Origin of the sequence: Clostridium thermopalmarium DSM 5974 (genome assembly GCF_002995795.1) — a bacterium.
Taxonomy (GTDB): Bacteria; Bacillota; Clostridia; order Clostridiales; family Clostridiaceae; genus Clostridium_H; species Clostridium_H thermopalmarium.
In genome coordinates, this window is the sequence record NZ_PVXN01000055.1 from 1 (window position 1) to 40,701 (window position 40,701).

Sequence of the window (40,701 nt, forward strand, 5' to 3'; positions counted from 1 at the left end):
TACAATTGTCTTTCTAAATTCTTCTGTATAATACTTTTGCCCTTTTGCCATTGTAGACACTTCCTTCCCTTTTTATATTTTAAGGTGTTCGGCTTTTTGTGTCTACACTAATATACTAACACCAATATTATACTAACACCACTTCATCACGAACTCTATATCCAAAATGATGATTAATTTTTTCTAATTCATAATTTATTTCATTTAATATAGAGATTATTTTTTCTATTTCTTCTCTTTTATTTATACAATCAATTACTTTTAAATACTTAGAAGAAATATATGAATTATTCATTTTTAATCCTTTAATGTCTTCAACTATAGTATCAAAGTATTCAAAATTTATATTTAAATTAACTTCATTAAATTCAATAGTATTGGCTCTATCAAGAACCTTTTTACTAAAAGGAAAAGTAGTTTCATCCATGTTTACAGTTCCAACTATATAAAGATTTTCTGGAATATATAAATCACCATATTTTTTTGCAGCTTCTTTATCTTCTCCAAAAGTTTCTATCTTAAAAATTTTTTCAGTAACAATCTTTTCTCCTATCTTTTTTCTTGTTTCCATCAAAGATAAAACATCACTAAAATAATATTCTACTCTAGCTAAGTTCATTTCATCTAGACAAACAAAGTATGGGTTAGTAGGATCATCTATTGCTCTCGTTATAATAGTAGTTAAAGGCCCTTGTAAAAATTTATTATCTATATTTTTATATCCTAACAGATCCGAAGGATCTGACCAATCAGGTCTAACTGGAATTAGCATAAATCTTCCATTTTCACAAGTTGAACCTATGGCCTCTGCAAACAACTGAACTAATTTGCTTTTACCTGTTCCTGAAATCCCTGATAATAATACAAAAGGCTTTGTTTTAAGTGATAAGTAGTAATTTTTTATTAAATCTAAGTCGTAAGTATATCCTTTTGCTAATATGTAGTTATGTATTTGCTCAACAGCATCTTTAATTATCAAATCTTCTTCTTTATTATCATTTGAATCATTTATTCTTTCTTTATAGTAAAGTTCAAGTTTTGAATATAATATTGAGTTTAGATTTGATATATCTTCTTTATTTAGACTATTCCATAGTTCCTTATTAAAACACAAATACTCTTGATCATCTATTTGTTCTTTATATACATATCCTTGATTATTAATAACTTTATAAGCATTTTCATTCATTATAGACTTTACTATATCTACTGATAAACTATTAATTTTTTGAGCAATTTTACTATCACTACTTTCAACTAATAGTCCATCGCTATGCCTTTTAATATAAAAATTTGCTATGTCATTGCAAATTTTTTCATAATCACCTTTGCCTTCAGCGTTTACATTGTTTAAAAGTTTTATTAACAGAATTAATTTATATGATTTCTGATAGTTATTGCCTAATGAATTTTTATCACCTATATAATTAAAAAACTTTTCTTTTATACTCATAGTATCCTCTGACTCTGTTATTAATTTTACATTTAGCTTGTATGGTTTGTCTGATTTATAAAATTCTATATATTCATTTATATTATCTTGATCTTGTGAACTGTTTGCTTCAAGAATATAATAACTTTTCTTAAACTTACTTTTTAGATATTTTGCAATATCAGAATTAACACCATATCTTATCTGCAAAACATCATCATTTCTCTTTTGAACATTTATATTTCTTATTTCAGCTTCTGCTGAAAAATCATCAAATTCCATTATTATCTTTTTTGCTTTACCTAGGGATATATATCCTTCAGGAATTATACTTAAAAAGCTTTTTCTATATTCTATCGGTATATGTATACCATATTTGAATAATGATAAATCTACTCTTTTTCTTGCTATAATATTATCTATATTGGGCTTACTCCAGCTATCCACTTGACATAACACATCCTTCAATTATAAATTCTAATAGTTATATAATTGCATGATTTTTGTTTATAATTTTACATACTTGTTCCATTACTTTTATATTATCACATACTATTACAATATACACAATTTTGAACAATAAAAAAGCACATATCCACAATTGTCTTGCAGTTATGTGCTCTTTTTTATAATAACGATATTAATATCACCCTTACTTTACATATTTTTAAGTTTCTCAATTACCAACACATCTGCTGGAATCCATCTTAGGTTGTCCACTTCATCTAAATTTACCCATTTAGCATCATTATGAGCATTTAAATGCAGCTCTCCACCACAAATATCACATATAAAACAGTGCATTGTAAGATGAAAATTTGGATAATCATAATCAATAGTAGTTAAATATTTAGATATTTTAATATCTAATTCCAGTTCTTCTTTAATCTCGCGAATAAGAGCTTCTTCTTGAGTTTCTCCATCTTCAATTTTACCGCCTGGAAATTCCCACATATCTTTAAATTCTCCGTAACTGCGGCGAGTAATAAATATTTTATTATCATGCTTCATAATTGCTGCAACAACTTCTATATTTTTCATATGTATCACCACCTAGTAAGTTTAAATTTCAACACTCAATATAACAATCACGCCTCTTACTCATCACCTGGATAAAAATTTTATTAGGTTTTAGTTAACGTTATAATCATATATTATACATTTAATATTCTAATATCATTATGCAGATTTCTCAAGGCAAGTCTGAAAACTAATTGCTTGGCCATATATTCTTTAAATACTAAGTATTACACCCTTGAAGTGATTATGATAAAATTATAGATATTCACCTATTAAACAAAAGAGGTGCTAATATGGATTTAAAAGAAAAAGTAAGAAATCTGCCTTTGTGCCCTGGAATATATTTTATGAAAGATTCCCTTGGAAATGTTATATACGTAGGAAAGTCTAAATGCTTAAAAAAAAGAGTACAATCCTATTTTTATAATTCAAAAGCCCACAGCACTAAGGTGCAAAAACTTGTAAAAAATCTTAAGGATTTTGATTTTATAATTACAGACACAGAATTTGAAGCTCTTATGATGGAATGTAAGTATATCAAGAAACTGAAGCCTACATACAACAGACTTATGAAAAGCCCGCTATCCTATATTTATATTAAAATTGAAACTGATAAAACCTATCCTAATATAGATATTGTAAGCTTTGTAGATGATGATAATAGTCTGTACTTTGGTCCATTTACTAATAAAAATCTAGTTGAAAAGACTGTGCTTGGCATAAAAGATTTCTATAAAATACTTTGCAATAATCCCTCTAAAAGAAGTAGTTCATGTCTAAACTATTTTTTAGGAAAGTGTATAGGGATGTGCTCAGGAGATTCTGTATCTGTAAAATATCAAAATGTAATTAACAAGATCATAGGTCTATTTCAGGGTACTGATATGGATATGCTTAAAGAAATAAAACAAGAAATGCTTCATGCTTCTGAAAACTTAGATTTCGAAACTGCAGCAAAATATAGGGATATAATAGATTCAATCAAAGTGCTTATAAGTAAAGAAAGAGTTGTAGACTTTGCAGAAAAAAATAGAAATATAGTTATGATAGAAAGACTAGATGTCTGCATTTTTAAATTGTTTCTTATTAAAAGAAATAAAATACTTTTTAGCACAAAATATAATTTTAATAAAGCAAATATTGAACAAATATTAAAAATGATAAAAACCAATATTTTAGACAACTTTAAGCCTGAAATATTCAATGACTTGCTGGAGATTACCAAAGATGAGATAGACGAAGCGGATATAATTTACAGTTATTTAAAAAACAATAAATGTAAATATACTGTAATTTCTCAAGAATGGCTTGCACCTAATAATATTCACAATATAGATGATGCTATTTTTAATCTGCTTAACTCTGTTTAACAAAATCAAAGGAGCTAAGTATCTAATGATTACTTAACTCCTTTTATATTATTTTTCTAACTCTCCTTCATACATGTCAGTTCCACCTGTCACAACCTTTACTTTAAATCCTTTTAACCTAAGTTCGCTACAGGTAATGCTGCTTCTTCTTCCTGTTTGGCAAATTATGTAGTATTCTTTATCCTTATCTAAAAAGTTGTCTGGGTCTTTCAACATATCCTTCATTGGCATATTTTTCGCCGTTGGAATATGCCCACTTTCATATTCGAAAGATTCTCTTATATCTATTAAATTTATTTTTCCAAGTAGTTCTTCTAAATCATTAACATCTATTTTGTCCATTATATTTCATCACCCAAAGTAATTATAACAGAGTATTTTTTTAATATCCACGATTATAGTCACATTATTATATATTAATTTCTTTATATATTTCTCCATCTAATGTCTTTATCTTAAATACATTATCCTCTAATACTGCACAGCAATGAGGTGTATCATCCTTTGGTATGGCAATAGAGCCTGGATTTATTATAAATATGCCATTCTCTTTTTTAGCTACAGGTACATGTATATGCCCATAGATTAGCACATCTCCCTCACTTAGGTTTGGAAGATTTTCTTCATTATATATATGACCATGAGTTAAAAAAAGCCTTCTTCCATTATATAAAACTATAGAATAATCGCTCATAATAGGATACTCAATAAGCATCTGGTCCACTTCGCTGTCACAATTTCCGCGAACTGCAATAATCTTATCTTTGTAGTTGTTTAATATCCTTGCCACTTCTTGTGGATTATACTCCTTTGGCATAGGATTCCTAGGTCCATGATATAGTTCGTCCCCTAATATAATTATATAATCTGCATCTTCCTTCTTATACTGTTCCATAACCTTATTTAAATAATATAAAGATCCGTGAATATCTGAAATAAAAAATAATTTCATATGTTCAATTCCTTTCTGTACTATGTTTCTGTCTTTTATATATCTTACCATAATTTATATATGAATAAACTTGCTTTCAATAAAATTTCATGAACGCCCTTACCACCTAAATGCATAGCATTTTAAAGCGTGGGTATTCTTTTCTATTTAAAAAAATCCAATATGGCTATTCTCTACAAAAAAGATCTATAAGTTCTTCTCGAGATAATCTATTTAACATAATTCCTTCCTTAAAATCTCTGGTAAGCACATTATGAGCTAATTCTTTTTTCTCTTCCTGAAGGAGAACTATTTTTTCCTCTATAGTACCTCTAGACACTAACTTCACAACTTCAACTACATTCTTTTGACCGATTCTATGCGCTCTATCTGTTGCTTGATTTTCTACTGCTGGGTTCCACCAAGGATCAAAATGAATTACAAGATTAGCGCTGGTTAAATTAAGTCCTGTCCCACCTGCCTTTAATGAAATCAAAAACACCTTAACTTTGCTGCTCTTGTTAAACTCATTTACAAGCCTAATTCTTTCTTTAGAAGAAGTTGCACCATCTAAATAATAGTACTTAATTTCTCTCTCTTTTAAAGTTTCTCCTATTATTTTCAATGCAGAAGTAAACTGAGAGAAAAGAAGAGTTTTGCCACCAGAATCTATATTCTCCTCTACTAAATCCAGTGCAATTTTAATTTTTCCACTTCCGCCTTTATACTCATTAAATACAAGAGATGGTTCAAGACAAATCTGCCGCAACCTTGTTAAATAAGAAAAAATTGGAATATTTCCATCTAAATCATTTTTTATTCTTTCTCTTACATTTTTTATGTAAGCCTTATATACTGCCTTCTGCTTGGGTGTCATTTCAACTAATATTTTCTTTTCTATTTTATCTGGCAGATCCTCTATAACCTCACTTTTAGTTCTTCTCAGAATAAACGGCTTTATCATAAGCCTAAGGCCTTCTAAATTTGAATCCTCATCTAAAATAAATTTATCATGAAATACTTCCCTAGAATAAAGATATCCCGGCATTATAAAATCAAATATGGACCAAAGCTCCATCAAATTGTTTTCTATAGGAGTTCCTGTTAAAGCAAATTTAACCTTAGCATTTACCATTTTTACAGCTAGAGTGCTTTGAGATAAAGGATTTTTTATATTTTGAGCCTCATCTATGATACAATAATCAAAGATTAAATCTTTATATCTATCTATATTATTTCTTAAAGTACCATAGGTGGTTAAAATCAAATCATACTCATCTAAAGCATCCATAGCCTTTGCTTGCTCCATTGTGCTGCCATGGATAATACCAACTTTAAGAGAGGGGGCAAATCTTTCTATTTCGCTTTTCCAATTATATATAATAGATGTAGGGGTTATTATTAAAGATTTTTTATTCTTTTCACTAAGAAGAAAAGCTATAGTTTGGATAGTCTTCCCAAGTCCCATCTCGTCTGCTAAAATTCCACCTAATCCTAACTCACTTAATCCTTTAAGCCATCTAAATCCCTTAACTTGATATTCTCTAAGCTTTGCTTTTAGATTTTTAGGAATAGGTGCTTCATCATTTATACCAGTTTCTCTTTTTTCTATGTAATCTAATAATTCTGATCCCCAGCCAAATTTATATTCTCTATTCTTTAGTTTTTCAGCCATATATAAAGCTTTACTTTTAGCTATATAACTATAGCCATCATCTAGTTTTTCCTCTAAATTTAGCGTTTCAATTAAGCTAAAAAAGTTTTGTATATCTTCATCTTCAAGATCTATGAACTTATTGTCCTTAGTTTTATAAAACCTGCTACCTTTTTTATAACTCTGAAATATATTTGGAAGTTCATCTCTATCTACATCTCCTATGGCATAATTAAATTTAAAATATTCATCTTCCTCATATAAATCTATTTTAATAGAACTTCCATCATATATCTTTACATTTTCAAAGCCCTTGCCTAAAATAAGAGTTCCTAATGATGTTATAATATTTTCTTTTTTATTCATAATATTGAAAATATCTTCATCATCCCCAATAAATAAAAGCCTATCTTCTCTTCTTATAAATTTATAGTATTCAAGTTTCATAAGAGCCTTTTCTTCCATTTTAAAATCTCTTATAAGCTGAGTCTTTCTGCTGCCTTTTTTTAATATATTAATCTTTTCATTATTATAAGTTGCATATACGCTGCAATAAATATTTTCTTCCTCTTTGTAGATTAAAAACTCTAACTTAGACGAGTCTGCTGCAAATTTCCTTACATCCTCCGATAAGATAATATCCTTGGAAATACTGCTTATTAGCGAAATAATTTTATTGTAGTTTTCCATATTCTTATGAAATAATATTTTCCCGTATTTTTTTAATTTAGGATATAGAATAAGGTATCTTTTAATTTGATTTTGTGAAGGTAAGTATATTTCATTATTAAACAGATAGACACTATTATCCTCATTTAATGGAATAGGAAATCTTTTATGAGTAGTCAACTTAAAATGTTCATCATCTTCTTTTAATGTAAAGCTTAATGGCAAATCTTCCATGAGCACAGTTGAATTATACTCAATTCCATTATACTTTAACTGCACTTTGTTTCCTGCAGCACACTCTAAAAATCCTCTCAATTCATTAGGATGTAAAATTATATTTCTTCCTGAAATATAATTTCTATCATCTTTTTTATCATATTTTCTTATAAAATCTATTATTTTTATATAAGATTGCGAAATGCTATGTTCATTTGGATTATATATGAATTCATTGTTAAAGTATATGTATTTCCCATCATCATAGTCATGAATAAATTTTTTCAAATCTCTTATTAAATGTTTATGATTTATGCCTATTCTAAACTCTAGTTCGTAGGTAGTTACTCCTTTCCATAACTTATGAATTATCTTTGTATCAATACCTACTCCTGTTTTTTTAATTTTATTTTTAGATATAGCATCTGTTAAATCCTGCTTTTTCACTCTTCTTTTATTCATTAAACTTAAAAACTTATATACGGTTCCTGTTAAATGTTCACACATAAAAAGGGGCTGATTTTTAGAGAACTCTTTAAAATCATCACAAGTACATCTCACACCTTCTAACTTTTTATTTTTAAGATTTAATTTTATATGAGTACTCAATTCCTTGTGATTTATTTCATTTGATACATTGCCATAAATATGATATGTATTTTCTATGTTCCTTCCCTTTACACTGGATACTAGCCCTTTCTTTAAAAGTTCTTTTCCCATTTCTCTTCTTATACTTGAAGCTGGTGTTAAAATTATTGTTTCTAGTTCTTTTAGATTCATTCTATACCCCCTCCCCTTTATAGATAATATATATAGTCCAGCCGCTTTTACCTCTAATAGCTGCTGGACTATATGTACCTTTTTTTATTCTATTCTTCCACAAAGCTTGGCTCATATATTTCTACTCCATACTTTTTTTCAATATGGCTGCTATGGAATTCAACTTTTGCAGTTCTGCATCTATTTGCTGAATTTCAGACAATTGCTGATTAAAAGTATCTGTAGTATACATAATGCTTTTAGATATTTTGTTTACTGAAGATTTTATTTGAGTTAATATATTGTTTATCTTGTTTACTGATTCGCTGCTTGAATTAGATAACTTTCTGATTTCATTAGCTACAACACTAAATCCTTTTCCATATTCTCCTGCCCTTGAAGCTTCTATAGCTGCATTCAATCCAAGAAGATTTGTCTGGTGAGCTACATTTTTTATAAAACTTAAGACATCATTTGTATCTTCTGCTCTGTTTTCAGCTTCATGAAGCTCTGACAAAATCTTATTATTTGAATTCACTGTATTTTCTATGCCCGATGAAACTTCACTTGAAATCTTTGTTATTTCTTCTAATGAATGCGACAAAGTTCTAGATAAGTTTAGCATTTCATAATATCTCTTTAGGCTTTTTACTAGTACTATACTTCCTACTATAGAGCCATTATCATCTTTTACAGGTATTCCTATAGCCTTTATCTCTACTCCGAAAACCTCCTTAGGTACTATTAGAGACACTACTTTCTTTGCCTTTATACATTCATAGGCTGCACCGCCTGGCCTTAAAGGGTCTCCTGGTTTTGCATTCATATTTATATTTTCGCTGTTTACAACCCTAAGAAAATATTCTGTTGTAGAAATGGTAAATGCTATTTCATCTTCAAAAAATGCCTGCATATAAGGTATTAATTCATTAAAAGCCTTTTGTACCTTATTTTTTATTTCTAGCTCCATTCTTATCCCCCCTTCTTTAGGCAATACTGCCATATACTATTTTTATTATATCACTATTATTTACTTTTGCATTTCTATTTTATAAAACTTACCAAATCATATTGATTGTACAAAAATAATATATTCATACAATCAATAAAAAATTATCCAGAAGCTTTTCTTATTGCTGCTGGATAATTTTTCATATGTTATCTTTCTTCTTTATGAGGTTTTGGCATCACTTCTCTCATAGATTCAGCTTGCTTTTGTGTGATTATCCCTTCTTTCACCATCTGTTCTAGTATATCTTTACCTTTTAAAGCGTTCTTCATATACTCTTTCCTTTGCTCTGGAGACATGTTTTTCGCTTTTTTATGTAATTCTTTAATCTCCTCATCCTGCTTTTGCAACTTTTCTATGAATTTATTTGCTTGTTCTTGAGTTATTGTTTTATCCTTTACTAATTCATTAAGATCTTTAGTTATCTTCTCTCTTCTTAAAAGCATTCTTTTATCTCTATTTTTCTCTCTAATATCATCTGCCTCTTCTTTTGTAATAATTCCTTTCTTTACCATATCATCAAATAAAACTCTATATTGTCTTTCATCTTTGTTTTTCTTAATATAGGAAAGTACATTATCAGCCTTCTCTTGTGTAAGCTTTCTTTCTTTAACTAATTCCTTTAAAGATTCCTTTAATAAATTTTTATGCTCTCTTCTTCTGCAACAGCTTTCACTTACAGAAGGCCCATTTAAACTCTCTAGAAGCTGCATAAGTTACTTGTGAAATGCTGCTAAGTCCCATGGATAAAAGTACTGCTCCAATAGCTAATCCATTTAACACATTATTCTTCTTATTGTTTTTCTTACTTTTATTCATTTTTCATCTCCTCCTTCGTTTTTACTTTTCCCACCTTCTTTCTTTATTATGTACTTCATACATAATCTCTATCATTTTTACTTATAAATAAGTCTTTTATATTTTTTATCGCCATACATAAAAACATATGTTTCCAGTATATAGAATATGTGTTTTTAAATAAGCATCACTTATTTAATTAATCTCATTAATTCACTTAATTCCTCCTTAGTCAAATTCCTCCACTGTCCAATTTTTAAGTTTCCAAGCTTAATATTCATAATTCTAATGCGCTTCAATTTAACTACCTTATAACCAAAGACTTGACACATTCTTCTTATTTGACGATTAAGTCCTTGAGTTAAAATTATATTAAAAACTGTATCATTTATACGTCTTACCTTGCAAGGCTTAGTTTTTGTTCCTAAAATTTTAACTCCGCTTGCCATACCATTTAAAAAGGAACCCGTAATAGGTTTATCTACTGTTACTATATATTCCTTTTCATGATTATTCTCTGATCTTAAAATCTTATTTACTATATCTCCATCATTAGTAAGCAAAATTAAACCTTGAGAATCCTTATCCAATCTACCTATAGGAAATATACGCTCTTTGTGATCAACAAAATCAATAATATTTCCTTTCACATGCCTTTCTGTAGTACTTATAATTCCTACTGGCTTATTTAAAGCTATATATACTGGCTTTCTTTTTTTACCTATTTGCTTACCATCAAGTTTTACAACATCTCCCGCCTCTACATTGCTTCCCAGCTCTGCAATTTTTCCGTTAATAGTAACCCTTTTTGCTTTAATATATTCATCTGCTTCTCTTCTTGAACATATACCTGTTTCGCTAATAAATTTATTAATTCTCATTTTAGGACCCTTTCTAGTCAGTCATATATCTAATTCTTAATGCTATTATATATCCTAATTTATCATATAATACATGATATCATTCCAACCATAAGAAATCTAGAGTTTGCAAAATGAATTTATTCATACAAAGTAATTAATAATCCTTCGCCAATATTTATTAATAATTTATCAATATATATTGACATTATTTAATAATATGTTAATATATATACTAATATAGTGATAATATATCAATTAAGACTCAATTTATTAACCAAATTAATTTTTATGCTTTTATAAATGGGGGGGCGATTTTTTATGAATTTAGTAAACAAAACAGACACTATTTTTATGATTTTTGCAGCAGCATTAGTGTTTTTAATGACACCAGGGTTAGCTTTATTTTACGGGGGCATGGTTAGAAGGAAAAACATACTAAGCACTACTATGCACAGTTATGCTGCTATAGCATTGATTTCAATTCAATGGATATTAATTGGTTACACTTTGTGCTTTGGAACAGATATTGGGGGTTTAATAGGAGATTTTAGATGGCTAGGGCTAAAAGGAGTAAATTTTATACCAAATGCAGCTTATGCCTCAAACATTCCTCAACAAATATTTATGTTATTTCAACTTATGTTTGCTATAATAACTCCCGCTTTAATTTCTGGAGCTATAGCAGAAAGAATGAGATTTTTACCTTTTGTAATTTTTATTTTACTTTGGACCACTTTTGTTTATGATCCTTTAGCACATTGGGTATGGGGTGCTGGAGGTTGGATAAGAAACTTAGGGGCTTTAGATTTTGCAGGTGGAAATGTTATTCATATCAGTTCAGGTATTTCAGGTTTAGTTTTAGCCATAGTACTAGGAAAAAGAAAAAAATCAGGAGAAGCTGCACCTAGTAATTTGCCAATGACCATGCTAGGAGCCGGAATATTGTGGTTTGGATGGATTGGATTTAATGCTGGAAGTGCATTAGGCGTAAATGATATAGCATTAAATGCATTTATTACTACCAATACTTCAGCTGCTTCGGGAGCTATTGGCTGGAGTTTATGTGAATTGTTTACTAAAAAGAAGGTAACTTCCTTAGGTGTGGCCAGTGGAGCCATTGCTGGTCTTGTATCTATAACTCCTGGAGCTGGATTTGTAAGTCCATTGTCAGCCATGTTGATTGGTCTTATAGGAGGTATTATATGCTTCTTTGCAGTGACTGTTATGAAAAATAGATTTAGGTATGATGATGCTTTAGATGCTTTTGGATGTCATGGAATTGGTGGAATATGGGGAGGAATAGCTACTGGAATATTTGCTTCAAAAGCTGTAAATCCTGATGGAGCTAATGGATTAATATTGGGAAACTTTAAATTATTAGAAGTTCAATTGATTTCAATAATAGCTACAGTTATTTTTGCAGCAATAATGACATTTGTAATCATAAAATTTATAAGTAAATTTATTGACATAAGGGTAACTGAGGAAGCAGAAGAAACTGGCCTAGATATGTCAGAGCATTCCGAAGAAGCTTATGGTGATATTGCCGTGTAAAAAGAGTAGAATTAAACAAAAACAGCTAATTATTCGAGTGAGCCTTTTTAGGCTCACTCATGTCCATTTTCTTCCAATTCTTTTCTATCTATCATAGAGTTATAAGCCATTCCAGCCAAAATTAATAATCCTCCAACAACTTTTCCCTTAGATATTTCCATACCAGTAAGATAATCCAATACAATTCCAGTAAAAAGCTGGCCAATAAAGATAAGCAAGGTTGAGTATATAGTAGGAATTTTAGGTATTATAATATTCGATATAATAACCACCATGACTCCTAAAAATCCTCCAAAATAAGCCCAAGCCGGTATACTATGAAGTTTTTCACCGAATGCCACTTTTCTCTCAATAATAAACACTAATATAAGAGCAGAAATCACTCCCACAAAAAAGTTTACAAAACTCGATTGAAATGCTCCTATTCTTTTCCCTAAACTCGAATTTACTATCATAGAAAGAAGGGTTAGTACACCAGAAGCAAAAGCTAAAATTATGTATATCATTTCTAATATTCCTTTCTAGTAAATTATCATAATAGCTATTCCTGTAAAAGCTAGTCCAAAGCCTATGAGTTTTTCTCTTTTAAAATGATATTTATCCATTCCAAGTAATCCAAAATGATCTATAATAACTGCGGCAACTGATTGACCAAGTAATCCTAATGATAAACTTAAAGATACTCCTAAATTTTTATAGCATACATTGTTGAATAAAGTTAACACAACACCTATAGTACCACCAGAGAATAAATAAAATGGAATTCTTCTTTTTAAATTAATTCCTTTCCCTTTGCCTATTAATATTACACTTATTGTAATGAGAGCTACAATCTGTGTTATAAGCACTCCTAAATAGTCACCAACATAACTTGCAAGAGTTCCATTAAAACTTACCATAACTGCAATTATTAATCCTATAAAAACTGCGGATAGTTTATACATATCATATTCACTTCCTTTGATGCTTCTCTCTTCTATTAAATATAATAACTTATTTTGGATATCAAAACAATCTTTTCCAAAGAAAAATAGGAGATAACTAACTCTTAGCTATCTCCTATTTCTTAAAATATTTCTTCTATTGCTTAACTTGTGACCAAATCCTATCAAATTCAGTTATAGATTCTCCTATATCCTTTAAATACTCACCCTTTGCAACTTCTTCCTCTGGCGGATAAACCGCTTCATCAGAAAGCATTTCTTCGTCCATAAGTTTCTGAGCCTCTTTATTAGGATTTCCATATGGAAATGCTTTAGATATTTCAGCTGAAATTTCTGGATCCATTACAAAGTTTATAAATAGCTCAGCAGCTTTAATATTTTTTGCATCCTTAGGAATTACAAAATTATCCTGCTGAAGAAAGAGTCCTTCTTTTGGTATTACATATTTAACATTAGGATTTTCTCTTCTTGCAAGAGAACCTTCTGCTCCCCAAGCAAATATAACCTTGGCTTCTCCATTTATAAGAGAAGTCTTTGGACTATCGCTGTCGTAAGCCTTAATGTTAGGTTGAAGCTTTTTAAGCTCTTCCTTTGCCTTTGCCAAAGCTTCTGGAGAAGTCTCATTTATGGAATATCCAAGTTTCTTTAGTGTAATACCTATAATAGCTCTTTGGTCATCTAATATTGTCAATGAATTTTTAAATTCATCTTTCCATAAATCAGCATAGCTTGTTATAGCTCCCTCTGGAATCTTAGAGCTGTCATAGGCTATTATCCCAGCAAGCCACATATATGGCAAACTGTATTTATTACCTTTATCAAAAGGTAAATTCATAAATTGAGGATCTATATTTTTTAGATTTGGAATATTATCCTTATTAATCTCTCTGATTAAATTCTGCTTTTTAAGGATTTCCACCATAAAGTCACTGGCTACAGCAATATCATAATCTCCTCCACCTGCCATAAGCTTTGCAAGCATCTCTTCATTAGATGAAAAAGTGCTGTAGTTAACCTTTATATTGTAAGTCTCCTCAAATTTATCTATGACAGACTCAGGAAGATATTCAGACCAGTTAAATACATTTAGTACTTCCTTTGGTGCATCATTCGCCTTAGCAAATTCCCAGATTCCATAGCTTGCCCCTGAAATCACAAGTACAATAGAAAGCACCACTGTACCTATTTTTTTCATGTTAAGATTAACATTCTTCAAAGCTGAGGATAATCCTATTACAACAAAGGTAAACACAATGATTATTGTAGATAAAGCATTTATTTCAGGAGTTACCCCAAACTTAACCATTGAAAATACCTTAAGCGGAAGAGTTGTACTTCCTGCTCCTGCAACGAAGAAACTTATAATTACATCATCTAAAGATAACGTAAATGCAAGCAGTGCCCCACCAATAACTCCAGGCATAATTATAGGTAGTGTAACATAAAAAAATGTCTGCATAGGTGTTGCACCTAAATCTAGTGCAGCTTCTTCTACAGATATATCAAAGCCATCTAACCTTGTCCTTACAACTGCTATTACATAAGCTATGCTAAAAGTTATATGTGCAATAATTAAAGTAACTCTTCCAAGAGGCATATTTATAACTGAGAAAAAAGCAAGCAGTGATATACCCATAACTATTTCTGGTATAACTAAAGGTATATTCAGCACAGAATCTATTATATTTTTTCCTCTAAATTTATATCTATAAAGTCCTATTGCAGCTAATGTACCTATAATAGTAGCAATTATAGTACTTATAATTGCTACTATTAATGAGTTCTTTACCGCTTCTAATATACCAGCATTATGCATTAAGCTCTCATACCACTTAAATGTAAATCCTGTCCAAACTACATTAAGCTTAGATTCATTAAATGAGAAGACTATAAGCACCATTATAGGAATATATAAAAACATGTATATTAATAATGCATACATTCCTTTAAGTATTTTTCCTGTTGAACCTTTCACCTTCTATAACACCTCCCATTTATTTTTATTGCCGCTAAATTTAGTGTAATAGAAGATTAATATTATCATTACTATCATGAGAATAACAGATATAGCTGATCCAAAAGGCCAGTCTCTTGCGGTTAAAAATTGGTTCTTAACCAAATTACTCATAAGCACAACTTTGCTTCCTCCCATTAAATCTGTTATAAAAAACAATCCAAGGGTTGGAACAAACACCAAAAGAGAACCTGATAATATACCTCCCTTTGTAAGAGGAAGCGTTATCTTCAAAAATTTATTTAACGGACTTGCTCCTAAGTCATCTGCGGCTTCTAAAAGGCTCATATCTAGTTTTTCAATTGATGAATAAAGAGGAAGTACCATAAATGGGAACATCATGTATAGCATTCCTATCATTACAGCTATGTTATTATACATAAGATGTAAAGGTTCATTTATTAATCCTATTCCTAAAAGAATATGATTTAAAATCCCCTCAGTTCTTAACAATATTATCATAGCATAGGTTCTTACCAAGGAGTTTGTCCAGAATGGTAATATAATCAATAATAAAAATAATGGTTTTAATCTTTTTCCAGCCCGTGCAATTATAAATGCAAAAGGATATCCAAGTACCAAACATATTACAGTAGTAGCTAATCCTATCAAAAGTGATTTAATAAATATGGTAATATAAAGTTTATTAAATATTCTAGCATAGTTATTCAATGTAAATTTAAATATAATATTTCCTGTTTCTCCTCTTGAAGAAAAGCTGACTATAAGAATTAAAATTAATGGTACTATGAAAAATGCTAACATCCATAAAGTTACTGGCATTACCGTTGCTATCATGCCTGCCTTTTCTTTAAGCTTGTTCATTATTCTGCTAAGGGAATTTCTATTTTCCATCTTCACTACCTCCCTTAAGCCTTAATAACTACTGTATGCATTGATTTCCAAGTAACAAAATAGTCTTTTACGCCATCTTGGAAATTAAAGCTTTGCCCTATTGGTTCATTTACTATAATTTCTTTACCGTTTTTTAGAATCATTACTGTTTTAACAGAAGAACCAACGTATATTCTTTCCTTCAGCTTACATTGAAGCCATACATCTCCATCTTCTGGCTCTGTCTTTATTTTTATTCTCTCCGGTCTTACTGAAACAGTAAACTTATCTCCTAAATCATAATTTAGATTTGGAATTCTTATTATATCCTGTTCTTCTTCAAGATGAAGTAATACTTCTGTTTCTTTTATCTTAATTACTTCCCCTTCAAGAATATTTGTTTCTCCTAAGAAATCAGCAACGAATTTAGTTTTTGGCCTTTCGTAGAGCTCCTCTGGTACTCCTACCTGCTCTATCACTCCTTTATTCATAACCACTATCCTGTCAGACATAGTTAGTGCCTCTTCTTGATCATGCGTTACAAATATAAAGGTTATGCCAAGGCTCCTTTGAAGATATTTAAGTTCCAATTGCATCTGTTTGCGAAGTTTTAGGTCAAGAGCGCCCAGCGGTTCATCTAGTAGCAGAACCTTTGGATTATTAATTAAGGCTCTAGCAATAGATACACGTTGCTTTTGACCGCCGCTTAGCTGAGATGGCATTCTAGTTTCATACCCTTCTAATCGAACAACCTTGAGCATTTCCAGTACCCTTTTATTAATCTCATCCTTTGGCACCTTTTTCATTTTCAAACCAAAGGCAATATTATCATAAATATTCATATGAGGGAATAAAGCATAGTTTTGAAATGCTGTATTTACAGGCCTTTGATGAGGTGACTTATTAGTAATATTTTCTCCATCTATTATTATTTTTCCACTAGTAGGTGTTTCAAACCCTGCAATCATTCTTAAAGTAGTAGTTTTTCCACAACCACTTGGACCTAATATAGTCAGAAATTCTCCTTTTTTAACCTCAAGGTTTAAGTTATTAACCACCATCTCCTCTTGATCATAAACCTTACAAACATTTAATAATTGAACAAAAATATCTCCTGTCACACCTTAACAACTCCTTTACTAACAATATTTTATATACTTATTTGGTTTTGAGTATTTGTAAAAATTTTTAATTTTTATAAGTAAGTTTAATAAAATAAAAATAAAAACCCCTCATGGCATATTTAAAGCCAAAAAGAAGGTTATTAAATACCATTATAACTATAGTCAAACCTACATATCATAACCCATACGAATATAACATAATTGTTTCTAAATCTCAATAGTTTTTTGCTATTATTCCGCAATTTTTTTAAGTCCATCAAACCATTGAGAAATAAGGGTTTAGCTTACTTTATGCCTATTTTCTAATTTGCTTCTAAAAATAGCAAAATATACTATATAAAAAGTTGCATAGCACTTTAAAATGCTATACAACCTTTATATATTTATACAGCTTCGCCCTCAAAACTCTTTCCTGTAAATTGACTATTATATAACTCTGCATAAAAGCCGCCCTTTTCAAGAAGTTCTTTGTGATTTCCTTGTTCAATGATTCTTCCATTATTCATAACGAGTATTAAATCTGCATCTCGAATTGTAGATAATCTATGAGCAATAACAAAACTTGTTCTTCCCTTCATAAGGTTATTCATAGCCTTTTGTATTTGAATTTCCGTTCTTGTATCAACACTTGAAGTAGCTTCATCAAGAATTAAAATTGATGGATCTTTTAATATTACCCTAGCAATAGTTAATAGCTGTTTTTGTCCTTGTGATATATTAGAAGCTTCTTCATTTAACACTGTGTCATATCCTTCTGGAAGAGTTCTAATAAAGTGATCTACATGAGCTGCTTTTGCTGCTGCAACTATTTCTTCAAATGTAGCATCTTTTTTACTGTAAGCTATATTATCCCTTATAGAACCATTAAATAGCCATGTATCTTGAAGCACCATACCAAACATAGAGCGCAAATCGCCGCGTTTAAAATCTCTTATATCAACTCCATCTATAGTGATTCTTCCTCCTTGAATTTCATAAAAGCGCATAAGCAAATTTACAAGAGTAGTCTTCCCTGCTCCTGTAGGACCTACTATTGCTATAGTCTGACCCTGTTTTACATCTATATTCATATCCTCCATGAGAGGAACAGTTTCATTATATCCAAACTTAACATGTTGGAATGAAACTTCTCCTTTTAGCTTTCCTATAGTTCTTATATTATTGTTTTTATCTTTTTCTTTTATCTCTCCATTTTCAAAGTCAACAATCTTAGCGTCTTCTTTGTCTGGAATCTCTTCAACCTCATCTAATATTTCGAAAACACGTTCAGCTGCTGCTACAGTAGATTGAAGAATATTTGCTATATTTGCAGTTTGAACTATAGGTTGACCAAACTGTCTTGAATATTGTATAAATGCTTGAACTCCACCAACATCCATTCTTCCTTTAGTTACAAAAATTCCTCCAATTACACAAACTAAAACATATCCTATATTATTTACAAAACTCATCATTGGCATTATTACACTTGAAATGAATTGTGCTTTCCAACCAACTTCGTAAAGTCTTTCATTTACTTCATTAAACTTTTCTATAGACTTTTCTTCGCGTGTAAAGATTTTTACTATTTTATGTCCTGTATACATTTCCTCTACATGTCCATTTAGTTCTCCAAGAATCTGCTGTTGACTTTTAAAATATTTTTGAGACTTTTTTGCAACTTCTGTTGTTATAAGTACAGAAAGAGGTAAAGTTACAAATGTAACAAGAGTAAGCAGAGGACTTATAGTAAGCATCATTATAATAATGCCTATAATTGTTACAATAGCTGTTACAAGTTGTGTTAAACTTTGCTGAAGGGTTGAAGCAACTGTATCAAGGTCATTAGTAACACGGCTTAATATTTCACCATTGGTACGAGAATCATAATATTTCAAAGGTAATTTATTAAGCTTTTCATTTACATCTTTACGCATATCATAAACTGTGTTTTGGGCAACTCCTGCCATAATATACTGTTGGATATAATTAAATATAGAACTTACAGCATAAAGGCCTATAAGTATTAAAACGATTCTTCCTATATAATTAAAATCTATCTTAGGTCCATGGGTACTTATAAATCTCCAAATTTCAGGATCTATACTTGAAATATCCATAGTTCCTTCTGATTTAGCAGAACTAGGATTTGTTATCATATTATTTATCATTTTTCTAAGAGACTCTGGCAAGTCCGGCATTTTTAGAAAATTAGGTATATTCTCAGGTTTAAAGAGATTTTTAGCATATTGTCCCTTTGCCATTAATCCTTCAAACAGCTTATTTGTAGCTCTTCCCATAATTTTAGGACTTACAATACTAAATATAGTACTTGCTATAGCAGTTATGAAAACAACTATAATGTTAAATCTTCGAGGTCTTAAGTATTTCATTAATCTTTTTACAGTTCCCTTAAAATCTTTAGCCTTTTCAACTGGCCTTCCCATTGCAGGTCCTCCATGTCTTCCTGGACCTCTTCTTTGTGTTTTATTTTCACTCATGCTAATTCCTCCTCACTAAGCTGTGAAGATACAATCTCACGATAAACTTCACTAGATTTTAATAGCTCCTTGTGAGTTCCTATTCCCACAATTTCTCCTTCATCTAAGACTATAATTCTATCTGCATCTATTACTGTGCTGACTCTCTGAGCAACAATAATTACTGTTGAATTTTTAGTTTCTTCTTTAAGAGCCTCACGAAGCTTTGCATCAGTTTTAAAATCAAGAGCGGAAAAGCTATCATCAAATATATATATTTCTGGTCTTCCAACAAGAGCACGGGCAATAGAAAGACGCTGCTTTTGTCCTCCTGATACATTATTACCACCTTGGGCAATTAGTGTATCATATCCTTCTTTCATATTAGAAATAAATTCTGAGGCTTGAGCTACCTCTGCTGCATGTCTTATTTCTATCTCAGTTGCATCTTCTTTACCATATCTAATATTTTCTTCAATAGTGCCAGTAAATAAAACTGCTTTTTGTGGTACAAAACCTATCTTTTTTCTAAGTTCTTTTTGAGACATATTTCTTACATCTATTCCGTCTACCAGCACAGCTCCTGAAGTTACATCATAAAAGCGAGGAATAAGATTTATAAGTGTAGATTTTCCCGAACCTGTACCCCCTATTATTGCTGTTGTTTCTCCAGGATTTACACTAAAACTTATATTTTTTATAGCTGGCTCTTGTGAACCTGGATAATTAAATGTAACATCCTTAAATTCCACATACCCTCTTTTCACACACTCATTTTTAGGGTTTTCAGGGTCAGTAATTTCAGGTTCCATATTTAAAACTTCATTTATTCTGTCTGCTGATGCTTGAGCACGAGGTATCATAACAAACATCATAGCAAGCATAAGGAAAGAGAACATAATTTGCATTACATATTGAATAAATGCCATCATATCTCCAACTTGCATATTCCCGTTATCGATACGAATTCCTCCAAACCAAACAATAGCAACACTTGTAAAATTCATTATAAGCATCATCATAGGCATTATGATTGATATCATCTTATTTACTCTAATAGCTGTAGATGTAAAATCATAACTTGCTTCTCTAAAACGCTCCTTTTCATCATCAATACGGTTAAAGGCACGTATTACTCTAATTCCTGCAAGGTTTTCACGCAAAACTAAGTTTATTTTATCTACCTTATTTTGCATTGCCTTAAATAAAGGTATAGCCTTTCTTGCTACTAAAAATATAACTAGTATAAGAAGTGGTATAGAAACAGCTAATACTAGTGTTAACTTTTTATCCTTAGATAAGGCCATAGCAAAACCACCTATAGCCATTATTGGAGCTGTAACCATAAACTTCATCATAACAACTACAAATTGTTGAATTTGAGTTATATCATTGGTAGTTCTTGTAATCATAGAAGGAGTTCCTATTTTATCAAATTCATGTAAAGAAAATCCTTCTGCTTTTGTAAAGATCATCCTTCTCAAATCTCTACCAAAAGCTGTTGCAAATTTTGAAGAGAACAAGTTTGCCAAAATTGTAGCAATACTACTCCCTGCAGCTACAATAAGCATGAACCTTCCAATTTTCATAATATATTTTGTATCTCCATTAACTATTCCTTTATTAACAATGTCAGACATCAATGTTGGTAAATATAGCTCAGCCATAACCTGTAAAAACAAGAGCATTACACATGCTGCTATCTTATCCTTATACGGCCTTAAAAATCTAAAAAGCCTAAGCATAAATTCTCTTCTCCATTCTGTAAAACTTAATTTAATCTTTTAAAAGAGCCTTTAATGTCTCTAATCCATTTATTATTGCCTCAATTTCGCCTTCTTTAGCTTTCATAAGTTTCTTATTCAGATTATCCTCTATTTTCTTACAAACATTAGATGGCATTATTTTTTTTGAATTTTCACATGGAGAAACATATATAACTCTCCTATCTTCCTTGCTTCTAATTCTTTCAACATATTTTTGCTTTTCAAGTCTATCTACAATTCCAGATATAGTACTGTTAGAAATACTCAACTTTTCACTTATATCACTAAGCTTCATACTTCCATGCTTACCTAAAGTATACAATACCATTAATTGAGGAGTAGTAAGTCCTGTTTCATCAAAGCACTCTTTTATACTTTGATGCATAAGATTATTCACGTCTTTAATTAAAAGAGATATTTTAGCTCCTTTATCATGTTCCATAAATTTATCATCCTCTCATAACAATTAAAATATGCCTTTATTATGAATAAAATTATTCATTAATTAAAATATTTCCAATAATATTTTTAATACAAATATTTAACATTAAAATATTTAGTATTCGAAACAATGTTATTAGTATACTATTGTATTTTTAAAAAATCAATATATTAAATTTAAATTTATTTTTTACAATATGAAATTACTTCAAAAGAAAAATTAACATATATAATACAAGTTTTTTATCCATATCAGACTAAATGCTATATAAACTCTTATAATAAAAAAATACCAGCAAGATTTTGCCGGCATTGTTTTTATCATATCTATCAGAATTTTACATATATAAATTCAAAAAATTTTCTAATACTAATTATGTATTACAGAATACAGACTTAAATCTAAGGAGGAATTCTAATGAATAAAAAACTAAGTGCTCTAGCTCTATCTGCACTACTTATTATTTGAAGCGGCTGTGCACAGAATAATCAACAAAGTAAGCAAAATCAGCAAAATAAACAAGCTCGAAATACTCAACAACAAAAAAAAGTTATAGGTGGAGTAGAATCTTCTATTTCTCAAATGGGCAATATTGAAAGGATAAGAATTATTTCTGACAAAGCAAATGTAAAAATTGGTGTTTCTAATGATACTCCTACAATCACAACTCAAAATAAAAATTCTACTTTAGATGTAATAAGTCAAGTTGGTGATTGGTTTGCAGTAAAACTTCCTAACAATAAAGTAGGATTCGTTCCTCAAGAAGATTGTAAACCAATAGTTGTCGAAGATGAAACTCCTGCTCCTCCATCACCACAGCAGGCAACACCTCAAGAAACAACACAAGGAGGATCCCAAGGTGGAACTACACCAAAAACACCAAGCGCTAATACAAATACTGCTTCTTTAAGCGATGCAGAACAGCAAATGCTTAAATTAGTTAACGAAGCTCGTGCTCAAAATAATGTACCGCCTTTAAAAATAGATACTGAGCTTTCTAATGTTGCTAGAACTAAATCTCAAGATATGATAGACAATAACTATTTTAGCCATAATTCTCCTAAATATGGTAGTCCTTTTGATATGATGAAGTCTTTTGGAATAAAATATGTTCAAGCAGGGGAAAACATAGCAGGAAATCAAAGTGTTGAAAGTGCTCATAATGCATTAATGAACTCTCCTGGACATAGAAAAAATATACTAAATCCAGAATTCACTCATATAGGAATAGGTATTAGAAAAGGTGGACCTTACGGAAATATGTTTACACAAATGTTTATAAGCAAGCCTCAATAATATATTATTTAAGTATATAAGCCATGCATGAATGTTAGCATGGCTTATACTTATCTCTTCTATTATAAAATTTATTTATTCCCTCGGTTCTAATATGGTAAGGACTTCTATTCCTTTATCCTCACTTCCTTCTCCTAAAATGTATACACTATAATAATTATTAGGGTTTAACTGAAAACTTTTAGTAGTTAGTATAACTTTTTCAGTTCCTGCACTTCTAATTTGAAAACTATATCTTCCCTCTAAAATACAAGCATATTCCGTAAATTCCCTATAGCCTAAGTTTCTAAATATTATGGTTTCATCTGGCAAGGCTATATCCATAGGTGAGGATTTAGGAGATAAATTTATAAATCTTACACATGGTCTTCCAAATTTCTGCGCACTAGATGGCTCTGGCAAAGGATAAATGCTTATATCTGGAAAAGCTCCTATTATTGCTAAATTTAATATAAGTTCTCTTGGTATGGTGATATTTTGCTGTATAATAGGATTAGTTCTATCACCAGAAATATAAACTTCTATATTGTGATTTCCAATTGGAGCAAACATATAAGGAGATACCTCTTTATATTGGAAGTTACTAAGAATTAAAATTCCATTTGCATAAATATCCAAAGCTGGAGCATTGAAAGATGCATTCATCATCCTAAAATAAGAATTGGCTGGTATGACTTGTCTATATGGGTAACAATACATATTTCTTTTTATCCTTTCATATTTCTCGCTATTATAATTATATGAAATAAAATTTTTATATGTGCTCACTCTATCAATAAGCCCTGACATTTTTAAAAATATATCTATTTCATGAGAATTAAGATATACATCTCCAATTAAACCGTGCTTTAAATCTCTAGTCCTGTCTGTATGAAAATCAGAGCCCGCAGTATAAAACTTCTCCATATCTTTAGAAAGCCTTATAAAAAATTCTGTGTCATCTTCGCTATTTCTGCAATACTTTGCCTCAATTCCATCAAAAGGCATATTTATAATTTCTGTTAAGTATTTTTTATTTATTAAAACTGGATGCGCTAAAACTACAGAGGCTCCAAAAATTCTAAGCAGCCTTATGCCTCCTAAAACTGACAATCTTCCGCTATCTTCATCTATGTCTATATCTATATTACTTAATCTTTTTATTAAAACTTGAGCACTCTTTGTTTTATGAGCTTTTATTAGCTTTAGTACTTTTTGAAATACCTGACTTTTGTATCTATCATCTTTAAAGTATCCTAATATATGAATTCTCTCGTTATGAAATCTAGTAGATAGTTCAACTGCCGGAATTACAATAACTCCATATTCTATACCAGCTCTTAAAGCATCATCTACTCCTAAAGTTGTATTGTGATCCGTAAGAGCTATTATATCTATTCCCCTTCTCCTTGCAAGCTCCACCACTTCTCTTGGAGTAAGTTCTCCATCTGATGCCTTTGAGTGTATATGAAAGTCACCTTTTTCAAACATATAAAACCTCTTTATATTGCTATATATCCATGATATTTATATTTTCACCATATTGTGATAAGCAAAAAACTTCCGAATAATACGGAAGTTTTTTTATTTAGAGCTTTCTCTTATAATTAATTCAGTAGGAATAACTACTTTTTTAGAAATTTTTCTTTTATCATTTAATCTTTCAAGAAGCAAGTTGACTGCGGTAACCCCCATAAATTCTGTATGAACCTTAACAGTACTAAGGGAAGGAATTAAGAATTTTGAATTAGGTATATCATTAAAGCCTACTATGCTTACATCTCCTGGTACATTTATGTTAGCTTCATATAAAGCACTAAAAGCCCCTATTGCCATGGAGTCACTTGCTATAAAAAAGGCTGTAGGTAACTGTCTCTTTTTAATAGCTTCTCTCATTAATCTATAACCATCTTCTGGAGTAAATCTTCCGATATACACATTATTTATATCGTATAGTCCCTTACTTCTCATGAATTCTATATATGCTGTTTCACGTTCATCCTCTATAGGTTCTCTCTTTGATCCAACATACTCCCTTCCTCCAATAAATCCTATATTGTTGTGTCCTTTTGATAGTAGATAACCCAGCACTTCTCTCATAGCCTTTTTAAAATCAATTACCACAGAATCATACTTTTTTTCATCTGGCGACGAGTCTACAAAGACTATAATTGGAGAGTACATAGAAAATTTTTCCACATCCTCTTTGCTAAATTTCCCTATAGCTATAACTCCATCCAAATCATTTAATTCACTTGTAATATATTCATCATTATTTTTAAAAATTGTCACAATTTCTATGCCTTTGTTAATGCACTCTTTTTCAATTCCATTGGTTATGGACACATAATAAGGATCTCCTAACTCTTCTTTTTGCGAATACCAATGGATAACTCCAATCTTTGTAATTGTCTGCGCACTTTTATTCCTTCGTTTAACAGGGATATAGTTCAAATTCTCCGCTATTTTAATTACCCGTTTTCTTGTATTTTCAGATACTGAAAGACTTGTATCATTATTTAATATTCGTGATACTGTAGCTGTTGAAACCTTTGCTAACTTTGCTATATCTTTTATAGTAGCCATACAGATGTTCCTTTCAAAATTAACTGCTTTTTCTTTTTATAATTTTACTATCATATGCCTTCAAAATATTTCCTTCCAATTTCATTTCCTTATCTGTATGATTAATTATAAATAACCACTCTTCATCTTTAACATTTCTTCTATAAACCTCTAATCCTCTCTCAGATTCTATATAAGAAATATTATTCTCCATTACTACTTCTTTCGCAAGTTCGCTTAATACATCTGAGTCTACGCCTCCACCTATATAATATACTTTCCCATCTCCATAGGTGTTTTCAGTAATGCACGCCTTTTCTCTATAAAATTCATCATTATATCTATACAAAACTTTAGCATTCTCTGGAGTAATTAGATCTCTCCATACGGAACAAAGTCCTCTCTTATTCTCATACCTTCCAACTCCAAGTATTTCAACTTCTTGTCCCTTTTGAAGGCTTTCTGATTCTTTAATCCTTATACCAGCCATATCTCTTATATTACAAGGAATTACTTTTCCAAAGTGAATATTATTATTTTTATCCTTTATACCTGCTCTAAATGAGAATATAATCTTTCCTCCATTTTTAGAAAACTCTTCAAATCTTTTTCCTAATTCCTCATCTATTATCTGCATAACAGGAACAACTAAAATCTTATACTTAGAAAAATCCTTATCTATACTTATTACATCTATATTTGTATTTAAATTATAAAATGGAATATATAACCTAAGTAATTCTTCTGTAAAGTTAAATTCTAGAGATTGCTGCTGATGCCTCCATGACCAAATATTATCAAAGTCATATAAAATAGCTATATCTGATTTTATTTCACTTTTTATAACATCTTCATAATTCTCAATATCATTTATGAAGGATTGCACTTCATAAAACTTACGTCCATTCTCATTATCCTGGTCAATGATTCCAAGGCAGAACTGCTCTGCTCCCCTTGTCATTCCTCTCCACCTAAAAAATAACATATTTTCACAGCCATGAGCCACAGCCTGATATGCCCACATCTTTGCTTCATTAGGACGAGGAAGATATCCTATAATATTATGTCCCTGTGCCCCCATAAGCTCTTCTACTATCCAATAATTCTTACATTTTAATCCTCTTATATAATCATGGGTCATTGCAATATGTGCAGGAGATAAAGGCTCTTTAAGTCCTCCCCATACTGGATAATTATCATAGGAAACAAAATCTAATTTTTCTGCTATCTTATTAAAATCAAAAGCCTTATCAAAGAATCCACCACTAAAATTATGAGTGATTTGTTGATGTTTTCCTTTCAACCTTCTTACTAAATCAATTTGAAGTTTAGCATAGCTCTCTATAGAATAAGATCTGAATCTAGCCCAATCCAATGCTAATGAAGGATTATGAATAGTAATAGTAAGCCTTGGAGCTGGAACTTCTCCAAAATTATTGTAGGTCTGTCCCCAGAATATGGTTCCATAAACTTCATTTAGTATGTGTATATCTTTATACTTATTTTTTAAAAATTCTCTAAACTTAGATTCACACTGATAACAATAGCATATATCGCTTCCTTCATGTCCAATTTCATTATCTATCTGCCAAGCTATTATAGCATCTTCATCCTTATAATGCTCAACAAGTTTAGTTACAATTTTTTCTGTATATTCTCTATAAACCTGCGAGTTAAAACAATATTGTCTTCTTCCTCCAAAACTTCTTTTATGTCCATACTCATCTTCTGATAAAATAGATGGATGTTTCTGTGCCAGCCAAGCTGGAAAGGTAGCAGTAGGTGTTCCAAATATAACCTTTAGTCCATGTTTTTTTGCCTTTTCTATTACCATATCAAAGAAAGAAAAATCATATTTCCCTTCTTTTTTCTCCATAAGATGCCAAGCAAATTCTCCAATGCGTATAATATTTGCTCCCATTTCTCTCATGCGCTGCATATCTTCATCTATCGTATTTACATTCCAATGCTCTGGGTAGTAATCCACTCCTAAATACATTATATTATATCCTCCCATATAACCGAGAAATTATATATAATTTTCATGTGCCATGTTATTCCTTGGATAAAAACTTAACAAAGTTTTCAAAGGCATTTAATCCTTTTTTATTCTGTTTAAATACTCCTGCATCCATTAATACCTTTTCAAACTTTTTGCCTACTTCTAATTTTAATATTTTATCAAAGTCCAAAGAACTGTCCTTATATCTTTCCTTTAGATACTGATACCATTCTTTATGTTTGTCTAGTTCATCATAATCATTGATATTTTTCTCTCCTTTAAGACACTCTTTTAACAGCTCTAGTTCATTCTTAAGCCTTGGAGGAAGAACTGCAAGTCCCATAACTTCTATAAGTCCAATATTTTCTTTTTTAATATGATGAACATCTTCATGTGGATGAAATATACCCAAAGGGTGTTCCTTATCTGTTCTGTTATTCCTAAGAGCCAAGTCTAGTTCAAATTTGCCTTCTCTAAATCTTGCTATAGGAGTTATAGTATTATGTGGTTCACCTTTAGTTTGAGATAAAATTCCTACGCTCTCATCGCTGTAACCTCTCCAAGCATCAAGTATTATTTTCCCAAGCTCAGAAAGTCGCTCCTTTTTTTCACTTCTTATACGTATAACAGATAAAGGCCATTTGATAATACCAGCTTCTACATCTTCAAATTCTTTAATGCTCACATACTTTATAATAGGTGCCATTTCCATAGCAAATCTATAATTTCCACCTTGAAAATGATCATGAGCTAATATAGATCCTCCTACAATAGGCAAATCTGCATTAGAACCGATAAAATAATGCGGAAACTTTTCAACAAACTCCAGCAGTCTATCAAAAGTAAGCTTTGAAATCTTCATAGGTTCATGATTTCCTTTAAATACAATGCAGTGCTCATTATAATAAACATAGGGAGAATATTGAAAAAACCATTCTTCGCCGCATAACTCTAAAGGAATAATTCTATGATTTTGTCTTGCTGGATGATTAATTCTCCCTGCATAACCTTCATTTTCTTTACATAGCAAACATTTAGGATATGAGGATGATTTAATATTTTTAGCTTTTGCAATGGCAGTTGGATCTTTTTCTGGTTTTGAAAGATTTATAGTAATATCCATTTCCCCAAAGTAAGTATTAGCTTTCCATCTCAAATCTCTTGATATTCTTTCTGTTCTTATATAATTTGATGCCTTTGACATACTATAGTAGTTATCTGTTGCAATTTTGGGTCCCTTTCTATAATCCTCATAAAACTTTTTTATGACCTCACTAGGACGAGGCATTAAGGCATCCATAATTTGTGTATCTAAAAGATCTCTATACGTTACTGTATTTTCTCCTAATATCCCCTTTTCATAAGCATAATCTAAAATATTATTTAGAATTTCTTGTGGATTTTCTACAGACTCGTCTACTATTACATCCTCATACTCATCTAGTTTTAAAATTTCTAGAATTCTATTTCTTGCATAAATTTCATCTTCTTTATAAATAAGATTATTCTGCACACCATAATTAATTAGTCTTTTTATTTCTCTGCTGATATTCATGAGAAATCACTCCCTATATTCAAGATTGCCTTCTATATATAATAAGAGGCAGTTTTTATTTGAAAACTACCCCTTACACTCCAAAAGACTAAATGCGCCTAGCTCCATCACCAATAGAAACTATATAAAAATCAGCTTTATATCCAATTCTTCTTTCATATTCTTCTCCAATCTTTTCAATAAAGCTTTCAATTTCATCATTTCTCACTAAACTAACAGTACATCCACCAAAGCCTGCCCCTGTCATCCTTGAGCCTATAGCGCCATTTCTCCAAGCTGCTTCCACTAAAGTATCCAGTTCAATTCCAGTAACTTCATAGTCATCTCTAAGGGATATATGAGACTCATTCATGAGCCTTCCAAATTTCTCTATATCTCCTTCTGTTAACGCACGAACAGCCTTAATCGTTCTTTGATTTTCATATACTGCGTGCTTAGCCCGTTTCCTTTCTATCTCATTTTTAATTAAATGCTTATTTTCTTCAAACTCCTCTTCTGATAAATCACCTAAAGAGAAGATTTCTAACTTTTCTTGCAGAGCCCTAAGAGCATTTTCACACTCACTGCGTCTTTCATTATACTTTGAATCCATAAGGTCTCGATGCTTATTTGTATTAGCAATAACTATAGAAATTCCATCTAACTTTATAGGAACGTATTCATATCTCATTTTATTTGTATCTAGCAAGATAGCATGATCTTTCCTACCCATTCCGCAGGCGAACTGATCCATAATTCCGCACTTTACCCCATTAAATTGATTTTCTGACTTCTGACTTAATTCAACCATTTCAATCATAAGAAGATTCAAATTAAATAAGGACTTTAAAGCTATGCTAGTAGCAAGCTCGATAGAAGCGCTAGATGAAAGCCCTGCACCATTTGGGATATTTCCAAAGAATAAAATTTCAAGCCCACTATCAATATTATATCTTGCATCTTTAAATGTCTTTATTATTCCCTTTGGATAGTTTGCCCAGTTGTCCTCTTCACGATAAACTAGATCATTTATATTGAATTCAATAACCCCTAGCTCTTCAAAATTTTTAGAAATCACTTTAACCTTTGAGTCCTCTCTTTTCCTTGCAATAGCATAGGTTCCAAAGTTTATTGCACAGGGAAATACATGTCCTCCATTATAGTCAGTGTGCTCACCAATTAAATTAACTCTACCAGGTGCAAAGAATACGTGTATTCCTTCATCTGTCTTAAATACTTCTGAGAAATCTCTTATTAAATTCTCTAAATTCATGGTTTACACCTCCTAATTAAAGCCTTATTATATCTTTACTTCTTCTTTATATATTTACGAGTATCTATAGCTACAGCTATTATGATTATTAAACCTTTTATAATATATTGTAGGTATGGGTTAACTCCAATAAAAGCAAGTCCATAATTTATTACCTGGAATATTAAAACTCCAATAATTATTCCACTTACAGTACCTATACCTCCTGTAAAGGAAACTCCACCAACGACGCAGGCTGCAATAGCATCAAGTTCATACATATTACCAGTATTATTTGTAGCGCTACCTACACGAGCTGCTTCTAGAGAACCTGCAAATCCATATAATGCCCCCGCAAGAATGTAAACTACTAAAAGAGTTTTTACTAAATCAACTCCAGATACAACCGCTGCTTCTGGATTTCCACCTACAGCAAATATGTTCTTACCTATACGAGTTTTATTCCATAATATCCATATAAATACTGATACTATAGCAGCATATATAACAAGATAAGGTATTCTAAAACCGCCTATATTAATACTCCCTTGAGCAAACTTCATATATTTAGGATCTAATCCACCAATTGGCTGTGCTCCATAAGGAGGACGGTCAAAGTATGTTGAAGTTAGTCCATATACAATAATTTGAGTACCTAATGTAGTTATAAATGGAGTAACCTTTAACTTTGAAATGACTAATCCATTAATTAATCCTATAATTCCGGCCACAACTGTTGCAATTAAAATAGGTAATATTATTGGTAATTGAGGCAAATTAGGATACATCCTATAAGCATAAGTTGGTGATTGCAACAATGATGCAGATACAACAGCAGAAAGCCCAACTATACGTCCAGCAGAAAGGTCTGTTCCTTGAGTAATAATTACCGCACCAATACCTAAAGCTATAATAACACGGGTTGAAGCTTGAGATAAAATATTACGGAAGTTATTTAAAGAAATAAAACTTGGTTCAATTACTACTATGATTACTAGTAATGCAACTAATACTACAAGAATTGCATTATTTACCATCCAAGATTTTATATCTTTTTTTTCTGAAATTTTCATTATATTCACTCCCTATCCTACAAATATTTCGCTGCTAAGCGTAATATTTCTTCTTGATTTGTTTTACGAGTATCTACAATTCCACCTACTCTACCATTACTCATAACAAGAATTCTATCTGTAACACCAAGCAGCTCAGGCATTTCTGAGGATATCATAATGATTCCTTTTCCTTTCTTAGCTAGATCAATCATTAATTGATATATCTCATATTTAGCTCCAACATCAATACCACGGGTTGGCTCATCTAGCATTAGAATTTCTGGCTCTGTAAGAAGCCATCGTCCTAATATTACCTTTTGTTGATTTCCTCCTGATAATGAACCTATAGGCGTCTTTTGAGATGGAGTTTTTACACTCATACTATCAATAACCCACTGAGTATCCTTTTTACATTCACTTTCATTAACTAGTCCATATTTATTTGTATACTTATCCATATTGGCAATTATCGAATTAAAATTAACACTTAATATTCCAAATATACCGTTTAGTCGTCGTTCCTCTGTAACCAATGCAAATCCATTTTTCATAGCTTCTCGAGGTGAGCTATTTTTTACTTCTTTTCCATGCACATATACCTTTCCAGCAGATATATGTCTTAATCCAAATAGGGATTCAACAATTTCTGTACGTTTAGAACCAACAAGACCTGCTATACCTAAAATTTCACCTTTACGCAGTTCAAAGGAAACATCAATAATTGAAGGCTGATATGTTGCAGTTAGTCCTTCTACTTTTAAAATCACATCTCCTGGTTTATTATCCTTCTCTGGAAAACGATTTGTTAAATCTCGTCCAACCATTAAACTTATAATCTTATCTATTGTTAAATCCTTAGCATAATGTGTAGCAATCCACTTACCATCTCGCATTATAGTAACATCATCTGCTATCTGTAAAATTTCTTCCATCTTATGAGATATATAAATGATTCCTGCACCTTTATCCTTTAAAGCCTTAATAATCCTAAATAAGTGATTAACTTCTTTTTCAGTTAGCGAAGATGTTGGCTCATCCATTACTATAATTTTGGAGTTATACGAAACTGCCTTTGCTATTTCCACCATCTGCATTTCTGATACGGATAACTTTTCCACCTTTTCTCTTGGATCTATATTAATGTCCAAATCCTTAAAGATGCCTTTGGTATCTTCGTACATTTTCTTTTCATCAACAAAAAGACCACTTTTAGGATAACGTCCTAACCATATATTATCTATAATATTTCGTTGACGAACCTGATTTAGCTCTTGATGCACCATGGATACCCCATTATCAAGAGCTTCCTTTGCAGAAGTAAAATTTACTTTTTTACCATCTAGATATATTTCTCCTTCATCTAGTTTATATATACCAAATAAACATTTCATCAAAGTAGATTTTCCAGCACCGTTTTCCCCTACTAGAGCATGAACAGTGCCTGAACGTACTTTAAGCTGTGCTTTATCTAATGCTTTTACACCTGGAAACTCCTTAGATATATTGATCATTTCTAGTAAATACTTTTCACTGTCTTTTGATTGTGTACTTTTGCCCATATGCTACACCTCATCTCTATATATCTACTTTAGCAAACAAGGATGCAGGAGCATGCATCCTTGTTTAATACAGAAATTATTTATATGCTTCTTCAGCTACTGATATATTTTCCTTTGTGATTCCTACATATGGTACACGAACAGCTTTATTTTCATCTAGTTTCCACTCTGTTCCGTCTAATACATCTTTTCCTAGAGCAGCGTTTATCGCTAATTGCACTGTAGCAGTTCCCTGACTCTTAGCATCGTTAAGTACCGAACCTAGCATATATCCACTCTTGATTTGTTCTATAGCATCTGGTATAGCATCTACTCCTACAACTGGCATATACTTATCGTTAGTAAAGTATCCAGCTGCTTTTAGGGATTGTATAGCTCCTAGTGCCATAGCATCATTATTAGCTATTACATATTCTATCTTATCTCCATGCTTAGATAGCCATGCATCCATTAATTCCTTCCCTTTAACAGTATCCCACATACCTGTTTGAAGCTCTAATTGTTCAACTTCAATTCCTTGCTTTTTAATTTCATCTACAACATATTTTGTACGAGCTTCAGCATCTGGATGTCCCGGCTCACCTTTTATCAATACGTATTGTATTTTTCCATCTTTATTCTTATCAAATTCAGGATGTTCTTTCCAACTTTTAGCAACTATCTCACCTTGTTTAATTCCTGATTCTGCAGAAGCAGTTCCTACATACCACGTTTTATCATAGCTCTTCATTGCTTCTACATTTGGCTCTTTATTAAAGAATATTACTGGTATATTAGCTGCTTGTGCTTTAGAGATGATTGCTGGTGCAGCCTGTGGATCAACTAAGTTAATAGCTAGAGCTTTAGCCCCTTTTGAAATCATCATATCTACTTGTTCATTTTGAGTAACTTGACTGTTTTGGGAGTCATTTAGAATTAGTTCTGCCTTATCTTTTGCAGAATTTTCTATTGCTCTACGTACAAAAGACATGAAATTGTCATCAAACTTATAGATTGTAACACCAATTTTAGGTTTCTCTGTTTTTGATGTGTCTTTAGTTGCATCTGATGATGTTGCTTTTGAGTTGTTTCCAGATGTTCCACTGTTTGTCTTGTTAGCACCACATGCTGTTAACGAAAATGTTAACGCACATACAGCTAATAATGATAATATTTTTTTCTTGGACATACTAAAATCCCCCTTAGCTTTTAAAAATATTAACAATATTAACAAAACGTTTTCATAATACCAATTTACTAATTTTTTACTTATTTGTCAATATATTTTGAAATTTTATTATATTGTTAATTTTCTAACTAATAATCTTATGTTTTATCTCTATAACATTATATTTAGTCTATTAGAATTTAATTCCTTATTTATAAAATTTTATTACTTTTTAAGTAAATTTTTACTAGGACCATATTTAACTAATAAATCTACTATTTTTTATAATGGATTTTTTTCATCTTTGATTAATTCCCGATAATTAATACTTTCCCTATTGACAATCCTTAATTAACCTTATATTATATAATAATGATAAAAAAGAGTCTTAAAATAAATGGTAATCATACAAATTAATATTGTTATTACTATGACGAGGAATAGTAGATATTAAAATCTTTTCAAAGAGAGGAAGTTATTGGTGAAAGACTTCTAAAAGATTAATATCAAACCAGCCTCTGAGTTCTGCACCGAAAATAATAGTAGGCTGCAGCGGAACTTCACCGTTAAAATAATGAGTGAATATATTTTTATATATTAAATATATTAACAAGGGTGGTACCACCGTAAGCTCGGTCCCTATTTTAGGAATTTGAGCTTTTTTGTTTTTTTGCAATACATAAAAAATGTGATACATTTTTATTCAGTGTAGACGTAGTGGAGAAGTGAAAAATTAAGGCAAGTTTAAAGTGAAAAGTTTTTCAAAATAATAAAAAAGTGTAAGGAGGAAATAAACATGGGAAAACAAAAAAAATTCGTTGAAGCTATAACTGCCATGGATGTAGATTTCGCTCAATGGTATACTGACATTGTAAAAAAGGCTGAACTTGTTGATTATTCAAGTGTTAAAGGATGCATGATTATTCGTCCTTATGGATATTCAATATGGGAAAACATTCAAAAACATTTAGATCAAAAATTTAAGGAAACAGGACATGAAAATGTATATATGCCAATGTTCATTCCTGAGAGCTTGCTTCAAAAAGAAAAGGACCACGTTGAAGGTTTTGCTCCTGAGGTTGCTTGGGTAACTCATGGAGGTAATGAAGAACTAGCAGAAAGATTATGTATTCGCCCTACTTCTGAAACTCTATTTTGCGACCACTATGCAAAGATAATTCAATCTTACAATGACCTTCCAAAGAAATACAACCAATGGTGTTCTGTAGTAAGATGGGAAAAAACAACTCGTCCTTTCTTAAGAACAACTGAATTCTTATGGCAAGAAGGTCATACAGCTCATGCAACAGCTGAAGAATCAGAAAAAGAAACTATAGATATGCTAAATATTTATGCTGATTTCTGTGAAAATGTTCTAGCAATACCAGTTATAAAGGGACAAAAAACAGAAAAAGAAAAATTTGCTGGTGCAAAAGCAACTTATACAATAGAAAGCTTAATGCATGATGGTAAGGCATTACAAAGTGGTACATCACACAACTTTGGAGATAACTTCTCAAAAGCTTTTAATATTCAATACACTGATAAAAATGGTCAGCTTCAATATGTTCACCAAACTTCTTGGGGTATGACAACAAGACTTATTGGAGCAATAATTATGGTACACGGTGATGACAGCGGTCTAAAATTACCACCAAAAATTGCACCAATTCAAGTTATGATAGTTCCAATTGCACAACACAAAGAAGGAGTTATTGAAAAAGCAATGGAGCTTAAGGATAGAATATCTAAAGTTGCTAGAGTTGACATAGATACTAGCGACAAGATGCCTGGATGGAAGTTTAATGAATATGAAATGAAAGGTATTCCTGTTCGTCTTGAAGTTGGACCAAAGGATATAGAAAACAATCAAGTTGTACTAGTACGCCGTGATACTAGAGAAAAAATATTTGTTTCCATGGAAGAACTCGAAACTAAAATTGCTGAGCTTTTAGAAGATATTCAAAAATCCATGTATGAGCATGCTCTAAAGCACAGAGAAGAAAATACTTACTCTGCAAAAACTTTAGATGAATTTAAAGACATTGCAGAAAATAAACCTGGCTTTATTAAAGCAATGTGGTGTGGAGATAGAGCTTGCGAAGAAAAATTAAAAGAAGTTGCTGGAGTAACTTCAAGATGTATTCCATTTGAACAGGAAACTATCTCTGATAAATGTGTCTGCTGTGGAGGCGAAGCTAAACACATGGTTTATTGGGGAAAAGCGTACTAATATAATCAATAAAAAACTTAGGTGTATGCTTCTGCATGAACACCTAAGTTTTTATTCTATCATAAACCTTTATAAACATTTAAATTTGTAAGTCTTCATTCCATAAACACTTAATTTCTTATAAAACTTTTCTCTATCTGCGTTTCATATTACGAATAAGAGCTTTTGTTTCCTTGTCTACTCGTAAAGATTCCGTAATCTTTTGCAGTGATTTGTTATATGTGAAATCATCTAATCTATTGTTTTTTAAATATTCCATTGTTTTTTCTGGAAACTTAACATAACAAACTGAAATAGCCCAAGCAATAGCCATTTTTACATAATATCCTTCATGTTTTATTTTGTCTAGTACCTTTAATACTCTGTCAATATAATTTTCTTCTATATAAAAACTAATGAGCATTACAACTCCAAAACGTACATCAAATTCTCGCTCAGATGATAAATATGGTTGTATAAAATTCCACACACGTTCCTTATTTGCTTTTGTAAATTTTAATCCATTACAAAAACTATCACAAATAGCCCAATTATCAATTTTAGGTATAAAATTAGAAACATAATTTAAGACTTCTTCAATATCAGCCTTCACATATCCAAGTATTAGTCCTTGCAGCATAACTTCCTCATAGTAATCACTTTGTGCTGCTTTTATATACTCTCGCCAATTTTCTTTAGCTAACTGCTTCGCCATTTTTCTTAATAGTGGCAATCTAACTCCAACAATATTATTAGCATTAGGACATAATTTACTATGAAACTTTTTATACTCTTCATCTGCTAATTGAAAAATTTGTTGTCTTACTATGTTCTCCATATCCCACCTCATTCTTTGGCTTTTCCAACTAATTATCTTATAGTTATAATATAACGCAAAAAAGGATTTAAGACTACTAGTAACAAATAATAGGAGTACCTTCTTCAATATTATTAAATATAGCCTTTGCTACATTATAAGGTGAATTTATACACCCATGTGAGCCGTTTGTCTTATATATATTTCCTCCAAACACACTTCTCCAGCTAGCATCATGAATTCCTATACCTCCATTAAAAGGCATCCAAAAGTCAACAGGCGAAGCATAGCCTGGACCTCTAAGAACAGCATTTCTTTGCTTATATTTTAAGCTATATATTCCTTTAGGTGTTGAATGTCCCATTTTTACATTACCTGTGACAACATCTCCTTGTACTATTAATGAACCATTTTTATAAAACCATAAGTACTGTTTTGATAAATCAATTTCTACATAGGTATTTCCAATATCATTGTTATCACGAGAAAAGGCAGTTTGGCTGTATGCAGGCTCCTTTGTTATTGTTTTTCCTTCCTTTATAATTTTAATTAAATTTTCTACTTCTTTAGTCTTATCAATACACCAACCGTAATCACCACCACCGATATTTATAACTTTTCCTGATGATGTAGTAAAACTCCTCATCTTACCAACTGTATTATACGTTTTAGAAAGCATATTTACGTATTCTTTCACCTTTTTTTTATCAAATTTAATTTCAAGGTTTTCATCAACTGTAAGCCACTTATTTATTATTGAACCATCTAAGATTTCTGTCTTTTTTCCAAATGTATAGGTAATTTTCGAAGATACATACTTATTAAGTGTATCTCTAACTTTTATGACTTTTGGTGACTTTGAATTATATCTAGGTTTTATATAGCAACCAGCCGATTCCAAATCTAGTTCAACTTCTGTCTTAAGAATTGAATCTACTACATGGGAATATAATAGATTTTTATCCACCTTGTTTCCTGGAATTTCATCTATGATTATATAATTACTTCCTTTATACTGAAATCTTGGATTCTTAGGTTCAATTACATTTTTACTATCAAAACATGATAGTTTATCTATTTTATTCTTCAATAATTTATCATCATATGAAACTTCCACTGTAATCTCAGAATCTTCTGTGTTAAAAAAAGAAAAAGTCCATTTAAAAGGATTTTGACTATCTTTAAATTTTTTTAATTTGTCATATAATGAATTATATTTTAATCCAATATCAATGGCTTTTATTTTCTCACTTTTATTCCCTCGTTCTTTTAGATTTAATTCATAATTTTCAATTTTAGATGTCATTATTTCTGCTACTTCCTCTACAGTTTTTCCTGAAACATCAATAGAATTAACCTTAGAGCCAAAGTAAAAATGATTAGTATAATACTTTACCATCCCAAAATAAATAACAAGCAAGGTGCAAAAGACTGCTACTATTCCTATGACAATCTTTTTGCGTTTTTCAGTTGACCTTACTATCTCCTCTCCAGTTGAATCCTCTGCCATATCATTTGCTGAACTCTCTGTTTTCTCATTTAGAAATTTTTCTTTCTCTGATAATTCTTCAAGTTTTTCATCAATTGGCTCTCCTATTTTTTCTAGTGATTCTCCTATTGATTTTTCTACTTCCTTTTTCGTAGCACTCACCTCTTACCTAAAACAAAATTTAGAATTAGTAATTTGTTCTTAAGAGATTAGTGAATCTTATACTAATAAGTTCACATTTCATTGTATGTGCTAACTTTTACACTTAAGACAATTATTTAAAAAATCAATTTCCATATTAATTCATTTTATGTTTTAGGTTATAGTAAAGTTACTACAAAAAATAAAAAATAGGTGCACAGCACCCTATAGTATTCCTTTAAATTTCTTCTCGTGATTCAGTAGCCATTCTTTTATGTGCAGTCCTCCTGCATATCCTACAAGCTTTCCATTGCTGCCTATTATTCTGTGGCAAGGAATAATTATTGCTATTTTATTTTTATTATTGGAGTTTCCAACAGCCCTTACAGCTTTTTCGTTTCCTATTCTAATAGCAATATCTTTATATGTAGCCACTTCCCCATAAGGAATCTTAGTAAGTTCCGTCCATACTTTCTTTTGAAATTCAGTTCCCTCTATATGAAGCTTTAAATCAAAACTTTTTCTCTTTCCTTTAAAATATTCATCTAACTGAGTATAAGCTTCTTGTAAAATTGGAATCATTTTGTCATTTCTTCCTAACTTATCTACAAAATTAATATGAGTTATAGCATCTTCATTGCTTTTAATTTCTACTATTCCAATTGGCGATTCATAGTAAACGGTATATGTTGATTCACCTTTTCCCATATTTTCTTTCCACCTTTATTCTAGTTTTAAGTATTAACCAAACTTCTTTTTATAATTAATTATAACATAAGTTTTTTAATTTATATCTACATTTTCTATCTATGAATTGCTGCATACATAAAATTACAAACTAGCGCATAACATAATTATTTAAAATAGCAACTATATCAAAAAATTCTCAAAAAAGTACTGCTGATAAGTTGATTATCAGCAGTATCTTATGTAGTTTGTTTTAAAATTTTTCAAATATATCTTTCTTAACACCACAAATTGGGCACTTTTCTGGTGCTTCTCCTTCTACAGTAAATCCACAAACTGGACAAACATAGAAAGGATTATTATCCATATCCTTCTTTTCTTTTGCTAAGCCTTGAGCCTTTTTGAATAATTCAGCATGATGTTTCTCTGCTTCAACAGCATAGTGGAAAGACTTTTCAGCATCCTTTTCTTCTTGAAATTTTGCAGTTTCAAGATATACAGGATACATTTGATCGATTTCATGAAGTTCTCCATTTATGGCTCCTTGTAGATTTTCAACTATGTCTGTAAATCCAAATACAGCTCCTGCTGGAACAGTATAATCTCCTACTTGATCTTTAAGTACCTTAAAGTGATTCTTTGCATGAACCCATTCTGCATAAGCAACGGCTTTAAATAATCTTGCTATATTTGGGAACCCTTCTTTTTCTGCAGCTTCACCCCAAACTAGGTATCTCATGTGAGCCATACTCTCTCCACCATAAGCTGAACGAAGAAAATCTGCTGTCATAGCATTTTTTACTGACATAAATTTCACCTCTTAATATAAATTTTAGGACAATCAAAAATATCTTAATCTTATTGCCATTTATTATGATACCCACATACAATAATTTTATTTATCAACATTTGCAATTTGTGCTTATTCTTATAAATAAAAACAATAAACATTTCAAATCTTTTTTGTTTTAATCTAAAAACGGTTCATTGTAAAATTAAATGCAACAGATAAAAAAATATTAAAACCATAGTGAAAATCATGTATGATATAGGTGTTGAGTATAAACATACAGGAGATTTTCACTATGGTTCATGATACTGATTATAA

General features: G+C 30.8%; 32 protein-coding genes, 1 pseudogene and 1 other annotated feature. Of the genes and pseudogenes, 4 read left to right on the top strand and 29 right to left on the bottom strand.

Annotated features, from left to right (window positions below):
* Positions 1-354: 354 nt before the first annotated feature.
* A pseudogene (locus CPAL_RS14295) lies at positions 355-946 on the bottom strand (McrB family protein); the annotation flags it as partial.
* A 1,143-nt stretch (positions 947-2,089) separates the two neighbouring features.
* Positions 2,090-2,473 (bottom strand): 8-oxo-dGTP diphosphatase MutT, encoded by a 384-nt coding sequence (gene mutT, locus CPAL_RS11145; RefSeq protein WP_061859037.1) that lies wholly within the window; start codon positions 2,471-2,473, stop codon positions 2,090-2,092.
* 272 nt (positions 2,474-2,745) lie between these two features.
* On the opposite strand from mutT, the gene CPAL_RS11150 reads away from it, so the two are divergent.
* Positions 2,746-3,822 carry a GIY-YIG nuclease family protein gene (locus CPAL_RS11150; protein WP_061859038.1) on the top strand — a complete coding sequence of 359 codons (1,077 nt, stop codon included), beginning with the start codon at positions 2,746-2,748 and terminating at the stop codon, positions 3,820-3,822.
* A gap of 48 nt (positions 3,823-3,870) precedes the next feature.
* Here the strand turns inward: CPAL_RS11150 and CPAL_RS11155 are convergent, their stop codons facing one another.
* From CPAL_RS11155 to rluF, 7 genes are all read right to left on the bottom strand, one after another.
* Positions 3,871-4,164, bottom strand: a complete 294-nt coding sequence (locus tag CPAL_RS11155) for a rhodanese-like domain-containing protein (RefSeq protein ID WP_061859039.1) — start codon at positions 4,162-4,164, stop codon at positions 3,871-3,873.
* 67 nt (positions 4,165-4,231) lie between these two features.
* Positions 4,232-4,774, bottom strand: coding sequence for a phosphodiesterase (gene yfcE / locus CPAL_RS11160; protein WP_061859040.1), 543 nt, complete (start codon positions 4,772-4,774; stop codon positions 4,232-4,234).
* 166 nt (positions 4,775-4,940) lie between these two features.
* Positions 4,941-8,072 (bottom strand): DEAD/DEAH box helicase, encoded by a 3,132-nt coding sequence (locus CPAL_RS11165; RefSeq protein ID WP_106024642.1) that lies wholly within the window; start codon positions 8,070-8,072, stop codon positions 4,941-4,943.
* Between the two features lie 121 nt (positions 8,073-8,193).
* Positions 8,194-9,054, bottom strand: coding sequence for a methyl-accepting chemotaxis protein (locus tag CPAL_RS14205; protein WP_207654935.1), 861 nt, complete (start codon positions 9,052-9,054; stop codon positions 8,194-8,196).
* Positions 9,055-9,209: 155 nt separating this feature from the next.
* Positions 9,210-9,773, bottom strand: a complete 564-nt coding sequence (locus tag CPAL_RS11175) for a hypothetical protein (protein WP_106024644.1) — start codon at positions 9,771-9,773, stop codon at positions 9,210-9,212.
* Positions 9,733-9,879, bottom strand: a complete 147-nt coding sequence (locus CPAL_RS13940; protein ID WP_165815382.1) for a hypothetical protein — start codon at positions 9,877-9,879, stop codon at positions 9,733-9,735. The genes CPAL_RS11175 and CPAL_RS13940 overlap by 41 nt, the downstream gene beginning before the upstream one ends.
* Before the next feature lie 170 nt (positions 9,880-10,049).
* Positions 10,050-10,739 (bottom strand): 23S rRNA pseudouridine(2604) synthase RluF, encoded by a 690-nt coding sequence (gene rluF / locus CPAL_RS11180; protein WP_061859044.1) that lies wholly within the window; start codon positions 10,737-10,739, stop codon positions 10,050-10,052.
* Positions 10,740-11,039: 300 nt separating this feature from the next.
* On the opposite strand from rluF, the gene CPAL_RS11185 reads away from it, so the two are divergent.
* Positions 11,040-12,275: an ammonium transporter gene (locus CPAL_RS11185; RefSeq protein ID WP_061859045.1), complete on the top strand. Its 1,236-nt coding sequence runs from the start codon at positions 11,040-11,042 to the stop codon at positions 12,273-12,275.
* A 53-nt stretch (positions 12,276-12,328) separates the two neighbouring features.
* Here the strand turns inward: CPAL_RS11185 and CPAL_RS11190 are convergent, their stop codons facing one another.
* From CPAL_RS11190 to CPAL_RS11225, 8 genes are all read right to left on the bottom strand, one after another.
* The gene (locus CPAL_RS11190) at positions 12,329-12,781 is read right to left on the bottom strand and encodes a DMT family transporter (protein ID WP_061859046.1); all 453 of its coding nucleotides are present in this window, start codon (positions 12,779-12,781) and stop codon (positions 12,329-12,331) included.
* Between the two features lie 15 nt (positions 12,782-12,796).
* Complete coding sequence (locus CPAL_RS11195) at positions 12,797-13,219, bottom strand: DMT family transporter (RefSeq protein WP_061859047.1); 423 nt, start codon at positions 13,217-13,219, stop codon at positions 12,797-12,799.
* 136 nt (positions 13,220-13,355) lie between these two features.
* The gene (locus tag CPAL_RS11200) at positions 13,356-15,194 is read right to left on the bottom strand and encodes an extracellular solute-binding protein (protein WP_423230654.1); all 1,839 of its coding nucleotides are present in this window, start codon (positions 15,192-15,194) and stop codon (positions 13,356-13,358) included.
* 3 nt (positions 15,195-15,197) lie between these two features.
* Positions 15,198-16,088 carry an ABC transporter permease gene (locus CPAL_RS11205; protein WP_082787909.1) on the bottom strand — a complete coding sequence of 297 codons (891 nt, stop codon included), beginning with the start codon at positions 16,086-16,088 and terminating at the stop codon, positions 15,198-15,200.
* A gap of 14 nt (positions 16,089-16,102) precedes the next feature.
* The gene (locus tag CPAL_RS11210; protein ID WP_106024650.1) at positions 16,103-17,128 is read right to left on the bottom strand and encodes an ABC transporter ATP-binding protein; all 1,026 of its coding nucleotides are present in this window, start codon (positions 17,126-17,128) and stop codon (positions 16,103-16,105) included.
* Positions 17,129-17,574: 446 nt separating this feature from the next.
* A complete protein-coding gene (locus tag CPAL_RS11215; protein WP_106024645.1) occupies positions 17,575-19,671 on the bottom strand; it encodes an ABC transporter ATP-binding protein in 2,097 nt (698 codons plus the stop codon).
* Positions 19,668-21,395 (bottom strand): ABC transporter ATP-binding protein, encoded by a 1,728-nt coding sequence (locus tag CPAL_RS11220; RefSeq protein WP_061859050.1) that lies wholly within the window; start codon positions 21,393-21,395, stop codon positions 19,668-19,670. The genes CPAL_RS11215 and CPAL_RS11220 overlap by 4 nt, the downstream gene beginning before the upstream one ends.
* 31 nt (positions 21,396-21,426) lie before the next feature.
* Entirely contained in the window at positions 21,427-21,858 is a 432-nt protein-coding gene (locus tag CPAL_RS11225; protein ID WP_106024646.1) for a MarR family winged helix-turn-helix transcriptional regulator, read from the bottom strand.
* A gap of 582 nt (positions 21,859-22,440) precedes the next feature.
* Between CPAL_RS11225 and CPAL_RS11230 the strand changes: the two genes are divergently transcribed.
* Positions 22,441-23,154 (top strand): CAP domain-containing protein, encoded by a 714-nt coding sequence (locus CPAL_RS11230; RefSeq protein ID WP_082787914.1) that lies wholly within the window; start codon positions 22,441-22,443, stop codon positions 23,152-23,154.
* A 75-nt stretch (positions 23,155-23,229) separates the two neighbouring features.
* On the opposite strand, the gene CPAL_RS14240 is transcribed toward CPAL_RS11230, so the two are convergent.
* The 8 genes from CPAL_RS14240 to mglB form a co-directional block, all read right to left on the bottom strand.
* Positions 23,230-24,624, bottom strand: coding sequence for a DUF4397 domain-containing protein (locus tag CPAL_RS14240; RefSeq protein ID WP_082787910.1), 1,395 nt, complete (start codon positions 24,622-24,624; stop codon positions 23,230-23,232).
* Between the two features lie 93 nt (positions 24,625-24,717).
* Positions 24,718-25,719, bottom strand: a complete 1,002-nt coding sequence (locus CPAL_RS11240; protein WP_061859052.1) for a LacI family DNA-binding transcriptional regulator — start codon at positions 25,717-25,719, stop codon at positions 24,718-24,720.
* Between the two features lie 19 nt (positions 25,720-25,738).
* A complete protein-coding gene (locus CPAL_RS11245) occupies positions 25,739-27,697 on the bottom strand; it encodes a beta-galactosidase (protein WP_106024647.1) in 1,959 nt (652 codons plus the stop codon).
* 55 nt (positions 27,698-27,752) lie between these two features.
* Positions 27,753-29,255: a UDP-glucose--hexose-1-phosphate uridylyltransferase gene (galT, locus tag CPAL_RS11250; protein WP_061859054.1), complete on the bottom strand. Its 1,503-nt coding sequence runs from the start codon at positions 29,253-29,255 to the stop codon at positions 27,753-27,755.
* Positions 29,256-29,343: 88 nt separating this feature from the next.
* The gene (locus CPAL_RS11255) at positions 29,344-30,507 is read right to left on the bottom strand and encodes a galactokinase (RefSeq protein WP_061859055.1); all 1,164 of its coding nucleotides are present in this window, start codon (positions 30,505-30,507) and stop codon (positions 29,344-29,346) included.
* Positions 30,508-30,542: 35 nt separating this feature from the next.
* Positions 30,543-31,559, bottom strand: coding sequence for a galactose/methyl galactoside ABC transporter permease MglC (gene mglC / locus CPAL_RS11260; protein ID WP_061859056.1), 1,017 nt, complete (start codon positions 31,557-31,559; stop codon positions 30,543-30,545).
* A gap of 17 nt (positions 31,560-31,576) precedes the next feature.
* Positions 31,577-33,100 (bottom strand): galactose/methyl galactoside ABC transporter ATP-binding protein MglA, encoded by a 1,524-nt coding sequence (gene mglA, locus CPAL_RS11265; RefSeq protein WP_061859057.1) that lies wholly within the window; start codon positions 33,098-33,100, stop codon positions 31,577-31,579.
* A 76-nt stretch (positions 33,101-33,176) separates the two neighbouring features.
* On the bottom strand, positions 33,177-34,268 hold the full coding sequence (gene mglB / locus CPAL_RS11270; RefSeq protein ID WP_061859058.1) for a galactose/glucose ABC transporter substrate-binding protein MglB: 1,092 nt from the start codon (positions 34,266-34,268) through the stop codon (positions 33,177-33,179).
* A gap of 400 nt (positions 34,269-34,668) precedes the next feature.
* Positions 34,669-34,891, top strand: a binding site (T-box leader).
* A gap of 152 nt (positions 34,892-35,043) precedes the next feature.
* Between mglB and proS the strand changes: the two genes are divergently transcribed.
* The gene (gene proS / locus CPAL_RS11275; RefSeq protein WP_106024648.1) at positions 35,044-36,480 is read left to right on the top strand and encodes a proline--tRNA ligase; all 1,437 of its coding nucleotides are present in this window, start codon (positions 35,044-35,046) and stop codon (positions 36,478-36,480) included.
* Positions 36,481-36,613: 133 nt separating this feature from the next.
* Here proS and CPAL_RS11280 read toward each other — a convergent pair whose 3' ends face one another.
* From CPAL_RS11280 to CPAL_RS11295, 4 genes are all read right to left on the bottom strand, one after another.
* Positions 36,614-37,297 carry a DNA alkylation repair protein gene (locus CPAL_RS11280; protein WP_061859060.1) on the bottom strand — a complete coding sequence of 228 codons (684 nt, stop codon included), beginning with the start codon at positions 37,295-37,297 and terminating at the stop codon, positions 36,614-36,616.
* A gap of 76 nt (positions 37,298-37,373) precedes the next feature.
* On the bottom strand, positions 37,374-38,786 hold the full coding sequence (locus tag CPAL_RS11285) for a L,D-transpeptidase family protein (protein ID WP_061859089.1): 1,413 nt from the start codon (positions 38,784-38,786) through the stop codon (positions 37,374-37,376).
* A 345-nt stretch (positions 38,787-39,131) separates the two neighbouring features.
* A complete protein-coding gene (locus CPAL_RS11290; RefSeq protein ID WP_106024649.1) occupies positions 39,132-39,614 on the bottom strand; it encodes a methylated-DNA--[protein]-cysteine S-methyltransferase in 483 nt (160 codons plus the stop codon).
* Positions 39,615-39,846: 232 nt separating this feature from the next.
* A complete protein-coding gene (locus CPAL_RS11295) occupies positions 39,847-40,401 on the bottom strand; it encodes a rubrerythrin family protein (protein ID WP_061859062.1) in 555 nt (184 codons plus the stop codon).
* Positions 40,402-40,701: the final 300 nt, after the last annotated feature.

Excerpts from the sequence above, each read along its gene's own strand:
- mglB (WP_061859058.1), bottom strand. The coding sequence starts at position 34,268 with ATGTCCAAGAAAAAAATATTATCATTATTAGCTGTATGTGCGTTAACA.
- CPAL_RS11195 (WP_061859047.1), bottom strand. The coding sequence starts at position 13,219 with ATGTATAAACTATCCGCAGTTTTTATAGGATTAATAATTGCAGTTATG.
- CPAL_RS11245 (WP_106024647.1), bottom strand. The coding sequence starts at position 27,697 with ATGTATTTAGGAGTGGATTACTACCCAGAGCATTGGAATGTAAATACG.
- proS (WP_106024648.1), top strand. The coding sequence starts at position 35,044 with ATGGGAAAACAAAAAAAATTCGTTGAAGCTATAACTGCCATGGATGTA.
- mutT (WP_061859037.1), bottom strand. The coding sequence starts at position 2,473 with ATGAAAAATATAGAAGTTGTTGCAGCAATTATGAAGCATGATAATAAA.
- CPAL_RS14205 (WP_207654935.1), bottom strand. The coding sequence starts at position 9,054 with ATGGCAGTATTGCCTAAAGAAGGGGGGATAAGAATGGAGCTAGAAATA.
- rluF (WP_061859044.1), bottom strand. The coding sequence starts at position 10,739 with ATGAGAATTAATAAATTTATTAGCGAAACAGGTATATGTTCAAGAAGA.
- CPAL_RS11150 (WP_061859038.1), top strand. The coding sequence starts at position 2,746 with ATGGATTTAAAAGAAAAAGTAAGAAATCTGCCTTTGTGCCCTGGAATA.
- CPAL_RS11175 (WP_106024644.1), bottom strand. The coding sequence starts at position 9,773 with ATGCAGCTTCTAGAGAGTTTAAATGGGCCTTCTGTAAGTGAAAGCTGT.
- CPAL_RS11205 (WP_082787909.1), bottom strand. The coding sequence starts at position 16,088 with ATGGAAAATAGAAATTCCCTTAGCAGAATAATGAACAAGCTTAAAGAA.
- CPAL_RS11240 (WP_061859052.1), bottom strand. The coding sequence starts at position 25,719 with ATGGCTACTATAAAAGATATAGCAAAGTTAGCAAAGGTTTCAACAGCT.
- CPAL_RS11225 (WP_106024646.1), bottom strand. The coding sequence starts at position 21,858 with ATGGAACATGATAAAGGAGCTAAAATATCTCTTTTAATTAAAGACGTG.
- CPAL_RS11295 (WP_061859062.1), bottom strand. The coding sequence starts at position 40,401 with ATGTCAGTAAAAAATGCTATGACAGCAGATTTTCTTCGTTCAGCTTAT.
- mglC (WP_061859056.1), bottom strand. The coding sequence starts at position 31,559 with ATGAAAATTTCAGAAAAAAAAGATATAAAATCTTGGATGGTAAATAAT.
- CPAL_RS11230 (WP_082787914.1), top strand. The coding sequence starts at position 22,441 with ATGGGCAATATTGAAAGGATAAGAATTATTTCTGACAAAGCAAATGTA.
- CPAL_RS11190 (WP_061859046.1), bottom strand. The coding sequence starts at position 12,781 with ATGATATACATAATTTTAGCTTTTGCTTCTGGTGTACTAACCCTTCTT.
- CPAL_RS14240 (WP_082787910.1), bottom strand. The coding sequence starts at position 24,624 with ATGTTTGAAAAAGGTGACTTTCATATACACTCAAAGGCATCAGATGGA.
- yfcE (WP_061859040.1), bottom strand. The coding sequence starts at position 4,774 with ATGAAATTATTTTTTATTTCAGATATTCACGGATCTTTATATTATTTA.
- CPAL_RS11215 (WP_106024645.1), bottom strand. The coding sequence starts at position 19,671 with ATGAGTGAAAATAAAACACAAAGAAGAGGTCCAGGAAGACATGGAGGA.
- CPAL_RS11185 (WP_061859045.1), top strand. The coding sequence starts at position 11,040 with ATGAATTTAGTAAACAAAACAGACACTATTTTTATGATTTTTGCAGCA.
- CPAL_RS13940 (WP_165815382.1), bottom strand. The coding sequence starts at position 9,879 with ATGAATAAAAGTAAGAAAAACAATAAGAAGAATAATGTGTTAAATGGA.
- CPAL_RS11290 (WP_106024649.1), bottom strand. The coding sequence starts at position 39,614 with ATGGGAAAAGGTGAATCAACATATACCGTTTACTATGAATCGCCAATT.
- mglA (WP_061859057.1), bottom strand. The coding sequence starts at position 33,100 with ATGGGCAAAAGTACACAATCAAAAGACAGTGAAAAGTATTTACTAGAA.
- CPAL_RS11285 (WP_061859089.1), bottom strand. The coding sequence starts at position 38,786 with ATGGCAGAGGATTCAACTGGAGAGGAGATAGTAAGGTCAACTGAAAAA.
- CPAL_RS11280 (WP_061859060.1), bottom strand. The coding sequence starts at position 37,297 with ATGGAGAACATAGTAAGACAACAAATTTTTCAATTAGCAGATGAAGAG.
- CPAL_RS11155 (WP_061859039.1), bottom strand. The coding sequence starts at position 4,164 with ATGGACAAAATAGATGTTAATGATTTAGAAGAACTACTTGGAAAAATA.
- CPAL_RS11165 (WP_106024642.1), bottom strand. The coding sequence starts at position 8,072 with ATGAATCTAAAAGAACTAGAAACAATAATTTTAACACCAGCTTCAAGT.
- CPAL_RS11210 (WP_106024650.1), bottom strand. The coding sequence starts at position 17,128 with ATGGTGGTTAATAACTTAAACCTTGAGGTTAAAAAAGGAGAATTTCTG.
- CPAL_RS11255 (WP_061859055.1), bottom strand. The coding sequence starts at position 30,507 with ATGAATTTAGAGAATTTAATAAGAGATTTCTCAGAAGTATTTAAGACA.
- galT (WP_061859054.1), bottom strand. The coding sequence starts at position 29,255 with ATGAATATCAGCAGAGAAATAAAAAGACTAATTAATTATGGTGTGCAG.
- CPAL_RS11220 (WP_061859050.1), bottom strand. The coding sequence starts at position 21,395 with ATGCTTAGGCTTTTTAGATTTTTAAGGCCGTATAAGGATAAGATAGCA.